The organism is Congregibacter sp. (assembly GCF_965662665.1).
Lineage (GTDB): Bacteria > Pseudomonadota > Gammaproteobacteria > Pseudomonadales > Halieaceae > Congregibacter.
On sequence record NZ_CBFIIF010000001.1, the window covers coordinates 114453 to 172123 of the forward strand.

General features: G+C 55.9%; 54 protein-coding genes (2 of these 54 cut by a window edge). 29 read left to right on the plus strand and 25 right to left on the minus strand.

From position 1 onward, the window contains the following. The 3 genes in view from ACTG39_RS00540 to ACTG39_RS00550 are tightly spaced (at most 29 nt apart) and all read right to left on the minus strand, a layout consistent with a single transcriptional unit that may run on beyond the window. Positions 1-471: the 5' portion of an enoyl-CoA hydratase/isomerase family protein gene (locus ACTG39_RS00540; protein ID WP_439105560.1), read on the minus strand. It extends 366 nt beyond the left edge of the window; the window shows 471 of its 837 coding nt (coding positions 1-471); it begins with the start codon at positions 469-471; its stop codon lies beyond the left edge, outside the window. Positions 472-500: 29 nt separating this feature from the next. Further along, positions 501-2135 (minus strand): acyl-CoA carboxylase subunit beta, encoded by a 1635-nt coding sequence (locus ACTG39_RS00545; RefSeq protein WP_439105561.1) that lies wholly within the window; start codon positions 2133-2135, stop codon positions 501-503. 18 nt (positions 2136-2153) lie between these two features. After that, positions 2154-3974 (minus strand): acyclic terpene utilization AtuA family protein, encoded by a 1821-nt coding sequence (locus tag ACTG39_RS00550; RefSeq protein WP_439105562.1) that lies wholly within the window; start codon positions 3972-3974, stop codon positions 2154-2156. Positions 3975-4111: 137 nt separating this feature from the next. On the opposite strand from ACTG39_RS00550, the gene ACTG39_RS00555 reads away from it, so the two are divergent. Next, complete coding sequence (locus ACTG39_RS00555; protein ID WP_439105563.1) at positions 4112-4834, plus strand: TetR/AcrR family transcriptional regulator; 723 nt, start codon at positions 4112-4114, stop codon at positions 4832-4834. Positions 4835-5007: 173 nt separating this feature from the next. Here ACTG39_RS00555 and ACTG39_RS00560 read toward each other — a convergent pair whose 3' ends face one another. From ACTG39_RS00560 to ACTG39_RS00570, 3 genes are all read right to left on the minus strand, one after another. Next, positions 5008-5388 (minus strand): hypothetical protein, encoded by a 381-nt coding sequence (locus tag ACTG39_RS00560; protein WP_439105564.1) that lies wholly within the window; start codon positions 5386-5388, stop codon positions 5008-5010. 19 nt (positions 5389-5407) lie between these two features. Next, positions 5408-6955: a WS/DGAT/MGAT family O-acyltransferase gene (locus tag ACTG39_RS00565; RefSeq protein ID WP_439105565.1), complete on the minus strand. Its 1548-nt coding sequence runs from the start codon at positions 6953-6955 to the stop codon at positions 5408-5410. Between the two features lie 61 nt (positions 6956-7016). Continuing rightward, complete coding sequence (locus tag ACTG39_RS00570; RefSeq protein WP_439105566.1) at positions 7017-9314, minus strand: glycerol-3-phosphate 1-O-acyltransferase; 2298 nt, start codon at positions 9312-9314, stop codon at positions 7017-7019. A 181-nt stretch (positions 9315-9495) separates the two neighbouring features. Here ACTG39_RS00570 and ACTG39_RS00575 point away from each other — a divergent pair, with 181 nt between their 5' ends. Next, entirely contained in the window at positions 9496-10020 is a 525-nt protein-coding gene (locus ACTG39_RS00575) for a retropepsin-like aspartic protease family protein (RefSeq protein ID WP_439105567.1), read from the plus strand. Positions 10021-10083: 63 nt separating this feature from the next. Here the strand turns inward: ACTG39_RS00575 and ACTG39_RS00580 are convergent, their stop codons facing one another. Continuing rightward, positions 10084-10404 carry a DUF6482 family protein gene (locus ACTG39_RS00580; RefSeq protein WP_439105568.1) on the minus strand — a complete coding sequence of 107 codons (321 nt, stop codon included), beginning with the start codon at positions 10402-10404 and terminating at the stop codon, positions 10084-10086. A gap of 192 nt (positions 10405-10596) precedes the next feature. Here ACTG39_RS00580 and ACTG39_RS00585 point away from each other — a divergent pair, with 192 nt between their 5' ends. Both ACTG39_RS00585 and ACTG39_RS00590 read left to right on the plus strand, forming a co-directional pair. After that, complete coding sequence (locus ACTG39_RS00585) at positions 10597-11610, plus strand: GIY-YIG nuclease family protein (protein ID WP_439105569.1); 1014 nt, start codon at positions 10597-10599, stop codon at positions 11608-11610. Further along, complete coding sequence (locus ACTG39_RS00590; RefSeq protein ID WP_439105570.1) at positions 11607-13073, plus strand: FAD-binding domain-containing protein; 1467 nt, start codon at positions 11607-11609, stop codon at positions 13071-13073. Before ACTG39_RS00585 ends, ACTG39_RS00590 begins: the two co-directional genes overlap by 4 nt. On the opposite strand, the gene ACTG39_RS00595 is transcribed toward ACTG39_RS00590, so the two are convergent. Together ACTG39_RS00595 and ACTG39_RS00600 are read right to left on the minus strand one after the other, a co-directional pair. After that, positions 13066-14079, minus strand: coding sequence for a DUF3667 domain-containing protein (locus ACTG39_RS00595; RefSeq protein ID WP_439105571.1), 1014 nt, complete (start codon positions 14077-14079; stop codon positions 13066-13068). The two genes, ACTG39_RS00590 and ACTG39_RS00595, sit on opposite strands and share 8 nt — an antisense overlap. Before the next feature lie 61 nt (positions 14080-14140). Next, positions 14141-14839 (minus strand): sugar transferase, encoded by a 699-nt coding sequence (locus ACTG39_RS00600; protein ID WP_439105572.1) that lies wholly within the window; start codon positions 14837-14839, stop codon positions 14141-14143. Positions 14840-15169: 330 nt separating this feature from the next. Here ACTG39_RS00600 and ACTG39_RS00605 point away from each other — a divergent pair, with 330 nt between their 5' ends. From ACTG39_RS00605 to ACTG39_RS00640, 8 genes are all read left to right on the plus strand, one after another. Further along, positions 15170-15475, plus strand: a complete 306-nt coding sequence (locus ACTG39_RS00605; RefSeq protein ID WP_439105573.1) for a hypothetical protein — start codon at positions 15170-15172, stop codon at positions 15473-15475. Positions 15476-15509: 34 nt separating this feature from the next. Beyond that, positions 15510-17105, plus strand: a complete 1596-nt coding sequence (locus ACTG39_RS00610) for a WecB/TagA/CpsF family glycosyltransferase (protein ID WP_439105574.1) — start codon at positions 15510-15512, stop codon at positions 17103-17105. A gap of 17 nt (positions 17106-17122) precedes the next feature. Next, positions 17123-17629, plus strand: a complete 507-nt coding sequence (locus ACTG39_RS00615; protein ID WP_439105575.1) for a hypothetical protein — start codon at positions 17123-17125, stop codon at positions 17627-17629. 56 nt (positions 17630-17685) lie between these two features. After that, positions 17686-18957 (plus strand): sigma-54-dependent transcriptional regulator, encoded by a 1272-nt coding sequence (locus tag ACTG39_RS00620; RefSeq protein ID WP_439105576.1) that lies wholly within the window; start codon positions 17686-17688, stop codon positions 18955-18957. Continuing rightward, positions 18958-19125, plus strand: a complete 168-nt coding sequence (locus tag ACTG39_RS00625; protein ID WP_439105577.1) for a helix-turn-helix domain-containing protein — start codon at positions 18958-18960, stop codon at positions 19123-19125. A 3-nt stretch (positions 19126-19128) separates the two neighbouring features. Beyond that, on the plus strand, positions 19129-19683 hold the full coding sequence (locus ACTG39_RS00630) for a heme NO-binding domain-containing protein (RefSeq protein ID WP_439105578.1): 555 nt from the start codon (positions 19129-19131) through the stop codon (positions 19681-19683). Beyond that, on the plus strand, positions 19680-21698 hold the full coding sequence (locus ACTG39_RS00635; RefSeq protein ID WP_439105579.1) for an ATP-binding protein: 2019 nt from the start codon (positions 19680-19682) through the stop codon (positions 21696-21698). Before ACTG39_RS00630 ends, ACTG39_RS00635 begins: the two co-directional genes overlap by 4 nt. A 65-nt stretch (positions 21699-21763) precedes the next feature. Then, the gene (locus tag ACTG39_RS00640; protein ID WP_439105580.1) at positions 21764-23626 is read left to right on the plus strand and encodes an AsmA family protein; all 1863 of its coding nucleotides are present in this window, start codon (positions 21764-21766) and stop codon (positions 23624-23626) included. Here ACTG39_RS00640 and ACTG39_RS00645 read toward each other — a convergent pair. Both ACTG39_RS00645 and ACTG39_RS00650 read right to left on the minus strand, forming a co-directional pair. Then, entirely contained in the window at positions 23623-23928 is a 306-nt protein-coding gene (locus tag ACTG39_RS00645) for a glycine zipper domain-containing protein (protein WP_439105581.1), read from the minus strand. The two genes, ACTG39_RS00640 and ACTG39_RS00645, sit on opposite strands and share 4 nt — an antisense overlap. Positions 23929-24090: 162 nt before the next feature. Beyond that, a complete protein-coding gene (locus ACTG39_RS00650; RefSeq protein WP_439105582.1) occupies positions 24091-25731 on the minus strand; it encodes an amidohydrolase family protein in 1641 nt (546 codons plus the stop codon). A gap of 176 nt (positions 25732-25907) precedes the next feature. Between ACTG39_RS00650 and ACTG39_RS00655 the strand changes: the two genes are divergently transcribed. Then, positions 25908-26897, plus strand: coding sequence for a nucleoside hydrolase (locus ACTG39_RS00655; RefSeq protein WP_439105583.1), 990 nt, complete (start codon positions 25908-25910; stop codon positions 26895-26897). Then, positions 26894-27640 carry a hypothetical protein gene (locus ACTG39_RS00660; RefSeq protein WP_439105584.1) on the plus strand — a complete coding sequence of 249 codons (747 nt, stop codon included), beginning with the start codon at positions 26894-26896 and terminating at the stop codon, positions 27638-27640. Before ACTG39_RS00655 ends, ACTG39_RS00660 begins: the two co-directional genes overlap by 4 nt. Positions 27641-27658: 18 nt before the next feature. Here ACTG39_RS00660 and ACTG39_RS00665 read toward each other — a convergent pair whose 3' ends face one another. Beyond that, positions 27659-29602 carry an N-acyl-D-amino-acid deacylase family protein gene (locus tag ACTG39_RS00665; protein WP_439105585.1) on the minus strand — a complete coding sequence of 648 codons (1944 nt, stop codon included), beginning with the start codon at positions 29600-29602 and terminating at the stop codon, positions 27659-27661. A gap of 111 nt (positions 29603-29713) precedes the next feature. On the opposite strand from ACTG39_RS00665, the gene ACTG39_RS00670 reads away from it, so the two are divergent. Then, complete coding sequence (locus ACTG39_RS00670; protein WP_439105586.1) at positions 29714-31183, plus strand: protein adenylyltransferase SelO; 1470 nt, start codon at positions 29714-29716, stop codon at positions 31181-31183. Positions 31184-31249: 66 nt separating this feature from the next. Then, the gene (locus ACTG39_RS00675; RefSeq protein ID WP_439105587.1) at positions 31250-32875 is read left to right on the plus strand and encodes a tRNA-dihydrouridine synthase; all 1626 of its coding nucleotides are present in this window, start codon (positions 31250-31252) and stop codon (positions 32873-32875) included. A gap of 95 nt (positions 32876-32970) precedes the next feature. Here the strand turns inward: ACTG39_RS00675 and ACTG39_RS00680 are convergent, their stop codons facing one another. Together ACTG39_RS00680 and ACTG39_RS00685 are read right to left on the minus strand one after the other, a co-directional pair. Beyond that, entirely contained in the window at positions 32971-35193 is a 2223-nt protein-coding gene (locus ACTG39_RS00680; RefSeq protein ID WP_439105588.1) for a molybdopterin cofactor-binding domain-containing protein, read from the minus strand. Beyond that, the gene (locus ACTG39_RS00685) at positions 35190-35663 is read right to left on the minus strand and encodes a (2Fe-2S)-binding protein (protein ID WP_439105589.1); all 474 of its coding nucleotides are present in this window, start codon (positions 35661-35663) and stop codon (positions 35190-35192) included. Before ACTG39_RS00685 ends, ACTG39_RS00680 begins: the two co-directional genes overlap by 4 nt. A 140-nt stretch (positions 35664-35803) precedes the next feature. On the opposite strand from ACTG39_RS00685, the gene ACTG39_RS00690 reads away from it, so the two are divergent. Beyond that, positions 35804-36709 (plus strand): MBL fold metallo-hydrolase, encoded by a 906-nt coding sequence (locus ACTG39_RS00690; RefSeq protein ID WP_439105590.1) that lies wholly within the window; start codon positions 35804-35806, stop codon positions 36707-36709. Positions 36710-36749: 40 nt separating this feature from the next. Beyond that, a complete protein-coding gene (locus ACTG39_RS00695; RefSeq protein WP_439105591.1) occupies positions 36750-38105 on the plus strand; it encodes an aminotransferase in 1356 nt (451 codons plus the stop codon). Here the strand turns inward: ACTG39_RS00695 and ACTG39_RS00700 are convergent. The 4 genes from ACTG39_RS00700 to ACTG39_RS00715 form a co-directional block, all read right to left on the minus strand. Further along, on the minus strand, positions 38102-38758 hold the full coding sequence (locus ACTG39_RS00700) for a DsbA family oxidoreductase (RefSeq protein WP_439105673.1): 657 nt from the start codon (positions 38756-38758) through the stop codon (positions 38102-38104). The two genes, ACTG39_RS00695 and ACTG39_RS00700, sit on opposite strands and share 4 nt — an antisense overlap. Before the next feature lie 15 nt (positions 38759-38773). Further along, positions 38774-39685 carry an NAD-dependent epimerase/dehydratase family protein gene (locus tag ACTG39_RS00705; RefSeq protein ID WP_439105592.1) on the minus strand — a complete coding sequence of 304 codons (912 nt, stop codon included), beginning with the start codon at positions 39683-39685 and terminating at the stop codon, positions 38774-38776. Next, positions 39685-40377 (minus strand): phosphoadenylyl-sulfate reductase, encoded by a 693-nt coding sequence (locus tag ACTG39_RS00710; RefSeq protein WP_439105593.1) that lies wholly within the window; start codon positions 40375-40377, stop codon positions 39685-39687. Before ACTG39_RS00710 ends, ACTG39_RS00705 begins: the two co-directional genes overlap by 1 nt. Positions 40378-40487: 110 nt before the next feature. Beyond that, positions 40488-41789, minus strand: a complete 1302-nt coding sequence (locus ACTG39_RS00715; RefSeq protein ID WP_439105594.1) for an NRAMP family divalent metal transporter — start codon at positions 41787-41789, stop codon at positions 40488-40490. Between the two features lie 133 nt (positions 41790-41922). Between ACTG39_RS00715 and ACTG39_RS00720 the strand changes: the two genes are divergently transcribed. Together ACTG39_RS00720 and ACTG39_RS00725 are read left to right on the plus strand one after the other, a co-directional pair. Next, a complete protein-coding gene (locus tag ACTG39_RS00720; RefSeq protein WP_439105595.1) occupies positions 41923-42276 on the plus strand; it encodes a TIGR04076 family protein in 354 nt (117 codons plus the stop codon). After that, on the plus strand, positions 42264-43307 hold the full coding sequence (locus ACTG39_RS00725; protein WP_439105596.1) for an aldo/keto reductase: 1044 nt from the start codon (positions 42264-42266) through the stop codon (positions 43305-43307). The genes ACTG39_RS00720 and ACTG39_RS00725 overlap by 13 nt, the downstream gene beginning before the upstream one ends. A 9-nt stretch (positions 43308-43316) precedes the next feature. On the opposite strand, the gene ACTG39_RS00730 is transcribed toward ACTG39_RS00725, so the two are convergent. Together ACTG39_RS00730 and ACTG39_RS00735 are read right to left on the minus strand one after the other, a co-directional pair. Continuing rightward, complete coding sequence (locus ACTG39_RS00730) at positions 43317-43667, minus strand: DUF4174 domain-containing protein (RefSeq protein WP_439105597.1); 351 nt, start codon at positions 43665-43667, stop codon at positions 43317-43319. A gap of 452 nt (positions 43668-44119) precedes the next feature. Then, positions 44120-45265 (minus strand): patatin-like phospholipase family protein, encoded by a 1146-nt coding sequence (locus ACTG39_RS00735; RefSeq protein ID WP_439105598.1) that lies wholly within the window; start codon positions 45263-45265, stop codon positions 44120-44122. 114 nt (positions 45266-45379) lie between these two features. Between ACTG39_RS00735 and ACTG39_RS00740 the strand changes: the two genes are divergently transcribed. From ACTG39_RS00740 to ACTG39_RS00755, 4 genes are all read left to right on the plus strand, one after another. Next, a complete protein-coding gene (locus tag ACTG39_RS00740) occupies positions 45380-45835 on the plus strand; it encodes a hypothetical protein (RefSeq protein WP_439105599.1) in 456 nt (151 codons plus the stop codon). Positions 45836-46188: 353 nt separating this feature from the next. Continuing rightward, positions 46189-46506 (plus strand): high-potential iron-sulfur protein, encoded by a 318-nt coding sequence (locus ACTG39_RS00745; RefSeq protein ID WP_439105600.1) that lies wholly within the window; start codon positions 46189-46191, stop codon positions 46504-46506. Positions 46507-46629: 123 nt separating this feature from the next. Continuing rightward, complete coding sequence (locus ACTG39_RS00750; protein WP_439105674.1) at positions 46630-47346, plus strand: ChaN family lipoprotein; 717 nt, start codon at positions 46630-46632, stop codon at positions 47344-47346. A gap of 204 nt (positions 47347-47550) precedes the next feature. Beyond that, entirely contained in the window at positions 47551-48141 is a 591-nt protein-coding gene (locus ACTG39_RS00755; protein ID WP_439105601.1) for a DUF4136 domain-containing protein, read from the plus strand. Positions 48142-48207: 66 nt separating this feature from the next. Here ACTG39_RS00755 and ACTG39_RS00760 read toward each other — a convergent pair whose 3' ends face one another. Further along, positions 48208-48666 (minus strand): hypothetical protein, encoded by a 459-nt coding sequence (locus ACTG39_RS00760; protein WP_439105602.1) that lies wholly within the window; start codon positions 48664-48666, stop codon positions 48208-48210. Positions 48667-48977: 311 nt separating this feature from the next. On the opposite strand from ACTG39_RS00760, the gene ACTG39_RS00765 reads away from it, so the two are divergent. Beyond that, positions 48978-49706: a TorF family putative porin gene (locus ACTG39_RS00765; protein WP_439105603.1), complete on the plus strand. Its 729-nt coding sequence runs from the start codon at positions 48978-48980 to the stop codon at positions 49704-49706. A gap of 127 nt (positions 49707-49833) precedes the next feature. Here the strand turns inward: ACTG39_RS00765 and ACTG39_RS00770 are convergent, their stop codons facing one another. From ACTG39_RS00770 to ACTG39_RS00780, 3 genes are all read right to left on the minus strand, one after another. Next, positions 49834-51438, minus strand: coding sequence for a transglycosylase SLT domain-containing protein (locus ACTG39_RS00770; protein WP_439105604.1), 1605 nt, complete (start codon positions 51436-51438; stop codon positions 49834-49836). A 131-nt stretch (positions 51439-51569) separates the two neighbouring features. Beyond that, entirely contained in the window at positions 51570-52238 is a 669-nt protein-coding gene (locus ACTG39_RS00775; RefSeq protein ID WP_439105675.1) for a DUF481 domain-containing protein, read from the minus strand. A gap of 84 nt (positions 52239-52322) precedes the next feature. Beyond that, on the minus strand, positions 52323-52565 hold the full coding sequence (locus ACTG39_RS00780; RefSeq protein WP_439105605.1) for a hypothetical protein: 243 nt from the start codon (positions 52563-52565) through the stop codon (positions 52323-52325). A gap of 245 nt (positions 52566-52810) precedes the next feature. Here ACTG39_RS00780 and ACTG39_RS00785 point away from each other — a divergent pair, with 245 nt between their 5' ends. Then, entirely contained in the window at positions 52811-53995 is a 1185-nt protein-coding gene (locus ACTG39_RS00785) for an MFS transporter (protein ID WP_439105676.1), read from the plus strand. On the opposite strand, the gene ACTG39_RS00790 is transcribed toward ACTG39_RS00785, so the two are convergent. Beyond that, entirely contained in the window at positions 53996-55510 is a 1515-nt protein-coding gene (locus ACTG39_RS00790) for a malonate--CoA ligase (RefSeq protein ID WP_439105606.1), read from the minus strand. A 79-nt stretch (positions 55511-55589) separates the two neighbouring features. On the opposite strand from ACTG39_RS00790, the gene madL reads away from it, so the two are divergent. The 3 genes from madL to ACTG39_RS00805 form a co-directional block, all read left to right on the plus strand. Continuing rightward, a complete protein-coding gene (gene madL, locus ACTG39_RS00795) occupies positions 55590-55955 on the plus strand; it encodes a malonate transporter subunit MadL (protein WP_439105607.1) in 366 nt (121 codons plus the stop codon). Next, entirely contained in the window at positions 55945-56709 is a 765-nt protein-coding gene (gene madM, locus ACTG39_RS00800) for a malonate transporter subunit MadM (RefSeq protein WP_439105608.1), read from the plus strand. The genes madL and madM overlap by 11 nt, the downstream gene beginning before the upstream one ends. 208 nt (positions 56710-56917) lie before the next feature. Beyond that, positions 56918-57671, plus strand: the 5' end (the start) of a protein-coding gene (locus ACTG39_RS00805) for a VPS10 domain-containing protein (RefSeq protein ID WP_439105609.1). 2522 nt of this gene lie beyond the right edge of the window; only the first 754 of its 3276 coding nucleotides appear in the window; its start codon is at positions 56918-56920; the stop codon falls past the right edge of the window.

A 57671-nucleotide genomic window follows, 5' to 3' on the forward strand; every position in this document is an offset into this window, starting at 1 on the left:
AATGCGACTGATCACCACCGGCGTAATCTGTGCTGGCGGTATACCCAGAGTGACCTCGGTGAGCGCAAATTTGGCGTCTGCCGTAGTAACGACCACATCTGCAAGACAGGCGATCCCCAAACCGCCGGCCATAGCCGCACCCTCGATGGCCACAATAAATAGCTGAGGTAGCTGGCGAATGGCCACCATCATGCGACCAAAGTCCGCATTGAAGGCTACGATGTCTTCTCGAGGCATACCGGCCTGAAACACATTGCGAAACATTTTCAGGTCGCCGCCGGAGCAAAACGCTCCGCCTTTACCGCGCAACACAACAAAACGGAACGCTGCGCTCGGGAGAGCCTCAAGCACAGCAGCCAACTCGTCCGCCATAGCACTGGACAAGGCGTTTCGCGTCTCGGGGCGGTTGAACCAAATGGTGAGCGTGTCGCCCTTAGGCTCAAGAAGTAAATTTTCTACGGCGGGTAACATGGGTATTCCTTATTCGACTGAGGTGACCATTACATTCGGGCAACGCCAAAGGCGTTGGGACTCACTTGGCGATGGCGGCCCTCCCAACAGGTCTGTAAAGCCATCGCTATAACCTTGCGGCTGTCCCGGGGGTCGATGAGCCCGTCATCCAACATCCGGCCCGAGGTATAAAAGGCATCGGATTGACGATCATAATGAGCGATCACTTTTTCTTCCTGCGCGCTGAGCATGGACTCGTCAACTTCTCGACCCTTACGTGCGGCCCCTGCACGAAACACTTCGGACATGGTTTTGGCTGCCTGCTCGCCGCCCATAACGCCGATCTGAATATTGGGCCAGGAAAACACGAAGTCCGGATCGTAGCCCTGACCACACATGCCGTAATTACCAGCGCCAAAACTGGCGCCGATCATCAGGGTTAAGCGTGGCACCCGGGCGTTGGTCACCGCCTGAATCATCTTCGCACCGTGCTTAATCATTCCCGCGTGCTCATACTGAGTACCTACCATGTAGCCGGTAATGTTCTGCACAAACAGCAGGGGCGTATCAGACTGATCGCAAAGCTGAATAAACTGCGCCGCCTTGGTGGCACCGTCGGGATCAATGGGACCGTTGTTACCTATGATCCCCACGGGCAGACCATGAATACTGGCCTGCATACACAATAGCGTGAGGCCATAGGCTGGCTTAAATTCCAGAAAGCTCGAACCGTCTACCAAACGGGCAATGACTTCCCGGGCATCGTAGGGTTGTCGGTAATCCACGGGAACCACACCCAGCAGCTCCTCAGGGGGATATAAAGGCTCATCGAAGTCCCGTCCGGGCGGCTGCTCACAGCGTCGATTCCAGTTGATGCGTCCAAGCACTTCGCGACACAACTGCAGTCCATGCGCATCGTCATCTGCAAGGTAATCCACCAGTCCGGTCACCTGAGAGTGCATGGCGGCTCCACCTAGCTCGGCATCATCGGCAACCTCTCCCGTGGCAGCCTTAAGGAGCGCTGGACCGGCAAGATAAGCCTTACCGTTATCCTTCACTCCAACAACGTAGTCACTCAGTCCGGGCATATAAGCGCCGCCTGCAGCGGACGCCCCATGAAGAACCGTAATCACGGGAAGACCCGCAGCGGACAGGCGCGCCAGGCGGGCAAAAATACCCCCTCCGGCCATCCACATTTCTACCTCGTACTCCAACAGGTTGGCACCGGCGCTCTCCACGAGATGCACAAAGGGCAGTTTCTGCTGCAAGGCAATGTCCATGATCCGACAACCCTTGCGGGTCGAGGTGCGTGTCATAGATCCCGCGTTAATCCCGGAATCATCTACCTGAATCATGCACCGCGTGCCCGAGACGTAGCCGATGCCCGCTATTTGCGTTGCACCCGGTACCGAGGTTTCCGCGTTACTGTCATCCAGGAGGTACCCTGCCATATTTCCAATTTCCAGAAACGGCGACCCCGGGTCCAGCAATCTGGCCAGACGCTCCCTTGGCAACAGTTGGCCCCGTCGCTCAAAGCGCGGCCGTGCCGCATCGGACAGAGTCCGTGAGCGTTCAAGGATAGCGTTCATTTTTTCGATAAGCTCAAGGTGATCCTCTGTGTTGCGCACAAAGGAATCCGCGGCATTGCTGATCGTTGAGCGAAAGGGCTTGGCCTGATCTGCCATAAGATGAGTCTCTTAGCGTTATTCGGTAATGGGCAATTGATGTTCCACCGCGAGAGCGCGGGGAATGGCGATACGCTCGGTCAGCAGGAGCTGGGCATACGCCTTACCCTGAGGATCTGCCCGGAGACTGGCCGTGCCGCCCCCGCCCAGAACATCGTGGAGGAGAAAATTCAAAGCGTCGGTACCCGGCAAATAAAATCGCTCCACGGGCACTGGCTGATCCGCTTTCAAAAAGTGCGCAAAGTAACTTGCAACTCTTTCGATAGTCAGCGTCGCCGCAATCCAGGACAAAAAATCCGGGTGCCTGGCCATAATGCCAATGTTGGCTTTGTCGCCCTTGTCACCACTGCGTCCAAAAGCGAGTAGTTCGAGAGGCACATCAACAAACTCTGTTATTGAGTCGTCAGGGGCCGGTACGGCGATCGGGCTCGGCAATTCCTGAACACGGGCAACCTCAGCCCCAAACTCGGGGAGCAGCTGCCCATCGAGTTCTATCTGAATCTGCAACTGCTCCTTCGGAATGAGCATGGAGAACAGGCGAACCACCGGCGTGGGCTTTGCCCTGGCTCCAGCAAAGCTTGCCAGGCCCGGAGGGGCTGTCAGTGCCAGCCCGACCATCTCTTTGAGAAATATACCGACGCCCTTGGGGCTTGCGTGCTTCACCGCAAGCTTGACGTCCACCTCGCGACTTCTGAAGTAACGAACCGCACTGCCGAAGTGAGACTCAACACCGAGCACTTCAACACTCGTTTCCCGCAGGGGTTCAAGGCCAGCTTGTTTGAGCATGGCTTCGGTACGGGCAAAAATGCTTTCTGCCAGATGTTGCGCTTTCTGCGGGGCTCCGCGACCAATCATGGTCCAGATCTGCCCGGCCCTGAAACCGTCGGCCCAGGTTGCACTGACTTTATAGCCTGACGGTGCACCATGCCCGCGAGCACCACTCACACCCACAAGATCAGGACCGAGCTGAAACAACTCGACCCGGGTGAAGTCGCAGACAACGTCGGGCAGTAAGTAAGCACCTGGGTCGCCAATTTCGTACAACATTTGCTCGCCCACGGTGCCCACACTCACCAAACCACCGGTTCCCGAGGGTTTACTCACAGTAAAGCCACCGTCGGGCGATAGCTCAGCGATGGGATAACCCGCCGACCCCAGGGTGTCTACTATGGATTCCCAATCGGTGAAGTTACCGCCGGTAGCCTGCGTACCACACTCCAGAATATGTCCGGCCAGACTGCCCTGGGCGAGCCGATCAAAATCGTCTCTCTGCCAGTTAAAGGCATGAATACAGGCGCCCAGGGTGACCGCGCTGTCGACACAGCGGCCGGTAATAACGATGTCCGCTCCGGCGTCCAGGGCGGCAGCTATCGGGAACGCGCCCAGATAGGCGTTGATGCTGGCGATGCTCGACGGTTCGGGAAAAGACTCCCCGGAGAACATTTCAGTCTCATGGGCAAACTCTTCAGCGCGATCCGCCAGATCGTCGCCCAACACCACAGCAACTTTAAGTTCCAAACCCTGATCGGCGATAACTTTGCACAAAGCCTCCGCGCAAGCGCGGGGATTAACACCACCGGCATTTGCAAGCACCTTCACGCCCTGGGCAGCGATTTGCGAAAGATTGGGCGCCATGGCCGCGTGCACAAAGTCTGTGGCGTATCCCTTGGAAGCATCCGCCGCGCGGGCTCTGGCCATGATGGACATAGTGACCTCGGCCAGATAGTCATAAACCATATAGTCGAGATCGCCCGAGGCGAGAAGCTGTGGCGTCGCCAGCGCTGCATCCCCCCAGAAGCCGGAGGCACCACCGATACGGATACTCTCTTTGCCGGTCATAGTTATCTCTACTAAAGGTAGCCTGAAGTTCAGATAATTATGCAATACTCAATAATTATCAAGTATTGCTCAATAAATCGTTTACGCGCGATTTTTGACACTCTATGCTGCGCTCATGACCATTGGCGAGAAACCTGATGACTGAGAACGCCCGACGACGATCCAGGGAACGCCTCGAAGAGCGCGAGCGCGGCATTCTCGATGCGGCTACCAAGCTGTTTGCCACGGCTGGCTTTCACGCCACATCCACCCGAAAAATCGCTGCGGCCGCAGGCGTGTCTGAGGGCACCGTTTTTCATTACTTTGGCAGCAAGAACGAGCTGATGCTCGGTATTCTGGATCGCTTTTACAACGGCGTCCTCAATCCAAAAGCGGCCGAAGTACTCGACACAGTGATGGACACCCGGGGCCGATTGCACGCCATGGCGGTTCACCACGTCTCGTCACTCGCGGCGGACAACGCACTCATGATGCGCCTGCTGCAGGTCTATGTCGGGGTGGAGCTGGAGCTACTCGGCCAAAGCGCAAATTCGCCATTTCGAGCTCTCAATCGCAACTACGTGGGGCATCTGGATCGCGCGGTGCGTGAGGGTATTGAGAGAGGCGACCTGCGTAACACCCTCGAGGTGCGTCCGCTGCGCGACCTGTTTTTTGGGACCCTTGAGTATGGTCTCCGCACGCATATGTATCACCACGGTACCGAAGGTCTGGACGCCTATGTCGATACCCTGCTGGACCCCATGTGGGAAGGACTCCGCGACAGTCACAAAGGCGACACTGATGCGGAGCTGCTCACGGAAAGGCTTGAAGAAGTCTGTCTGCGACTGGAGCGCAGCGCCGAAAAACTCGATCGCGACTAAGCGTCAGCTAGCCGCGCGTCCCCAAAAGCTCACTGGGTTTCTACCAATAAGAACAGCGACTCCTCGGCCACGGTTTGCGTCCCGTACACTTTCGTACCTCGGGACTGCTGCGGTGCCGGGCCCAACAGTCGCAGCCACTCCCCGGGCTGTGCAACCAGAGTAGAGCTGTAACTTTACTGGCGCCGGTCAAGCTTTTGCGACACATCCACTACCACCTGAATACTGCCGTCCTCCAGCACCGTGGGCGCTAAAGCCACCGAATCTGCATCACGGGGTTGCTCCTGTACCTGGGTCCAGAAAAAACCACCACGGGCCTGCAATTCATAATCCCGGCCACTGGCACGGGCAAAACTAACGCGACCTCCAGAGATCGTGGTTAAGGTCAAAGTGTCGCTATCCTTAGTGCTTATCACTCCGCTGGTAGGCGGCTGGCTTGCGAGGGTTAAATAGAGGTTCTGAGACAACGCCAGACCGGGCAGGCTCAATAAAATCGCAAGCGCGCCAGCACACAGTTTTGATTGCGACGCGGGAAGACTGGCTTGCTTAAGGTTCACTCTCAACACCTTTTATGAGTTAGCTCGGAGTTTGGGTACTACGCGCAGACCGCGCTTTGGCTTTAGGCTTGGGCTTGGCTTTGGCTTTGGCTTTGGCTTTGGCCTTAGGCCTAGCTATAGCGAGACGCGGTTTTTTGGGCTTTACACCCTCTTCTACCAACTGGAGCAACTCAGCCACCGAACTCTCAAGGCAGTCCATAAAGAACTCGATATCCGGCAGTAGCTCCCGGGTAGAAATCACGTTAAAGCTCATTTGGCCGTCATAGCTTGGCGTTCCAATAAACAGGCCCATGCCATCTGCGAGGGGTGCCAAGCCTACGCTGCGAACCATGCGCGCACCGTTCATATACATGGGGATCTGCGGCCCCGGCACGTTGGAGATGAACAGATTACACATCCGAGCAGCCGCGCCGCTACGCAGCAGAAGTCGACTGGCCAGAACCTGTGTGGCTGCGGGCACATGCCGGGTGACATCGGTCATCAAACGGGCTGAGATACCCGACCGCGCCTCCTTACTGGCCTGAGTGGACTTGTGGATGCGCTGGAGACGCTCAAGCGGATCTTTCTCGTCGGTAAAGATCGGTGTTGTCATTGCCGAAATATTGTTGCCCGGCAGGTCCTTACCGTCATCTCCCCGTGGGCGGGCATTGATCGGTACCCAGGCGATGATCGATTCGTCAGGTAATTCGCCGTGATGCGACAGATAGCGGCGCAGCGCCCCGGCACAAATCGCTAACACAACATCGTTAATCGTAACGCCGGGTTTCAACTGACGAATGCGTTTTAGATCGTCCAGGGGCACCACCCGGGCATCAAACATTTTGTGGGGAGAAAGGTCCACATTGAAGCGCGTCGGCGGCACCGGATGCTTGTCGCCAGTATCACGCTTGGCCACGGAGTCCTGAGCCGCTTGCACCAAGCCCGGCGCGGCGCGCATGACGGTCTCGGCTATGCGCAAGGGAGAACGCAGATTGTTTTTGAAGGCCTGAGAGATTAACGCCGGCATAGCGGGAATCTCGCCGGACCCCACTTCCACTTCCTCTAGGGGCACCAGAGGTGTACCCAAATTATCGCCATCAGCCATGCTGGCAAAGAACTTCATGAGGGATGCACCGTCAACCGCGGCATGATGGATTTTTGTGGCAACCGCGTAGCAGCCTTTAGGAAGGCCCTCGACGTGGTCGAGACCCTCAACAACAAAGATCTCCCACGGCGGGCGATTCATATCCAGCGGCCGGCTGTGATAGCGCGCCATGTGAATACAAAACTGTCGCCAATCGCCCGGCTCCGGCAGCCGCCCATGCTGCATGTGGTACTCGAGATCGAAATACTCGTCTTCGACCCAGTAGGGATAGTCTATTTCCAGGGGCAGTCTTAACAGCCGACGAAAAAACACGGGGTTGTAGGCAAGGCGTTCACGCACATGGGCAATGATGTCGGTAAAGCGCACCGTCTCGCCGCCCGGCACTGTAGAAGGGTCGTAGATCGCCACGCTGGTAACGTGGGTGAGGTTATGCTCTGTCTCGGCGTAAAGAAACTGAGCATCCTGAGGGCTAAGCTGGTGCATAAATCCGTGCCTAAGCTAAGTAGTTGAAGGACGCATTATCAAACAAGCGCTCGGATCCACCTTAGGGAAGCGCCGCTGCACGTACACGCTCGATACGTCTCTGTAACTCGCGAAAAGTCTGCGCCAATTGCAGACGACGCTCAGCAAGATCATCACGGTCACCATCCACCAGTTCGAGATTGTCCATGAGTCGATACCCATTGCTGAACAGCAGTTTGCCGATGGACGCCTCAGAGCTAATACGCCGCTGAAGATAAGCCTGTCGCCCATAGGCCAAGGACTTCTGCACGCAGTCCTTCTCGCTCAGAGGGTCTCCCGGTGCGTGCCGGGCCATTACATCCGCGACGACGCGATAGGCCTCTACAAAAGGTAGCAGCACAGCATGTGCCATACGCGGCTGGAGACGGGAAAAAATCGCCAACGGTGCTCCAGCCTCGTCCAAAGCCGCCTCCCAGGCAGGCTGGTAGCGCGATAGTTCGTTGTTCACATCGCGGCGAAACTCTTCTTTGGGGGCGTAGAAAAACTCGAACTTAAAGTAGTCCCGCAAGCGCTCTGCCTCTTCCCAAAAAGCGTCGCTACCGGTTTGCTCGAGCTGAGCCATGTTCACCAGGGCCAGCTCAACAATGGACTTGTTAAGAAAATAATGGATCACCATGTTGCGGTAGTAACTCGCCACGCCGTGTTGCTCTGCGGCGATGGTGTACACCTGCTCCGGACCGTCGTCGTAGCGCGTTAACAATCCGCTACCTATCATTTTGTCAGTAAGATCCGAGACCTCCGTGGGATCCTGTTGATCCAGATCCCGGGTCAGGCCGATATGTCTTTTACGCGCCCAATCCGTGAGAGCAACCACCTCAGAACTCAGTTCATCGGCGGTGAGTGCGCGGGGTGCGGATCCGAGCAACACCATACTGATAAGCGAGGGCAAGGTAATGGGCGATACCTTGTTGACCGCCACACCCACCGCGAAGGCTACCTGCTGCAACTCTCTGGGATCATCTGGCGACGGCGCTTTGGGCAGCACCACAGGCTCTCCAAAGTCGAAATAGATTTTACCCATGGGCTGACGAAGACCGCGCAGATAGCCGATAAACCAGCTGAGGCTCTCGGGTCTTTTGGTCGCTCCGGACTCCATCGCGGCGTAGTCCTTAACGTCGCCAATCATGTCGTAGCTGATAGAAATTGGAATGATGTGTAGATTCTCGGCGCCCGTGGCATGGGCGGAATCCATGACGTACTTGAGCAGGCCATAGCGTGGAGGCATGAGCTTGCCCACGCGCGAACGGGTGCCCTCAAAAGCCCAGGACAAAGGAAAACGCTTTTCCATCAGATAACCGATGTACTGGCGTAAGACCGCTTTGTAGAGAAGGTCGTCCTGAAAGCTTCGGCGTATAAAGATCGCGCCGGCCCGCTTGGCAATAAAGCCCAGACCCGCAAAGGCCATGTTTACGCCGCCAAGGATGTGCGGTGCCGGAAAATCGTTGTCCGCGCACATGGCATTCACGGCGAAACCGTCAACGTGGGTCTTGTGCGTCCACAACAGCGCCGTGGGATATTCTCGAGACCATTGCCTCACCCGCGCCAAACCTTCTTTGTTGATGACTACATCAGCGTCATAGCCAAGACGCATGACCCAGTGATTGAGTTGCGCCATGACGTCGAGCCAAAACGGCTGTGGCCGCGCTATGAGCTCGCGCATAATCTCCTCGGACTCATGGAAGAGATCATCCATACTCCGGCCAGTTTTTGCCGACACTTCGTCGAGTGCCGCACGAAACTTGGCACTGGCCAGGAGGTTGCTGGCAACCCGGCGAGGGACTTTGTAGCGACTGCCCTGCAAGCGACGCTCGGCGACATCCAAAGCCAGCCCGGCCTGTCCCGCGACAAAGGAAGCGAGAGCATCGTTATCGACTTCGACGCCCTGAAGCTTCTGTAAACGGTCGCGCAACTGATCAATGGTTGCCGGCTCACCGGCAATGCAGACAACACGCTCCGGATGCTGGCGCATAATGCGACGGGCCCGAAAGGGACCTGGACGCCTGGGACTGCCAAAGAGTAAATCCCGGGGACGGGGTCGTGTACTTTTTTCCTGAAGGGATGTGCGCCACACCACGCGCAAAGGCAACACCATCGTATCCCCCGGCAGATCCAACAGGGGTCGCAAAGGAGTCGTCACAGGGTTCTCGCGGTCGAGTACCAGCGGCAATACGCACTCATGCACGTCGGCAGTGATAGCGTGCTCGCTAATCGATGTCTGCAAAAACTCTTCGAGCTGGTTTTGCTCGATGCTGTGTGCCGCATCCAGTACCGCGATAACGCGCTCACTGGTCTTAAGATTCTGCCAGGGCTGGCTTGTCATAGAGGGGCCCTTTTTGCCGCGCATCGCGCGGTAGTTTTTTATTATGTAGTTTGGCGAAAGTTCATGACCGATCATACCAGTCACAACGCGTTGAGGGAGTGGCAACTAAGCGCGAATAAACTGGTCTATGTTTCATAGGAAACGTAACAAGTTAAACACAGTTAAGAGGCTTTAGTGATCTGTGGATGATCCACAACAGGAACGCCGGCGCATGGGCCGCACCATGCAGGTCTTTGCGTGGCTCGCAGTGATGGCCCTGCTCATGCTGTATTTCGGTGATGTGCTGGATCGACAGCGCAACCCGAATCGCAGTGTGGATACCGCAGTCACGGCTGAGGGCGTGCGAGAGGTAGAACTGCGACGCAATCGCATGGGGCACTACCTTAGCGCGGGTACCATCAATGGCGCAGAGGTTGTGTTTCTTTTAGACACGGGTGCCACCGGGGTGGCGATACCAGCGGCACTTGCCGAGCGACTGTCACTCCCCAAAGGCAGGGCAATCATGACTAACACCGCCAATGGTAGTACGCGCAGCTATCTCACGCGTTTACAGGAGGTAGGTGTGGGCGACATTCGCCTGAACAATGTTGAGGCCTCTATCACCCCGGGGCTTCAGATGAACGAGGTTTTGCTGGGCATGAGTTTTCTCAAGCACATTGAATTCACCCAGCGCGGCAACACCCTGACGCTTCGTCAGTATCCCTAGCTTCGCCGCTCAAAGGAATGCAGCCTGGGGCCCTCCTGCTACCAGCTCCTTGTTTACCGGTGTTCAGTGCTCCCAGGCGGGGAGCGCCTCAAAACCCGGCCCCAAAGGAATTTCCATACCGTTATCTGTGGGTGCAAAAGACTGCCCTACCATCTCATCGTAGGCACTACGCTGAACAAGCACCATCTCTGCGGCGCGCAATTTGGACAGGGCGGATTTCATATCCAGTAAATTGCGAGTTTTGAGCGGTTTACCATCGTCCGCGGCGATCAACAGACGTCCTTCCGGGACATCTGCATAGGCGATGTAAAGACTTAGATCCACGGACTCAACAACGATGCGATCGATCGTCCGAGTCTTGAGGTCACTGAGCATCACTTTCATGACTTTTAGGAAGCACCTGTCGCCCAAAACGACAGTCTGCCGTGTTTCTGCCTAAAGATCGTCGTAAAAGCGTCAAAATCTGACACCGAATCTGCGACCATGCTGACAAAAGTTGGACGCGAGGAGTTCGCCGTACACACCGGCGAAAGATTTCCTTCAAGATCGTATCCGGAGAGTAAATACGCGAACACTATGTTGCTTAATCGCCAAAACACACGCTACAGCTGCGAGGGAGACTTCCTTGAGTCAGCGCCTCGCTGCCCGGGCGTGTACCGTTTTTTCAGTGCGGACGATGCGTTGCTGTATGTGGGCAAGAGTATCGACATCGGGACACGCCTGAACAGCCACTTTGCCGATGCCCGGGAGCCAGGACGTCAGCAACGCATGATGGCAGCCGTAGATCGCGTTGATTGTCAGCTGACCGCCGGTGAAGTCGGCGCATTACTTATGGAAAATGCCGCGATAAAAGCAGAAGCTCCCCTGTACAACCGGAGGCAGCGGCGCAGCCGCAAGCTTTGGACGCAGCGCCTTCAGGAAGACGTAGAGGGCTTTATGCAGGTGGTTCCCAGTGACTTTTGCCCTGCAGGAGAGCGTATTGAATCCGTGTTCGGCCTGTTTAGATCCCGTAGGCACATCGATGAGTCCCTGCGAAGCCTTGCCCGGGAACACGGTCTTTGTCTGCGGATGCTCGGCGCGGAGCGCGGCAAAGGTCCCTGCTTTCAACAACAAATTGGCCGCTGTGCGGGCGCCTGCGCCGGACAAGAAAGCGCCGCTGATCACAATGCCCGCCTCCTGGCCGCCTTGGAGAAACAGCGTATCGCAGCCTGGCCGTTTCCCGGCCCCGTTCTCATTGTTGAAGAGCGGGATAAAGGCAGCAAATACGATGGGACAAACGCTCCACTACAGCCCAAACGACAGTTCCACCTGCTCAACCACTGGTCCTACCTCGGCACCTACACACGTCGAGATCGCGCTCGCCAGGCCGCCAAACGAGAGAGCGAACTTATCTTTGATCGTGATACCTATCGAATTGCGGTCAGAGCATTGCGCTTGAACCCCGGCCAGCTTCTGGACGGAGCCAGTGGCGAATTTATCGACAACCCATTTGCAGTGGCCTCTCTTCGACCTGCACCTGCCGTCTCTCCCTCCCGTGAAGCAGCATCAAGCGACGCGCCGAATACTCCCCTGGAAACACGGCAGGCGTGAACGCGCTCGTCTGGTTAAAGCGTGATTTGCGCTTACAGGACCACGAACCGCTGGAAGCGGCTCTGGCGACCGGTCTACCCGTAGTACTGCTTTATTGTTTTGAACCAGAGCTTTTGACGGACCCTCATTACGATGATCGGCACTGGCGATTCGTCTGGGAGTCTCTTAGCGATTTGCGCCAGACGCTCGACCCCCGGTCTCGGGCACTACAGATTTGCCAGGGAGAGCCTCGGGATATCTTTCGGGCTCTTGCCGCGGCAAAGCAGATACACAGCGTGTACTCCCACGAAGAAACGGGCCTGGCAAAGACCTTTGCTCGGGATCGCGATGTCGCAAAAACACTCAAAACTCACGCTATTCCCTGGCAGGAGTTTTCGAGTAACGGCGTACAGAGAGGCCGCAAAAATCGCCGGGGCTGGAACCAGAACTGGACCCGGCACATGTCCAAAGCCCGAAGCGTCACCGACCCCCGCAAGATTCAAGGCAGCAGAGAGTGTGAGCAGGTGCTCAGGGCATTTCATCTACAAGACCCACCGAAGCATTGGCAGGCTCCCAGCAGTAGCTTTCAGTCCGGCGGCGAACGCGAGGCCCAAAAAACCCTCAGGGACTTTTTGCAGCGGCGCTCCCCCGGCTACGCCCGAAACATTTCTAAACCGCGGGCAAGTCGCCAGAGTTGTTCTCGACTATCCCCTTACCTGGCCTGGGGAAATCTGAGTATTCGGCAGGTCTTTCAGGCTCTTAAGGAAACGCAGGAAGCACAGGGCCCGAGCCGGGCTCTTCAGGCTTTTGAGTCCCGGCTGCATTGGCACTGTCATTTCATTCAAAAGTTCGAAATGGAATGTCGTATGGAACACGAGGACATCAATCGCGGCTACCTCACGCACCCGCGGTCGCGAAACGATAAGTTCCTGAAGGCCTGGACCGAAGGTCGGACGGGTTATCCACTCGTAGACGCGAGCATGCGCTGTCTCGCCGCCACGGGGTACATCAATTTTCGTTCCCGAGCGATGCTGGTCAGCTTTTTAACCCATCATCTTTGGCAGGACTGGCGTACGGGCGCAGCACATCTCGCCTCGTTATTTTTGGACTTTGAGCCCGGGATTCACTTTGCACAGTTGCAAATGCAGGCGGGCGTCACCGGTATCAATACCATCCGTATCTACAACCCGGTTAAGCAGTCCGAGGAGCACGATCCCGAGGGTGACTTCATTCGCCAGTGGGTACCGGAGCTTGCTGAGGTGCCCGCTCCGATGATTCATCGCCCCTGGGAGCTAAGTCCGATGGAACAACTCATCTACGGACTGGACAGCAGACCTTACTGCCCCCCGGTTGTGGATGTGAGCGAAACCTATCGCAGCGCCCGGGACAGGCTGTGGGCATTAAAGGACGACGCCTTGGTCAAACGGGAGCGAGAACGAATCCTGGCGCGGCACATCGAAAAGCGTTACTCCCCGGCTACATAGCCGCCAGCACGGCAACAGCCGCCACCGCCATTCCGATCAATAGTGCGATACCGTAGCTGAACATCAGAAATAGCGACTTTCCAATCGCGCCTGGCCAGCCACTGGCATAAGTGCCGCGCAGGGCAAGCAGCAGGTAGATGATGAGCACTATAGAAAACAAGCCGTCGATACGCAGACTAACCAGCTCAAGGAGCACCGTTAACAAATATAGAAGGTAAACAAAGGTGTGGTAGTGCAGCGCAAAAACCAGGTGCTGCAAGTAGTGGAATGGAGAGAGTGCGTAAACCAGCTTCAGAAGCAGTGCGAATACCGGCAGCATGACAAACATCACCTGCGGAAGGTACTCGAAGAGCTGGCCAATATAGTCACTGGGGTCGTCGCTGACCTGAGAAGCGTTAGTCTCAATGCGCTTTTCCAGCTCCGTCACCCACTCGGGACCGCCATCTAACAGGTTTACCGTAAACTTCCGGGAAGCCTCCTCAGAATCCAGGGCGGCGTCGATCTCCTCTAAAACCTGCACAACCTCTTCGTTGCCCGCGGCCCGCTCTTCGGCAATTTTCTTTGCTATCGCACTATCGACTCTGTCTGGCGCTGCGTCCGACAGGACCTCTTCAAGCTCTTCGTCATTCGAGTCAACATCCAGGCCAAAGGACACAGTCGGGCCCACAGAGTCCTCTCCTGAACCGCCGGAACCCACGACATAGCTCGCCATCAGGGAAAGGGTGAGGAACAGCAAAAAGGAGACCACGATATACAGCCGGAAAGGTGGCATGTATCGAGCGCGGCGGCCCGCGTTGAACTCTGCCGTCAAAAACCCCGGACGAAACAGTAGCGAAGAGAGCGTTCGCCAGACCCGCGAATCCCAGGTAAACACGTCACCCATAATGTCGGTGACGGCTTCCCCAAAGTGCAGGTCACCCCGACCCTCTCGTTGACCGCAGTTTGTGCAGAATTGCCCGTCGAGGGGGGTATCGCAATTGCGGCAGTTGGCGGCGGGTGCCTCCACGCGGGATGGCTCCTAAGCAGTTTCTCAGGGCGTCAGTCTAGCAGTGGCTGTAGCTCCTGACTCAATAAGCACCACGCGCAAACAAAACGGCAGGCACGGTCGCAAACAACAAACGAATGTCCATCCACAATGAGCGCTCGTGGATGTAACGAATGTCCAGCTGAACCTGCTCGTCAAAAGGAATGTCACTGCGACCACTCACCTGCCAGATGCAAGTGATGCAGGGCTTTACAGAGAGACGCAGGCGGTCCATGGCTGTGTACTGAGCAACCTCTGCAGGGACAGGAGGTCGCGGACCCACCAGGGACATTTCACCGATCCATACATTCCACAGCTGGGGTAACTCATAAATAGACGCCTTGCGGATGAATCGACCGACACGAGTAATGCGGGGATCGCGCTTCATCTTAAAAGTCATCCCACCATCCATCTCATTTTGCGCTGCCAGCTCTGCTTTGCGTGCTTCGGCATCCGTATACATGGAACGAAACTTCCAGCACTTAAAAGGACGGCCGCGACGGCCGATACGCGTCTGAGAGAACAGCACCGGGCCGGAAGACTCAGATTTCACCGCAAACGCGGTAATAAGAAGTAGAGGAAGGAGTGCAAGGAGTGCAACGGAGCTGACAAAGAGGTCAATGCTTCGTTTCACGAACGGATACAAACCATCGTGGGCATCTCGCAACCAACCGGTGTAGCTGGTCGCAAGAAGTTGAGTGCCCGCGGTGATGGCTTCGCCAGGCTCAATAAGCACAGACATTGTTAGTTCTCCAAAACGACTTCACATGATCAATGCCTGTAATGGAGCAACCCGCGCACCATACATGAAATACTTAGTATCTTATTGTTTTATATGGTTGTTATGTACACACTTTTTACGGCGTTATTGAGTCGGTCAGTCACCTTGCAGATAAAGTCGCATTTTGCAATGCGATAGAGGAATGTATTGGCGGTGCTTGCTCGCAGACACACCGGTCAACACCCAATCGAGAGATAAACTATTGTTTTAGTTACACATTTTTAAAAGATGGCGAAACTGGCACGCCAACTTCTCGTTGTACGGCACTGACTGTTAAAGCAACCTCTAAGCATGGAAACACAGCTGCCCAAGCAAGAAGAGCTCAGCATGATTACCTGCTCTTACGCGCCAGACTTTAATCGCTGTGAACGCCTGTGCCTGTCCGTAGACCGCTGGGTTAGCGATGAAATCATCCATTGGCTCGTGGTCCCCAAGCGAGATTTAGCGCTCTTCAAAGCCCTTTCAAATAATCGACGGAATGTCGTCGCCGTCGAAGACGTCGTTCCCGGCCGCTACCCGCCAGTAACAAATGGTGGCTGGACAATTGCAACTCTGGAGCAGCTTCCAAAGTGCCCGCGCGTTACATCTTCAAAGTAACTCCACGAATTCAGATATTTCCTGAGGTATGACCATGGGCTCTCTCACTTACAAACCCGGATGCGACTGCTTCAACTCTCTGGGTATTCCCGTCGACAACCTCACACTCGAAAGCGCGGTGGAGAAAATTATCGCCATGGCATCCGCAAAAGACGGACGCGCTCGCCTGGTATCGACGCTGAACGCAGACTTCCTCGTCAACTGTTTAGGTACGGCGCTCTCCCGTCCGCGACACCCGGAGCTTCTGGAAGTGTTGCGCAGCTCAGACCTGGTTACCGCTGACGGATTCCCTATCGTTTGGTTGAGCCGCCTTCTGGGCAGACCCATCAGCGAGCGCGTGTGCGGCTCGGATCTCGTACCCGCAATTGCTGAGAGAGCCGCTCAGGAGGGTCTTTCGATTTTCCTTCTTGGGGGCGCCGCTGGTGTGGCCGCAGAAGCCGGAAAAGTCCTGGAGGCCTGTTACGGGGGTTTAAAGATTGCTGGCACCGCAGCCCCTTTTGTAAAAACTACGGGTCGTGATTTAGCCTCATCGGCGGAAGACGACCGCGCTCTCCTGGAAGAGATTCATGCCTCCAAAGCAGACATCCTCCTGGTGGGCCTCGGTAACCCCAAACAGGAACTCTGGTTCAACCGTAATCGCAAGCAGCTGAATACTCCGGTATCAATCGGTGTGGGCGGCACTTTCGAGTTCGTGATCGGTTCCGTTCGCCGGGCTCCTGCTGCATGGCAGGCCATGAACCTCGAGTGGGTGTACCGAATTCTTCAGGATCCCGGTCGCCTTTGGAAGCGCTACAGTAAAGGCCTGTTCAAGCTCAGCGCTCTCGCTGCGCCCGTGATTCTTCAGCGCGCGAAGGAAACTTTCCAGTTTGGAAAAGCCACGCTTCCTGGTCCGGGGCCTCTCCCCTGGCAGCGGCTGTGGTCTTCTCGCGATCAGTCTATCGCCCTTCTTCCTCTGCCGCGTCGTGTCGGCGATGAGTACCTTCAACGCGTCGTCGAAGATCTCGCAAAGGAAGCAGACTTTGGAGAGTTACGCATCCTCGACTTCTCTGAGGTAAAACGTATCGAGCTCAGCGCCCAACAAGAATTGTTCAATCTGGCGAGTCTGCTCCACAGTCAACGAGATCAGATTCAGCTTATGGGCATGTCCACGCAGGTGCGCCGACAACTCACCGCCGCCCGACTTATGGATCTTTTAGAGAACGATAACGGCGGCACCATCGATAGCCTCGCTGGCCGATCCGATGGCCCTGCGTCCTTTAGCTGCCAGTCCTACGCGTTAAAAGACGCAACACTATCGATGTTGTCGGGTCGCGTGAATCGTGAGTCGCTCAGCGAAATAGGCTTTGTGGAATGCCTGTTGCACGGTGCTCGAGATCGGCACTGCATCATTGATTTCCGCAATGTAGACCTTCTGGAAAGCTCGGGCATTGCAGAACTTATGCCGCTGTTCACCCACTCAGGGCAAGCTGGCTCGGCGGTGTACCTCAGCGGAGCTGGCCACAACATCAAGCAAATGCTGCGCATGGCGGAGATAGATAGCACCGCAGAGATCATCAGCGATCGACAGCTCCTCGAGCGCATCAGTAAGGAAAGCCTCGAGGGTTCCGGCGAGAACCATCGCGGTGGCTAAACTGAGCGGCGTCTACGTTGTCTTGCTCAACTGGAATGGCTGGCGGGAGTATTCGCGCAAAGGCGTTTCTCAAGGCAATAGAGCACATTGCTATGCACCCTATTTTGGGTGCCGGGGAGGACAGCGCCTACGGCCTTTCCTATCAAGATATTGTTGCCAAGTCCTTCTTCCCCTCTGACCTAGGGCTCATCGGCGTGACCTACAAGTACGGCATCGTCGGCGTGATTTCGTACCTCACCATGCACGGAAAAATCTGGTTAAGGCTTTGGGCTGCGAATATGGATTGCCGGGACGCCGACGGACGCATTAACCCTTTGCTATGGGGTATGTTGATTTTTATGACAGCGCAAACCTTCAATCTGGCGCTCAATCCCGGACTTGCCTACGCTCAGGGGATCACTCTGGGTAGTCTCGCGCTCTCCCTGGCCAGTTTGCACCGGGTGCGTTGCGCCAACGTGATCAAGCACAAATCCCCCGCCAACACCCTTGCACCGACGCCCAATCTGTCCATACTGGGCACCTAAATGATAATGGCGTTCATGATGACTCACAGAGACGCGTGCTTTGTCGGACAAGTGATATGACAGATGCCCTCAAGCTATTGATGGTTGAGGACAGTCCTTCTTTGGCTGCGATTTACAACGCGTATCTGTCTGCAGAAAACTATCAGATCATCACCGTGGATTCTCTGGGGCGTGCGCACGCTACGCTCGATGCATTCGTGCCGGACTTGATACTCCTGGACATCGAGTTACCTGACGGCAATGGCATTGATTTCCTTAATCACGCAATGACTCTGGATAACCCGCCAAAGGTGGTCGTTATGACCGCCCATGGCACTTCGGATATGGCGGTCAACGCAATCCAGATGGGTTCTTCCGACTTCCTGACCAAACCCTTTGACGCGGCGCGACTCAAAGTCACCATGGGCAATGCTGCGGCGCAGCTGGACCTCGGCAAGCAGATAGAGGAGCTCTCGAGTAAGCAGCGCAAAACCTACGCGGGCTTTATCGGCTCATCCAATGCCATGCAGACGGTCTATCAGACAATAGACTCTCTCGCTCCGTCTGACGCCACGGGGTTTATCGTCGGTGAGAGCGGTACGGGTAAAGAACTCGCCGCCGAGGCGATTCATGCCCATAGCAAGCGTGCGGTCAAGGAGTTTGTCGCCATTAACTGCGGCGCAATCCCCGGGGAACTGATGGAAAGCGAGCTATTTGGCCATGTTAAAGGCGCCTTCACCGGCGCCAGCGCTGCCCGTGAAGGCGCAGCTAGCGTTGCCAATGGCGGTACTCTGTTTCTCGACGAGATCTGTGAAATGGATCTTGATCTGCAAAAGAAACTTTTGCGATTCATTCAGACCGGCACCTTCAGAAAGGTTGGCAGCAACACTCTGGAGACCGTAGACGTGCGGTTTGTCTGTGCAACCAACCGGGATCCTTTGGTTGAAGTCCGCGAAGGACGTTTCCGTGAGGATCTTTTCTATCGACTGCACGTGGTACCTCTCCGACTACCCCCACTGCGAGAGCGGGACCGTGACATACTTATGATTGCCCGCCACTTTCTCGACTTGTATGCGACGCAGGCCGGAAAAGACTTTACGGGTTTTTCTTCGGCGGCAGAGGAACAACTGCTGCGCTATGTGTGGCCCGGTAACGTACGACAACTACAAAACGTGGCACAGCAAGCCGTGGTGCTTAACCAGGGAGAGCAGATTGAGATCGATATGCTCGCGCTGAATGTCCACCACGGTTTGATAGAGCGTGTCGAAAAAGAAAACAACACCGCTCCGGCAGCGGCAAGCTCCGAGCAGGATGGGCTGGCAATACGCCGTGCCATTGAGCCTCTCTGAATGGTTGAAAAACGGGCCATCGAGGCTGCGGTAAGCGCCTGTGAAGGCAACATTAATCGCGCTGCGGGACTTCTCGAGGTGGCGCCGTCAACCCTGTATCGCAAGCGTCAGGCCTGGATTGACGATAGCGGTGACCAGCAAATTGGCAATAACGAAAAAGAGGGATAAAACGTGTACGGTTTAATTAATAGCACTCTTCAGGACATGGTGATTAAACACTTTGGTGAAGAGCAGTGGAAGGAAGTGCACAAGTGCTCCGGCGTGGCTGAAGATTCATTTCTCACTATGCGCCGCTACGACGACGAGAGCACTTACAAGCTTGCCGGGGCAGCTTCAGAGGTTCTGGAAGCGCCCATAGACACCTGTATGGAGATGTTCGGCAAACATTGGGTGGACGAGATAGCGACCAAGAATTTCGCACCGCTCATGGATGCAACGGGAAACGACACTGTGGGCTTCCTGCACAATCTGAACAACCTCCATGATCGCATCGCGAGTACCTTTTTGGACTATGTCCCTCCGCAGTTTCGCGTTGAGGATATCGATAAGGATGCGGGGAAGTACTTTGTCCACTACTACTCCGAGCGCAAGGGTCTTACGTCTTTCGTCACCGGGCTTCTAGGCGGGCTGGCAGACCACTTTGGGGACACCCTGGAAATTTTTGCCGTATCCATCGATGACGATGGCGAGGGTACGCATAGCGTATTTGAACTCAGCATCCAGTGACTACTGAACCAAGACTCGCGTGGACACAGCTTGAAAAACTGTTCACGGTCATTCTCTGCATCAATGATGATGGAGAGATCGTTTACAGCAGTGAAACTCCCAGACGCCACTTACCCGCTCTGACGAACGGGCGGTCTTTTTTCGACATTTTTAAACTTTTACGTCCTACCGCCGCGCGGAGTGTTCCCGAGGTGCGCGAGCATGTGACGTCGCTGTTCCTGGTAAAGAGCCTTGATGAGCGTTTTGCCATGCGCGGACAAATGGTCGAAACCACCTGGAATGGCAAGCCCGTGCTGTGTTTTTGTGGCGCCCCCTGGGTCTTTTGGATGAACTCCCATTGTCCGGACATAAAGCTCGGCATGGATGACTTCTCACCGCAGGACTCTCAGCTTGACCAGCTCTTTTTGATGACCACGGAGCAGCGCATGGTCAGCGACCTCGAGAAATTGAACGGCGAACTTCAGGAAGCCAAGCTTGATGCCGAGGTGGCACAAGCAACCAAGAGCGCGATGTTCGCGCGCATGAGTCATGAAATGCGCACACCCCTCAACGGCGTTGTGAGCGCCTTGTCTCTTATGGGAGACGAGGAAGTAGGGCCAAAGGCCCAGGAGTTGCTCGCCCTGGCTGAAAGTTCATCGCGCAACCTGCTCCACGTCATCAACTACGTGTTGGATATTTCCAAGATAGAGGATGGTGACGAAGTTTTCGAAAGCACTATCTTTGAACTGCCACTGCTGCTGCGCGGGGTGACGGACATTGTTCGCGCGCGGGCAGTAGAAAAAAATCTGGATCTCTCCTGGTATATCAGCCCTCTCCTAAGCAGCTACTACCTGGGCGACAAGGCCAAACTGCGCCAGTGTCTCCTCAACCTGATTACCAACGCTATCAAGTTTACTCACTCCGGGAGCGTTACCGTCCGCGCGCTGCCCTCTACAAGTTCCGGGGAGGAATTTGTCCGCTTTGAAGTGGAAGATACGGGCAGAGGTATCAGTAAAGAGAACCAACAACTGATCTTTGAACCCTTTTGGACAGGCAGTTCTGCTACGCCGGATCACGAAGCTGGTACGGGTCTCGGCCTGGATCTAGTACGGCGTTATGTCGAGGTCATGGACGGGAGTCTGGGAGTCACCTCTCAGCCAGGCAGAGGCTCGCTTTTCTGGCTGGATGTACCTCTTGAGGTCGGGCTGGAGGAGAGTCTTGGGCAAAGCGCCGGCGCTCCACTGGCTGCGGACGTTCCAACGCGCTTTCAGGGCACCGTGTTACTGGTAGATGACAACTCAACAAATATGTTGCTTGGGCGACTCATTCTTGAATCTCTGGGAGTGACTGTCGAGGAAGCCAAAGATGGTTCAGTGGCCGTAAAAAGAGCACTCAGCGAAACCTTCGATCTGGTTCTCATGGATCTGAACATGCCTGTGATGGACGGTGTCGCGGCCACCACAAATATTCGCAGAGAACGGGACGGGACAGAGCTGCCCATCGTGGCCCTCACCGCTTACGCCAGCAGTGAAGAAAGAGATCGCTGCCTGAGGTTAGGCATGAACGACTATTTGACAAAGCCTATCGTCAGGGATCGTCTGGCGGAACAGCTGAATCGCTGGTTACCGGCCGATGTAACTAGTGAGCCTCAAGCAAAGCGTGACATCACCCAGGAGAAAGCCCCTGAGCCCGACCTACCACCCGAGCTGGCAACAGACGTATTGGATGATCTCCGTGCCCAGATAGGTGACGCCAGCCTCGCCACGGTATTGGACCAGTTTGAAAGCGAAGTACAGAGTCGCTGGACAAGTTACGCTCAAGCCACCGCCGAGGGAGAGCTGGAAGCCATGATCCGGGAGGTTCATACCCTGGCCAGCACCTGCCGCAGCCTCGGATTAAGCCGTGCGGGCGAGCATTTTGCGGCGCTTGAAGAGCAGATGCGCGAATCTCAATCAGCTCCAGCGGGCGATTTGTCGGCATCAGAGCAATTGCTCCAAAGCGGTCTTGGGGCCCTCGCCGAATTTCGCAAAGTCTAATTCACGCTAAACGACTGACTCTGCTACGCTCAAATCAAACGTTGCTCTAATTGAAGGTCTTAAGCATGCGCATAGTTCTGTGGATTCTGGCTGTCCCGGTCTTACTCATTGTTCTGGCGGCAATTCTGATACCGCTCTTTCTTGACGAGAAGGCCCTGGTGGACATCGTGGCAAAGCAGCTACAAGAAGAAAGCGGCGCGGTTCTTCGCGTTGATGGCGATGCCTCGCTCTCGCTGTTTCCCAAGGTCGCTCTGGCAGCCACTGATGTAAGCCTCGATGTGCCCGAAAGAAACACCCGCATAGTGGCGAAATCCCTGTCCGCAGGCGTAGCTCTTATGCCTTTGTTCAAAAGCAGCGTCGAGATCGACAGTATTCAGGTGCAGGGGCTTACCGTAACGTCTGAAGCTGTGGACGAGGAAGCCGCTAAAGCAGAAGCCATGGACACCTCAACACTGAGCAATGCAGAGCTTGAAAAATTCTATACACTCAGGGCCCAAGTACGCGCTAAAGCACAGGCAGAGGCTGCCGCGACCATGATAGTCGCACCGCTGGCCTTAGAGGTCGGCGAGCTTTCCTTGAGCAATATCAAAGTGATTACCGTAGACAGCGCTGGTGTCCCCATCAGCGAACTTCAATTGCGACAACTCACCGCCAAGGATTTCAATCTTGATGGCCGTGTGGTGCCGTTAACCGCTGACGTCATCATTCCGTCGGGCGACGATGCCCCGCCCCTGGAAATCACCCTTGCCGGCGAATTCAGGACCGATCTCAATGCAGAAAAGCTCAGTCTGGATAGCCTGAATGTTCGAGTCACGGGCGCCACGCCTGATGCCATTACACTGGGCTTGAGTGGCGAGTTTGCACTGGATACCCAGGTCGCGGACCTGAGCCTGGAGCTGCAAACCGGCGATCTGAAAGGCGGCGGTACCCTGCGCTATGCCAGTTTTGAGAGCCCCCAGATTGATGCAGATCTCGCCCTTACGGAGCTTAATCCCGCGCTTCTTGTTCTCGCCGGACCCGATGCTGCTGCGGAAGTCGCGCAGGATAACGTGCCTTCGGTCGGGTCCACGCCGCTGCCCCTAAACGCTCTCCGCATGATCGATACCCGCGCGAAGCTTCGCATCGATAGGGTTATCCTCGATGCCCACGAGCTCACCGATGTCAGCGCCGCTTTGCGGGTGGTAGACGGTGTGGCAACACTCGACCCCGTCTCTGCCCGGGTGCACGGCGGTGACATCAACTTCTCGGCGGTGTTCAACGGGCGCTTCAACGTCGCAACCCTCGCCACCGAGGGTGGTGTAAAAGCACTGGATGTAGCGCAGGCAGTATCTGCGATGGAGCTGGGTATGGAAGCACGGGGGACGGCCAATCTCGATTGGTCCCTCAGCGGCTCTGGCTCCAGCAGTGATGCTCTGACCCAGTCCCTGACAGGGCCTATTAGCTTCACCACTAAAGACATCACACTGGCCGGCATCGGTATAGAGCAAATGTTCTGCACGGGCGTGGCGCTGGTTAATCAGGAGTCCTTAAACGCAGAGTTTCCGGGGGATACCCACTTTGACGCCTTGGAAGCAGAAGTGATGTTAACGAACGGCGTGGCAAACTTAAGTCCCCTCACGGCGCAGCTCGCTGCGGTAGGGCTGCAGGGCAATGGCACGCTGGATTTGGAGTCTCAGGATCTGCGCGCCAGCTTTCGCGCGCAACTGTCCCCGGCTTTGGGAGAGTTAGATCCCGCGTGCAGAATCAACGAGCGCTATACCGATCTTCGCTGGCCCGTGGAGTGTAAGGGCAACCTCGCCGATGATCCTGCAGGATGGTGCGGTGTCAACACCAGCGAAATCATCAAGGACCTCGCGGAAGGTGAACTCAAACGCAAGGCCAGCGATGAGGCCGGAAAGCTATTCAACAAGCTCTTTGATCGCGGTTAATTCAGTACTCGGTAGCCGCGGCCGCTGAGGCAGCGCTTCACAACCCTGACCTTGTCGCGCTCCCCCTCAGAGACGCCTTTCGCGCCTCCCGTAACGGCGCCTACCCCGGCACCTCGAACCGCACCCTCGGTGCTATCGCGAACGATAGCGCCCACGGCACCACCGACAACCGCACCGGAGGCCGCGCCTCGGGCAGCTTTTTCCCCCGTGCGCACCTCGTCTGCGTAGACTTCGCACTCCGCTTTGTCCGCGGCGTACTTAGCCAAATCGACACCCTTGCGGTCGATAATGATTTCGTCCATTGTGGTGCAGCCACCTAGACCGCTCCCCACACAAACAGCCATCAATGACAGGCTAAGGAGCTGTTGCCGAGCCGATAGATACATAGAGTGCGACCTCTGAACTGGGAGAGATAGGAGCTTCTACGCAGCAAAAGCCCTTTTCTGTCGGACGACATATGCCTGTCAGGGTTCCATTTTTTCTGCCGCGACCAGCTCCCGCACATCTTCAAGGAGCATCTTGGCATCAAAGACGATCCCATCGCGCACGGTGTAGCGAACACCGCCTACACGCTCTACGGACCCAGTCTCACGATTTAAACGGCGGTGACCCGTGCCATAAAGCAGTTTGAAATTGGCTAAGGGATTCTCATCCAAAATAACCAAATCCGCTTTTTTACCCACTTCAACCGTACCGATCTCCCGGTCAAGGCCCAACAACTCAGCGCCATCAAGTGTTGCTGCCTTGATCACCTCCAGGGGATGGAAGCCCGCTTCCTGGAGTAACTCAAACTCGCGGATGTACGCGAAACCATAGACTTTGTAGATAAAGCCTGCGTCCGAACCCGCAACCACACGACCACCGGCGTTCTTGTAGTCGTTTACAAACTTCATCCAACGCTGGAAGTTTTGCTTCCAGTCGATTTCCTTTTGCGTGGTCCAGTCAAAAAAGTAGGACCCGTGGATATCAGGATCTGCTTCGAAAGCCCGCGCCATGTAAGACGGTACGTAGTCCTCCATCCAGTCCGCATTGCGAGCCCGCATGAGGTCACGGTTAGCTTCATAAATAGTGAATGTGGGCGACAGCGTGAAATCCAGGTCAACGAGCTCAGCAATGGTACGTTGCCAGGTTTCAGACCCCGGAGCCGCGGCCTGTAACCACAAGCGCCCTGCTTCGCCAAAACGATCCTGCTCGTTGCTGTAGTTATAGTCGTGGGGGTAGTCCTGAATGACACGATCATCAAACATGGCTTCCGGAAGACCGTACCAATGCTCCATGCTATCGAGTCCCAGCCGGGCGCTGTCCAGGACATTGGTCTGCACCACAGACAACTGAGCGTGGTGATAGGAGGTTTTCATGCCCAGACGCTTGGCTTCTTCCATAGCCGCGGCAAAGGGCTCAGCCCGGGCGCCGCGAAATTTCACCCCGTCGGCGCCACGTTTGCGCACGGCCTTTACCCAGTCCCGGGCCTCGTCCGCGGTCGCCGTGGACGGCGGAAACATTGCATGAACCCGCATGCGAGGAGCACTTATCTCCCCTGCAGCAGCCATCTCCCGATGCTTGATCGTCCAGCCCAATCCCATAACCGCGCCCACATCGCGCACCGTGGTTACGCCATGCGCAAGCCACAGCTTAAGGACATATTCTGAGTCGGTGAGTGCGCCCGCCTGAGCATGTCCGGGCGTTCCCAGATGCGTGTGCGCATCGACAAAACCCGGAAGCACGTAGCCCCCGTCGACATCGATAACTTCAGCACCCGCAAGCTCCGCATCGTTAGCGTGACCACCATGAATCGAATGAATACGATCTCCACGCACTTCAATAGTCACTGGCCCTCTTGGAGGCGCACCGTTCCCCACCACCAACATCGCGTTCTGGATTAACAGACGATCAAAGGGGCCTTGCGCTTCATCACCGCGGATTGGTGCAAGCTTTGGCGGCGCGAAGCCCGCCGCGAGGGCCCCCGCAATGTTTTCCTCTCCCGGCTCAGGCCGGTTTTCTGCAGCCGTCGCCATCATCATAGGCAGGGCAACAAGCAAACTGACCAGGGAAAAAGCCGTGCCAGCCGAAAGTCGGGCATCGTTGCGAGTGCGCGTTCCAAGCATAAGGGTATCCTCACAAATCATCTCTTGCCACTTTAGCAAGAAAACCGCGTTCAATTTTTTAAGCCTGAGGAGTGTCGCCGTTATACTGCAAAGCCAAATTCATTACTCTTGTCAGCCCTCTGTGGAGTTCAAAGTGACAGGCGTCTGGCCGATACGATGAAAGTTACCATCCACTTATGATTCGACGACGGCAGTTTACAAGCGCAGGCCTGCTTTTACCTTTTGCCACCGCAGGCTCAGCACGGACGCAAGTGGCTGCAAAGGCGCAAGCGCATCCACAATCGCAAGCTGCCCGAAAGGTACTTCTGGATACCGATATTGGCAGTGACATCGATGATGCCGTCGCATTAGCTTACCTGCTCCGCCAGCCGCGTTGTGAGTTATTGGGTATCACCACGGTAACCGGTAACGCGCAGGGCCGCGCCCAATTAGCCGCTGCGCTTTGCAAGGTCGCCGGCGCACGCGTTCCTATCTACCCGGGCGCGGAAAAGCCGCTGATTGTCGAGTCGATGCAGACCCAAGCGCCACAGACCCAACGACTCACAGACAGGCAGCCGGAATTTGTCGATAACGAAGCAATCAACTTCCTCCGCGATACGATTCGCGCCCATCCCCATGAAGTCACGCTGTTAGCGGTGGGGCCCCTGAGCAATATAGCAACGCTGTTTTCCCAGGATCCCGAAATACCAAATCTATTGGCCGAGCTTGTGATTATGGGGGGCAAATATTCTGACTATCCGACGCCCTGGGGCCCCACCGAATGGAATATTATCGTCGACCCCCATGCCGCCCAGCAGGTACTCGCCTCTTCCGTACCGCAGATCACTGCCACGGGGCTGGATATCACCTGGCAGGTCAGCATGGGGCCGGAGGAAGTCGCTAAGCGATTCAGGCAGGACCCGCTTCTGGAAGTCGTGCTGGATTGGTCAAGCGTCTGGTTCGCCGAGCGCGATCTTCTGCATTTTCATGACCCTCTTACAGCGGCCACGCTGTTCAATCCGGGCCTCTGTCGGTTTCAGTCTGGCGATGTACACGTAGACCTAAAGAGCGAACCCACCCCCGGGGTCACCTCCTTTGTCAGAAACCCGGCAAGCACTACGCGAGTGGCTACCGCCGTCGATGGTGAGGCGTTCTTCAAGGAATACTTTGGCGTGTTCGAGGGATGAAAACTCTGGTCTTACAATCACAGCGACCGGGGGTTCTTCCGGCCTGGCAACGGCGCTGCTGCGACTCGGTACGCGCCTGGTCCAAGGCGAGAGGCTTTGACTACAATTTTTGCGGCGACGAACTTTTTCGGCCGCTTCCACCGGCGCTTCGGGAGAAACTGAGGGTACAACCAGTGGTCGCTACCGATCTAGCGAGGCTGCTGCTGATGGGGGAGTCCCTTCGCGCAGGATACGAGCGCGCCATCTGGTGCGACGCGGACCTGCTTATCTTCCGAGACTTTGAACCTTTGTCCGCGGATCACAGCTTTGGACGCGAGGTATGGGTTAAGGGCAGGGACGACGGGATTCATAGCTATCGTAGGATCCACAATGCCTGGCTGCAGTTTACCGTCGACAGCCCCATACTCCCCTTCTATATCGACCGCGCAAGCGCAATGCTCGAGAGAGTAAAAATGCCCGTGGTGCCCCAATTCATTGGCCCCAAATTACTGAGCGCATTACATAACATCGTGGGATTCCACGTCGAGGAACGCGTGGGCATGCTGTCGCCGCTATCCATGCGGGACCTTTTGCGAGGAACCGGACCGGCCCTCACAGAGCTCACCAGTACACACACAGAGCCCCTGTGTGCGGTCAACCTCTGCGCGAGTTACGTGGATAAAAGCAGTGACGGCGTTTGCCACAGTGACGAGGACTACAGTGCGGCCATTCGCGCACTGATCGCTCCCAACTGCCCGCTATAACGCCGCTTATCGACAACCTCAGGCAGCGCGAAGCGCCCTGCCCAGGGTCTGCTCACCCAGTGCCTGCGTAAACTCGCCCTCTTCCCAGACCAGTTGCCCGCGGATCATGACTTCTTTCACGATTGCAGGAGGACGATTGACCATTTGGTGATGTCCAAAGAGATCCCTGAACACATACTCGCGGGTGTCGTTGCAGTCCCAGCCTCGCAGAACTTCCGGATCAATGAGCACGATGTCCGCCTGGGCGCCAAGATCCAGCGTACCCACATCAATATTGAAAAACTCCGCAGGCTCCCGGGTCAGGCGCTTCACCATTTTGGAAACCATCGCATCGCCCTGCTGCTGAGCGAGTTTTAAGGACATGAGGTTGCCGTCAAAGAAGGCCATATTGGTCAGATGGGCGCCAGAGTCGTTGAAGCCGGGCAATGCCTGGGGATGCATGAGGTAATCCATGGTCGCGCGGTTATCAATATTGGATACATCCGCCCAATAGCGAAAACTCTTGTCATAGCGGCGCATCAGGAAAAGCATAAAGTCCGCGTCCGTCTCAGGCCGCTTGGTAAGGGACGCAAAGGCTTCTCGCTCTGCATCGGATCGAGCCTGAGCGCTGTCCCCATCCATAAAGCGTAAGAGCCGCTCATGGACTTTATCGAAGGACTCTCCGTCCCAATCGGATACCGGCGCACCGTCGAACACTAGGCGATGTAGATCGCGAATCACCAAATGATCCGGCATACCCATACGTGCTTTAAAGCTCGCCCAGTCGCCGCCGGTGCGGCCGTGCATCCAGTCGCGCCTGAACTGTTCTACCCATTGGGGATCATGCATCAGCGCATGCCGTCCCTCGACATCGTCGTACTCCAGAGCAATGAGCTGCGCGGTAGAAGGAAGCTCTTCGTAGAGCGGGCTGACAATGCCGTCAGACCACACACGAAAGTTAGTGCCCAGGGCCTGAAAATGCAGACTGCCCTTGAATAGCCAGCTGTTCATGAGCTTGGCAAAGCCCAAAAATGCCTTGGTAGCGCGGGGTGCCAGCACCAGCTCCATAGCCGATAAAGCCGACACTTTGAGCGTCTTTTTGAACAAGCGGCCGCTGGTGAGGGTGAAGTACAGCAGCGCAGTGGCGCGGTTCTCAATAATCGGCGTGGTCTGCCACACGCGATTGTGTTTTCGCAGCACTTTCATGAGTCGGCGGAGCTCTTTAAAGCCGGCAAACTGTGTAGGAATGCGCTTGTCAGTATGCGGTTCATTGGAGAGATAGTGGAAGGGAAGACCATCCGTCGATAAGCCCAGGTAGCCCTGCTCCATGGCGCGGCCGAGGATCGCCTCCATCTCCTGGTATTCCTGCTCTGTGGGGTCGCGACTAATCGCGGCCTCCATGCCCATGACTTCGACACGGAGCATGGAGTGCGGGACGAACGCTCCCACGTTAGGCCCCAGGGGCATGTCAGCAAAGTGATCCATGTAACCGCCGGTATCCGACCAGCTAATGGCATCCACACACTTACGCAGCACCGGCTTGGGAATATTCTCGACCCGGGTAAAGCAGTCCACAATCGGGTCCTGCCCACTGTCATCCCTCTGATGGCCAAAACAGGTGCCGAGGCTACAGTTGCCAAAGAGCACAGTGGTGGTGCCGTGACGCACAACCTCGGGAAGGCGCGGATCAAGATCAACCTCAAGATCAAGATGGGTGTGAATGTCCAGCAAACCCGGCATGAGCCACTGGCCACTGGCATCGACGGTGCGTCTTGCAGGACCCTCTGGTAGCGCCGTACCTTTAGCTGCGATGCGCCCTCGGCGCACAGCGATATCCATGCGTCTTGGCAGCTCGCCGCTGCCATCAAACACCGTAGCGTTACGAAACAGAACGTCCCAGCTGAAGTCGTCGACCTTCTCCTGCCAGTCTCGCTCATTCTCTTCGTTTTGTTCGTTTTGCCCGTCGCTATCGACCAACTGCACCTTCAGTCTCCTGTCAGAATCTCCGGCGATAGTTGCCGAGAGGGCCAAGAAGGGTAACCATGCTGCTCACACAAACCAAGCCTAATTACTCGGGAATCTACCGGAGCATCCATGCCCATCCCCTTCGATAACAGTTTCGCCGCCCTGGGGTCGCCCTTTAGCACCAAGCAGCCGCCGGATCCGGTCAAAGATCCGTCGCTGATACGCGTCAACGACCGTCTGGCGACGGAGTTAGGGATTGATCCGCAGTGGCTTGGCTCTCAAGAGGGTATTGAGGTTCTGGCCGGCAATCGCGTCGCCGACGGCTCAGAGCCCGTCGCTGCTGCCTATGCGGGTCATCAGTTTGGTCATTTCAACCCTCAGCTGGGTGATGGTCGAGCGGTTTTACTTGGTGAAGTGGTAGATCAGCATCAGCATCGCTATGACCTCCAGTTAAAAGGCAGTGGACGGACGGACTGGTCTCGCGGCGGTGACGGGCGCTCCCCCCTGGGGCCCGTGCTTCGTGAATACATTGTCAGCGAGGCGATGGCTGCTTTGGGCGTGCCGACTACCCGGGCACTGGCCGCAGTCGCCACGGGCGAACCTGTGATGCGCGATGGCATAGAGCCTGGCGCGGTGCTGACCCGGGTCGCCTCCAGTCATCTACGCGTGGGAACCATGCAGTACTTTGCCGCCAGGGAGGACCGCCAGTCTTTGGCCACCCTCGTGTCCTATGTTTTAGAGCGTCACTATCTAGATAAAACAGGCGCTGAAAAACCTGCCGTTGCGCTACTGGAAGCGGTCATTGCCGCACAGGCCGCGCTGATTGCTCGCTGGCAACTATTGGGTTTTGTCCACGGAGTCATGAACACCGACAACATGCTGCTCTGCGGGGAGACTGTCGATTATGGCCCCTGCGCGTTTATGGAAGAATTCCATCCAGAGACCTTGTTCAGCTCCATCGATCAGCAGGGCCGCTACGCCTACTGCAACCAACCGGGCATAGCGCAATGGAATCTTGCGCGCCTGGCCGAGGCAGTTTTGCCGCTCATTAATGACGATGCGGACGCGGCGGTAGGAGAAGCAAAAACCGCCCTGTCACAGTTCACACCGTTGTTTGAGGAGGCCTATCAGAAAGGCTTGGCGAAAAAACTGGGACTTGGGGAATTGACGGGAACAGACATCACTCTCGCCGACGATCTATTTGCGGCGCTTCAGGAAGACCAAGCCGACTTTACTCTGGCGTTTCGGTTCCTCGCGGACGAAATCAACCCCGGCGGCGCCAACACAGGCGCCGGAGCCCTCTTCAAGCCCGGACAAAAACTCCTGGAGTGGCTGCCCCTGTGGGCGCAGCGACAGCAAGCTGAACCTGGCAAGGCTGAAGAAAAACAAAGCCGTATGTTTAGCGCAAACCCCGCCTTTATTCCCCGCAATCACCTGATTCAGCACGCCATCGAAGAAGGCGAGACGGGCAACTATGAGCTGTTTCATCGCCTCGTGAACCGACTGGCCAATCCATCCCAGTACAGTGCTGCCGATAGTGATTTGGCTCTGCCCGCGAAACCCCAGGAACGCGTTACGCGCACCTTCTGCGGGACCTGAGGCGACGTGGCCCGTATAATTGGCAAAACCCCATCAGTCACCCTCGCAATTTGAAAGGCACAGGCGTTGAGCATCGAATTTTTTGGTAAAACCCTCTCGGGCCCCTTCACAATACCCTCGGGCATCGTGACCACCGCGCCGTCGATCATTCAGTACTTCTTTGACCAGGTACCGCAGATTGGCGTCATAACGACCAAGAGTATTGGTCTGGCTCCCAAGACTGGAAATCGCGAGCCGGTGTATTCCCAGTACGCGCCAGGCTGCTTTGTAAACGCCGTCGGCCTGACAAACCCCGGTGCCGAAGCCGCACTGGCCGGTATCAAGGATCTAAACATTCCTGATGATCGCTTTTTGCTGACCTCAATTTTTGGCGGCAGTGTCGAGGAGTTCGTAGAGGTCGCCAAGTTATTGGCCCCCCACTCCGATGGATTGGAGCTGAACCTGTCCTGCCCCCACGCCAGCGGCTATGGCATGGCTATGGGTCAAGACCCCGTCGTGGTGGCCGAGATTGTCGCAGCGGTCAAAGCAGCCGTGGATGTTCCCGTTATTCCCAAGCTCACGCCCAACACGCCCGATATCGGCGCCATCGCTAAAGCAGCCGCCGATGCCGGAGCGGATGGATTTTGCGCCATCAATACCGTGGGTCCCGGCTACACCAGCTCCCATGGAGAGCCCGTACTGTCCAACGGCGTCGGCGGCATGTCCGGTAAAGGGGTTTTGCCTATCGCTCTGAAATGCATTCGTGAGATTCGCGAAGTGAGTGATCTGCCTATTGTGGGCTGCGGAGGCTTTTCCAGCGCCTCGGATGTCAACGCTGCCATGAAAGCCGGGGCCGATGTTATTGGCGTGGGCTCTGCACTGACAGGCATGAATAGCGAAGAAATCGGCAGCTATTTCAGGCAGTTAGAGAAGGATCTGTCCAATAACGGCGGGTTCGCCGAGGCAATGATCCGCTACGACATCGATATGAATTTTGAACCCGTGACGCTGGTGAAGAATCAACGGGTTTGCGAGGACATCGCGCTCCTCACCTTCGACCGTCCCATCAATATTCAAGCGGGAGAGTTCATTTATTTGTGGATTCCCGGCTTAGGCGAAAAGCCCTTCTCGGCACTGGTCGACGATCCCTTCACCCTTGTGGTCATTGATGTGGGCCATTTCACTCACGCGCTTATGGATCTTCCGACCGGAACCGAGGCCTATGTCCGTGGCCCCCACGGTGTGCCTGTTTCACCACCGGACGGCGCCCACATTATGGCCGTTGCCGGAGGTACTGGTTTAGCAGCGGTGTATCAAATCGCTCGGGACTTTGGGAACGCCGAGTTCTTTGTAGGGGCTCGCAGCGAAGAGCGCCTGTACTTTCTAGATGAGTGCGCCGAGGTTGCCGAAGTACATGTAGCCACGGACGATGGCAGCCGTGGTTATCACGGTCGCGTCACCGAGATGCTTCGCGAAAGACTGGCGGACATGAGTGCCGACGAACGGGCGAAACTTGTGTTTTACAACTGCGGGCCCGAGCCCATGGTGCGCGCCGCGATTGCCGTTCAACGGGAGTTTGTCGCCGAAGCACAAATCCTGAGCGCGGTGGATTACCTGACCAAATGTGGCGTGGGGATTTGCGGCGCCTGTGCAACGCCCGATGGACGTCGCATCTGTGTCGACGGGCCGTTCCTTAGCGATCTAAACCCGTAAACAAACTGAGAACGAGCGATTTATAGCCGCCGGCACATGGGATGCCGGCAGCCCGGCTTTTCACTGGGCTACCGCGCTAAGTCAGACGTCTGCGCCTAGGCGAGGGCCTGATCTTTCACTGGCAAATGCCGGATTCGAACACCCGTAGCGGCATAAACCGCGTTGAGTACTGCCGGTGCACCGACCGCGATAGTGGGCTCACCCACGCCGCCCCAGAATCCTCCCGATGGCATAACGCTAACCTCCACCTCGGGCATTTCTGCCAACTTAAGTGAGGGGTAGCTATCGAAGTTTTCCTCCACGACCCGCCCCTCTTCTACCGTGCACTCGCCGTAGAGTGCGGCACTCAGCCCGTACACAAAGGAGCCTCCGACCTGCGCTTCAATCTGCTGCGGATTGACCGCAAAACCCGGGTCCGTAGCCGCCCAGATCTTCTTCATCTGAAGCTTGCCATCGACAACTGCGACTTCGGCACAGCCGGCAACGTAACTACCAAAGGCCTTGCAAACCGCAAGACCCAAGCCGTGCCCTTCGGGCATCTCTCTGCCCCAGCCTGCTTTCCTGGCGACCTCCTCGAGTACTTTGAGGGCAAGGGGGCTTTCACTCAGTAAGTCACGGCGATAGTCGAGGGGGTCCGCACCGGCTTTGCGCGCCAGCTCATCAACAAAACTCTCCATGTAGAACACGTTTTGATTGATGTTCACGCCTCGCCAGAAACCCGGTCGGAGATGAGTATTCCGCATGGCGTGATCGGCCAGGAGGTTAGGCACCGAGTAGATCATGGCGTGATCGCCCTCGGGAGCCATGGACTGGAAGACCACGGGATCTTTCTCGGGCTCACCAAGAGCAGGTCTGAAGAACGCGAGAATCGATTGACCCGAAATACGCACGTGAAGCGCGTCGAGCTTTCCGTCATCGTCCATAGACGCTGTCATACGACTACGGGTTACCGGGTGGTAGTAACCCCGGCGCTGGTCTTCTTCTCGGCTCCACAGCAACTTCACCGGTGTACCGGGCATCTGCTTGGCAATCTCTACGGCCTGCTCTACGAAGTCGTGGGCGCCGCGACGGCCAAAGCCGCCACCGAGGATCATTCGATGCACTTCGCACTGCTCCGGGAAAAGTCCCGCTGCCGTAGCCACAGCTTCCAAGGCCGATTCGCCATTCTGGGTTGGCACCCATGCTTCACAGCGCTCTTCAGTCCACAAAGCAGTGGTATTCATAGGCTCCATGGGCGCGTGATTCTGGAAGGGGTAACTGTAATCGGCGGTCAAAGTGTTGCTGGATTTTGCCAGCGCTGTTTTTGCATCGCCGTGCTCATTACCTACAAAGGCATCATCAGCACTGAGTCCCTCTTCAAGCATTTGCTTGATACTTTCGCTGTTAACCTTACCGTCTTCGCCGGTCTCCCATTCGATAGTCACTGCATCTAAAGCCGTTTTAGCCTGCCACCAGCTGTCTGCAACAACCGCGACGGCATTGTCGCTCACAGCCACAACTGCCCGCACGCCAGGCATCGACTTGGCTTTACTGTCATCAAAACTGCTGCGCTTGCCTGTGTGCACCGGGCAGGCATGGATAGCGGCGTGCAACATGCCAGGCAGCATGACATCGGCGCCGTACTGCAGTTTTCCGTTGACCTTATCTTGAGTATCGAGCCTCGCAGCAGGAGTGCCGATAAGCGTCCAATCTTTGGGATCTTTGAGAGTGACAGAGTCCGGTGCACTCATAGTCGCCGCAGTTGCAGCCAACTCACCGTAGGTCATAGTCGCGCCGCTAGGACCGTGAGTCACAACACTGCTCTTGGCTGAACATTCCGCTGCAGGCACGCCCCACTCTTTACATGCCGCTGCGATCAACAGCTCTCGAGCAAGAGCTCCACCCTCTCTTACATACTGATGACTACCACGAATACCGCGACTGCCTCCCGTCGCAAAGCTGCGCCAGACCCGTTTGCGTGCGAGGCTTTCGGCCGGAGATGCGAACTCCCAGCTCACTTTGTCCCAGTCACACTCCAGCTCTTCGGCCACCATCTGTGCAAGGCCCGTGAGCGTGCCCTGGCCCATTTCCGCGCGGGCAATACGAATAGTCACCGTGTCATCGGGATCAATCACGACCCAGGCGTTAACCTCGGTTGCACCATCTTGAGCAACCGCGCTGGCACTGCCAAGGGGTAGCTGCATGGCCACCATTAGGCCCGCACCGGCCGCTGCCGATCCCACAACAAAGCGACGACGACTAATATCGACTACACCGGACTCGCCAGGCTGATCAAAGTCTTGCGGTCCCGTCTCTCCCAAGAGTTTTTTGAGGTTCATGACTGCGCTCCTTTGTCACTGCCAGCGATGGCAGCAGCTCGGTGAATGCCCTCGCGCACCCGAGGAAGGGTGCCGCAACGACAAATATTAGTCATACGCTGATTGATGTCTTCGTCACTGGGGTTGGGCACTTCAGCCAACAAGGCAGAGGCGGCCATGATCATGCCCGGCTGGCAGTATCCGCACTGGGGAGTGTCGATCTCTACCCAGGCCTGCTGTACCGGATGACTCGCATCCTCAGAAAGGCCCTCAATGGTCGTGATCTCTTTGCCCTCGGCTGCGCTAGCCGGATACACACAGGCCCGCATGGCTTTGCCGTCGACATGCACGGTACAGGCACCGCACTGAGCTATTCCGCAGCCATATTTTGTACCCGTGAGACCCAGATGATCTCGCAACACCCACAAGAGCGGCGTGCTGGGATCAACGTCCGCCTCCATAGATTTACCGTTAACCATTAATTTGAGCATGCTGCGTTCCTCTGTGGACGACTTACCAAGACTCACCAGACTATAGCGCACAGCGAAAAAAATACAGTAGCTGCTTGTCCACGCTACGGCGCCGCATGGCGTGTTAGCCTGCGGCTTTCCTCTTGGCGTGGAGTGCGTCTATGCGCTCGTTTTTACGGTTAAGTATCGGTCTTCTTACGCTTGTCTTGGTGGCGCTGGCAGCCTATCTCGGCCCAGCCCATCTGCAGATTCGCGGTATTGAGCCAAGGCTACCTACAGAGCAGGATCTTCGCACGTTGGCGACGATTCCTAATGGCCCAGTATCAATAGGTATCGCGCGATCCTCGTCTCAATCAGGACCCGATCGCGACCTCAATCACTCCATCGTTGTGATTGAGTGGCCTGACGGCCGACAGTTCATGATTGACGCGGCAATGGACAAGCCAACCAGCGAAGCCTTTGGAGAACTCATCGCCAAACTCTCGCCAGGCATGGGGCCGGTCAAATTTTCGGGCACCGCCCCCGAGTTCCTCAAGGACCGCACGACTAAAGTAGCTGGAGTTGGGGTTACACACCTCCATGAAGATCACGTACAAGGAATTGATGCCTTTTGTGCAAAACGGGGCAAGGGCGCTCGCAGCTATCAGACACTGTGGCAGGCTAACGAGCACAACCTCCATACTAAAGAGAGTGCGCGTCAACTCGAGTCATCCTGTCTTGAGTCGGTGGTTATTCAGGGCGAGGGTTTATTGACTCACAGTGACTTTCCCGGTCTGGGTATTGTCGGACTTGGCGGCCACACGCCGGGCTCTACGCTTTTCGCGGCGTATGTCGATGAAACGCTGTGGCTCATGAGCGGCGATATCACCAACGTAAAAAGCAAATTGCTGAGCAACACCGGTAAAGGTTGGCTCTATAGCACTATTTTTGTTCCCGAGAATACAGCGCGTACCGAGTCGCTCCGACTGTGGTTATCCGCAATGGATCAAAGATCCGATATTGAGGTCATCGTGGCGCACGATTTTGCCGCTGCGCTGGACAGCGGTATGCTTCCCCTAGAGCGTTAATAGCAAGTCGGCGGCCCTGCCGATACAAGAGGTAATCTCAATGACCAACGTTATTTATCCCACCACAAACTTTAAGGCCACCGAACAGATCGTTGTAGAGCGGGGCGAAGGTGTTTACGTCTACGACAACAAGGGTAAGCAGTACCTGGAAGGCCTGGCGGGCCTTTGGTGCACATCTTTGGGCTATGGGAATAAAGAGCTCATCGCCGCAGCCACCGAGCAGATGGGTCAGCTGTCCTATTACCACGCCTTTGGCGGCAAGACGCATCCCATGATGATGGCCCTGGCGGACAAGATTCGTGAGATGGTGCCCGTGGACAATGCGAAGATATTCTTTGGCAATTCCGGCAGCGATGCCAACGACACCTTCATCAAGATCTTGCGCTATTACGCCAACGCCACCGGCAGACCCGAGAAGCGCAAGATTATTACCCGGGAGCGCGGCTATCACGGCGTGACCGTCGCCTCAGGAGCGCTTACCAGCTTACCGGCCAACCTCACGCACTTTGACGCGCCGGTAGACGCCTTGGGCATTCTTCGCACAGACCACCCGCACTACTACAAGGGTCGTAATCCCGGCGAGAGCGAAGAGGCTTTTGTTGATCGTATTGTCGGCAATCTGGAAAACCTGATTCAAGCCGAGGGCGCTGACACCATCGCCGCCTTCCTTGCAGAGCCCATCACCGGTGCCAGCGGCGTGATCGTGCCACCGGCGGGGTACTACGAAAAAGTACAGGCGGTTCTGAACAAGCACGACATTATGTTCTGGGCCGACGAAGTCATCTGCGGCTTTGGACGGACGGGGAACGATTTTGGTTGCACAACCATGAACATCGAAAACCCCGCCCTCATGACGCTCGCCAAGCAGCTGTCATCTGCCTACGTGCCCATTAGCGCCTCTGTCGTCCGCGGCGATATCTACGAAGCCCTGATAGAACCGGTATCCGAAGTCGGTGTGTTCGGACATGGCTACACCTACTCAGGCCATCCTCTTGGCTGTGCGGTGGCTTTGAAGACCCTTGAAATCTACGAGCGCGACAACATTTTTGAGAAGGCCGCAAAGACCGGTGCCTATCTTCAAGAAAAACTGGCGCCCTTTGCGGAGCATCCGCTGGTGGGAGAAGTTCGTGGCAGAGGACTCATCGCAGCTCTTGAACTTGTGAGCGACAAATCCACGGGAGAAGGGTTTCCGCCCTCGGTAGCCGGCTTTTTAACCAACGCCTGTGCCGAAGCGGGTCTTATCGGTCGTCCCGTAGCAGGAACAGCGTTTGCGCTATGTCCGCCACTGATTATCACCGAGGCGCAGATCGATGAGCTGACAGACAAGCTGGCCATTGGCCTGGATGCCACGCTGGAGCATGTGCACAGCGAGGGACTCTTAAAAGCGGCCAGCTAGGCCGCTGCTTTAGCCTCGAGCTTGGTGAGGACGCGCACAAAGGTATCAGCCTCCTGCGCGCCCAACACCGAGTACTTATCGTTGAAGATAAAGGCAGGCACCGCGTGAATCTCCCGGTCTAACCACCAGCGCTGATCCTCTCGAACGGCATCCGCATAAAGGCCGCCGCTCAAAACCTCCCGGGCAGCGCTCTCTGAGAGCCCCACGCCACCCGCGACACTCACCAACACCTCGTTATCACTTACATCCTGTCGCTGACTGAAGAACGCGTTGAACAGGGCCATCTTAAGCTCTGTTTGCTTGCCCTGTTCTTCCGCCCAATGAAGCAGCTGGTGCGCATGAAAGGTATTTACTACGCGCATACCGTCGTAATAGTCAAAATGAAAACCCAGGGACTCGCCAATACTCGACAAACGAGATCTGGCCTGCTGACTTTGCTCGGCGGAGGAGCCGTATTTCTGTGCGATGTGCTCGCGCAGATCCTGCCCTTCGGCGGGCATGTTCGGATTTAGCTCAAAGGGTCGCCAATGCACGCTCACATCAAAACGTCCCGGCAGGGCAGTGAGCGCCTTTTCGAACTGCTTATAGCCAATCACGCACCAGGGGCAGACGACGTCTGAGACGATATCAACTTTCAGGGCTAGAGCTGTGATGGAGAACTCCTTGGTTTAGAACGTGAACAACTCACGGAACTTTACCAAATCCTCGGCCATCGTTGAGCCTCCGGGGAGCATCTCCTGAAGCCGGGGATCACAGCTCATGGTCAGGTCGTAGAGAGGAATATGCTGATCAACGAAGATAGTTTCCAGATCCGGGTAAAGCTCCTTGAGCGAATCCACCAGATCCATCGATGAGAAGTCACGATGGGAGAGGTTATACAGATCAGAATCCATGTCCTTCTTCATCATTCGCGCGAGAACCTCTACTAGGCGATAGACGCTGATATGACTTACGCTATGCCCTGGATCGCCATGCACCGCCACCCGGTTGGTAAAGTGGGCGTCAAAGACAAACTGATTCACCATGGTCTCAAAGCGCAAGTTTTTGGAATAGCCATAAACGTTGGCACAGCGCAGCAACTGCACCGGGATCTTCTCCATGAGCCGCATCACGTGTTCTTCACCGCGCATTTTGGAAATGCTGTAATAGCTGCTAGGCACCCTTGGATGTGATGTGTCAGTGATTTCGCCGTGGCCGTACACAGACTGACTGCTGAGATAGATCAAGCGACCTATACCCACTTCTTCGGCGGTATAAACCACCTCTGCGGTACCCCAGTGATTGGTCTGTTCAAAATCATGGGCATTCTGATCGGCGAAGGGTGTCTCTACCTTGGCTGCAAGGTGGATAACCACATCCATGCCTTCCATGCAGCTACGCAAGCTGCGGGAGTCGAGGATATCGGCCTGAATAAATCGAACGTTATTCCCGGGCACTTTGCGCAAACCCGTGAAAAGGTTGTAGTTGGCTTTGCACAGATTGTCATAGACGAGAATGTCTTTAATGCTCGGCTCAGCTGACAGCCGATAGACCAACTCATTGCCAATGTAGCCGGCTCCGCCGGTCACCATGACTCTCATCAGTTACCTCCCGAAACCAGTGTCGTGTTAAGTCCGCACTCGGTTTTGTTCATACCAAACCAGCGCGCGTTCCGAGAGTTACCGTCATCAAAGGCTTTCATCGTGCAAGGCTCGCAACCGATGCTCAAATAGCCATGAGCCTCCATGGGATGCTCGGGCAAGTCATGATTCTTGCGATAGAAATACACCATGCGCGAATCCCACTCCAACATCGGATGGAAGCGTGTACAGCCGTGCTGTGCCGGCTCTTCTACCTGCATGGCCGCACGCACTGAACTTTGATCCGAGCGTACGCCATTAACCCAAATGTCGTTCTCTCGCAGCACGGGCTCAAGAGGTTGGACCTTATTCAGATAGCAGCAGTGATCAGGGTCCGAGGCGTACAAAAAACGCTTCTCGCGATCCAGCTGCTTGATCTTCGGGACCTCCGGACGCAGCGCAATAACATTCAGGCCCAGCTGATCCGCCAGCTGGTCGGCAAAGCGGATGGTTTGCGCAAAGAGAAAACCCGTGTTGGTGTAGTACACGGGTATATCTCGATCCACGCGGCTGATCATGTGCAGCAACGGCAAGCTCTGAGACTGAAAGGAACTTGTGGTAAATACCTTTTTGCCCGCATCCAGATAGGCGTGAAGCTGCTCCACTACCTCGTCGGCGCGTCTTTCCAGATATTTTTTGTCGAGAATATCCACTGCATGTCCGCTGCTCTTGATGAGGCGGGCAGTCTACTGGCATTCACAGCCGAAGCATTAGACAGCTTTGTTTCTTGCTAATGCTCGGGGGGAATATCAGATCAGCGCAATCACCCCATCAACAACTGATAATAATGCGGCGCTTTGTCGACAGCCAAAACAAGCGACGTGAGCAAGCCGACGATCAGCAGCAGATTTCGCCACCACTCGGCCTTAAACTCACGCATAACATCCTCGCTGTTCACCAGTACGAGCACAATGACAAAGGCCAGGGGAATCACCACGACATTGATACCCATGAGCAGGATCACTTTGAGTAAGGCTGGAAAATCCCAAAAGGGTGCCAGGGCCGCGGCCGCCAATACAAAGCCTAAAAGCACGCGGTGATACAGCCTATTGTCTGAAGAGAATCGCCACTCCTTCCCCGCCATGTCCAACATGAAATAGATAGTAACCTGAGCAGCAACTACCAGCGTTGTCATGGCCGCCGTAAACAGGCCAAGAGAGAAGATCACCGGGCCAAGGGTAGAGAACACACCGGGCAAGGCATCCCGAAACACCGCAGACGCCTGTCCGACATCGGCGAAGCTTGCGTGCTCGGGGAGCGAGTGAAGAGCATAACCACCGGCCACCACAACAAGTATCGCGTAGGCGCCAAACACAAATCCCATGTTGATAACGGCCTGTTTGAAGGCCAACGCCAACTCCTCTCGGCTTCCCCCGTCATCCGCACACATATAGGGCATGCCCAGGAGCGCAGCGGGCGCTACGGCCGCGCCCACCATGGCAATGATTGAGCTGGTAGCAATGCGCGGGGAGTCACTGCCCGGTACAGGCAGATCTGATGGCAGCGACGGAACAAAGCCCGCCAGTATTGCCGGGAGTTCCACCAGACCCCGAAGGGCAACCACCAGAAAGCACAGGAGCATCAATATCATGAGCAGCGTCATCACCCGCTGCATCCGCTCGTAGCCTCGGGAGAACACCAGCCACAACACCGCCGCTGACAGCGACACACACAGCAACACCTCCAGCCCAAGGGACAGGGAAGAACTCGCGGGGAGCCCTGTCAAAGTCAGAAACGCAGAGGACATTACGGAGATCTGACCCATGGTCACCAAAAAGTGCACGGGAACAACCAGAAGCAAAATGATCCAGGCAAGAATGCTACTAATGCGGCTGCGGACCAGAGCGAACATGCCCTGACCTGGGTTAAGCGCGCCGATACGGGATGCGGTATCTACCGAGACAACAAACACCGGCAGCATCGCCAGGATTACCCACAGCAGGTCGTAGCGAAACCATGCTCCAGCGAGAAGAAAAGACGCCACAGCGCCGGCGCCCATGGTTCCGGCGGCCATTACCGCAGCAGGGCCCACAAGATTCGAAAAGAACGCAACGGGGGTTCGCAAAGAAAGCTGCTCTACTTAGGGTTGGGTGGGTTATCGGAATCATATCGCTGGAGTCCGCCTTAGTACCAGCCAGCTTGTTGTATTCTTCCTCAATTAAAATGCGCGCACTCTAAGGGCGATTAAGCGAGGGATCATGGAAGACGTCGAGTTCACACTTTACGACCTGCGGGTCGAAACTATCGAAGGAGACAAACCCTTTGTTTGTAGTCACGAGCTCGGCAGTTCTTTTGAGCTTCGCGGCGAGAACCTGTTTTTTGAAACAGGAAAGCCCTTCTCACTCTATGCTCTGTCCGCATTACTGCCGCTGCTCCCCGCTAAACAACGCCCGTTAAACGAGTACGACTGGATGGCGACGGATCATGTGATTGCTTGCCCGGATCCTCATTGCGGAGCCCGATTCCGCATTAGTCGGATTGGCAAGAACAGGTTTACGCGAGCCGATACCACCGCAGAACCACTGCCTGAGAACAATTCATGGAAGGAATGATTGAGCGCTGCGCCCTGCGCAGGGACTACGCGATATCAAGAGTCATCAAGGGCGGCTGGCAGCTTTCTGACGGGCACAGCAAAACCCTATCCTCGGATCCCGTGGCTGATATGTTCGCCTTCGTGGAACGCGGAATTGATACCTTCGACTGCGCTGACATTTACACGGGCGTCGAAGCGATGATCGGCGAGTTTGTGGCCGCGAACAATAAGCGAAGCAGCCCCTACCCCATTCGGATCCACACGAAGTATGTGCCGGACTATGATCAGCTGGGCAATCTGCGTAAGCAAGATGTCGAGGCGATCATCGATCGGTCGCTACTGCGCCTAAAGAAAGAGCGACTCGATATGGTGCAGTTCCACTGGTGGAATTACGCCGCCCCCGGCGTGCTCGAAGCAGCAGTATGGCTCAAGGAGTTGCAACAGTCCGGGAAGATTGAGCTTTTATCCACAACCAACTTCAATACGGAAAAAACCCGCGAGATCCTCGATGCCGGCGTGGAGCTCGCGACGTCGCAAGTCCAATATTCCCTTCTCGATCCCAGACCTGAGAAAGCCCTGCTAAAGCTCTGCGCCGATCGCAACATGCATTTGCTCTGTTACGGCACTCTTGCGGGCGGCTTTCTCAGCGAGCAGTGGCTGGGAAAGCCGGAGCCGAGCTCTTTCGATAACCGCTCGCTCATCAAATACAAACTCATGATTGATGAGATAGGTGGCTGGGAGCTTTTCCAATCGTTGCTCCAGACACTCAATCTAATTGCCACAAAACACGCTGTGACCATCGCCAGCGTGGCCTCCAACTGGGTGCTTGAACAAAGCCAGGTCGCTGCGGTTATCATCGGATCGCGTAATGCGGCGCACGTCGATCGCTACAAAGAGGTCTTCGATCTGCAGATGGATGCGCATGATCGCGACGCAATCACGACCATAAAGGCACAGATGAGCATACCTCCCGAGGACGTGTTTGACCTCGAAAGAGACAAGAGTGGACCCCACGGCAGCATCATGAAATACAACCTTAATGCTGAGTAAGGGAATCCCTTAGGACTGGTTCTCGGACCTTCGCATAGGCATCGCGTCGATCAGTCCGTACAGAGCCTCTAGGTCGACCCCTTCCCCACGCGCTTTCACACCACCGTCGAGACCGATCAGTATTGATTCCTTAGGCTCGATGCCCAAGCGCCTGTTGATGTTGCCGAGTAGCTCAGTACCCAGACCCTCGTCGTAGTTGCTATTCACAGCGCCCTCGACAATCACAAACCAGGCAAGTTTTCGTTCATCGAGAGCGTCCGCGTTCTCATGCAACAGCTCAAGCAACTCCGCTGGATGATCAGGCTCACTGATCACAAGAATTCTGTGCTGCCACCGAAGTTCTCCTAGATCAGTCAGCACAGGCAAGGCCTCCCCAAAGGACGCCGCGCACACCCAGATGCACAAAACACTAAGGGCATATCTCATTCAACTACAAACACTCATGGGGACCAGTCGGGAATCGGTGGAAGTTCATAGTACTCAATCTACCAGGGGACATAGACGTTAAACGTATAAAGCATCTTCCTTTTACTTCTCCAAAACTCTTCACAAGTGACGATCACGCAAACGACGCTCAGTGCGAGAGTCTTTAAATCGATAATCGCTAGATACTTATTCATAACAGTGTCCGGGGGACCGACGGCAATGCTCACAGACACTGCAAAACCTTGTCGGGACGTTGGCTGTGACGCGTGATGGTGTCTTGGATGCTAACCGTGGCAATGAACAAAGTAAACGCCGTTTCTGCTTGCCTCATTCGCGCATCAATCAACGCCGTTTACGATCGCGATACTGCTTCGAATAGCCAGTGCTCAGTTCGTAAGCACCACACCCAGAAAAGCCGCGATATCGTTTTTCTGCCACATCGCGTCGCGATAACCCAAGGCAATAAGGGACTCAACGAAGGGTTTCGCAAACAGTAGGTAAGAGGCCGCCGTCGAACCCGCGCCACTTTCGGAGCCACCCGTCACACGGAGCAAAAACCGAATACTGGAGTGCAGGGAGTCGGTGTTATCCGCCGCCAACACATCCAGTTCCTCGGACGGCGATATGAGCTGCCGCTCGATGTATCTGAGCTTTGGCAGACTCGCCTGAGCATCCGGAGGCAGAGACACAAGTAGATTGTTGATTCGGTCAAGTCGCTCTATATCGCTCTCGAGACTATCGATGAATGCGCTGTTAAGAAGATGCCCGATGATCTGGGCCACCGAGGGCGAGTGAGCGGCCTTGGGTGTGGCATCAGTCTGAGGTCGCTCACGGTTGGCACTTACGCCCACAATGAACAAACGATCTGCACCCAGATGAAGAGCAGGGCTTAAGGGCGCAAGTTGGCGGACCGCGCCATCGCCAAAGTATTCATACTCGATACGCGTGGCAGGAAACATCGTGGGAATCGCCGATGAAGCCATCAGATGATCCGTGTTGAGCAAAGTGCGACGGCCGCTGCGTCGGTACCGGGACCAATCTGTGATCGCAGCATTCGCCTGGTAGAAGCACATGGACCTGCCTGACTGATAACCCGTTGCGGTCACGCAGACAGCGTCCAGGTCTCCCCGGGCGATGGCGCGATCAATTTGCTCAAAGTTAATCGTGCGCTCTATCAGTCCTCGCAGCGGTGAGTTATCCAAAAGTGCCACGGGGTTACCTACGCCCACACCACGATTTACAAGCGATAACATCAGGCGCCCACCGCTGCCGGCCATGGCGCCCCATCCAACGCGATACACCTGCTCCGGCGTGAGGTCCATCCACACAGACTCAAGCGCCTCGATAGCGTCGGCAAAGCTGCCGTCATAGGCTGCAAGCGTTACGGCATTGATTGCACCGGCAGAGGTTCCGCAGATAACAGAGAAGGGGTTCTTGGCGCCGCTTGGCAACAGCTGTGCAACCGCCTTTAAAACTCCCACCTGATAAGCAGCACGAGCACCGCCGCCCGAAAGGATCAATGCGTTCTTCATAAAGTCTCATCAGTGCCAAGCTCGGCTACAAGATACCGATTGCAGCCAAGGTAAGCCATGACACAGAGCGAAAGGCTACGCTTTGGGATATTCCGCTAAGCGATCAATGAGCAATTGCGAGCCAGCACCGCGGTGCTTCCGTGGCATGGGCCCTGCACGGCCATTCAGCTCGACGCAGATCCGGCATGTGGTACTCAAGGGGCCGCAACCAGCAACGACCTCTCGGGTGAGCAAACTTTGTACTCCTCTGAGTACAGCAGCTCACTCTTTATTAATTATCGTCGCCCACTGCTTGGCATGGACTTCTTCGGTGGCGCGGATATCAACTACCGGGATGACTTCAACTCCACCGGTGACAACGACCCTGTGGATCTCATGGAAGGCTACACAAAGGTTAACGTACGACTGGGCTTTGTTGGCGACCGTTGGGAAATCATGGCCTTCGGCCGCAACATCTTTGATGAGGCAGCTCTGCAGCAGGGCTTTGACACACCCATACTTGCGGGAAGCCACACCTACTTCATGGACGAGGGTCGTGTGATGGGTGCTCGTTTGACGGTGAAGTTTTAAGTCAACAACAAGTAATTTTAAGCACATGGATTGCCCGGCTTCGGCCGGGGCTTTTTCCCAAGTGGCGCAAGTTGCCTGATCTGGTATCGGCTGTAACGTCCCTTCCCCCTCATCGAGGGATCTTTACTCTGCCCTCACGCTGCAACCGCCTGAACTTCTAAGGATTCGATTACACCAATTCCACGGTCAGTAGCAGACTGTGATTGCGCAATACGCGGAACCACCACAAACGCGAATAATTCTCATGCGCACCAAACTGGTGCGAGCCTGCTGGACAAAAAGTGGACAGCAGTGACCCAAGTCTACCATCCATACCGTATGTAGTACCGATACACACTTACGGAGAATCCACTGTGAACAATCTCAATCGCCGCAACTTTTTGAAGACTTCAATCGCTGCCGGTTCCGGCCTCTTGATCGCTCGCTTTAGTCACGCTCAGGAAATCGTAACCGAAGACGATGGCATCGCTGTCGCCATGGGCTACGCGGCAGATCATACGACCGTTGATACCGCGAAGTGGACAAAAAAGGCGGGGGCTGATGGCGCCCAGCAGCAGTGCACCACTTGCTCCCTGTATCAAGCAGCTGATGACGAATACGGAGCCTGCCCAATATTCGCGGGCAAGCGTGTACATGCGGCGGGCTGGTGTAATGGGTGGGTCCCCAAATAAAACGTTGATGGGGAGCACTCCATCAAAGCTGTACTAATCGCGCTGCTGCCAGCGCTTGTTGCCTGTAGTGGGCTTGGCGAAACGCCAGCCCCACTTTCAAGCATTCCGCCCAACGCTCAAATCATCATTCTGGGCGAGGTACACGACAATCCGCAGCACCATCTAACGCAGGCCGCTTACCTTCGCGAACTGCGCCCTACAGCCGTTGTCTTTGAAATGCTGACACCCGAGCAGGCAGCGGTTGCTAACAGCATGTCAGATCGTGGCGACGCCCTGCGCGATGCCCTCAATTGGCAGCAGAGCGGCTGGCCTGATTGGGAGCTCTATCACCCGGTTTTCGAAGCCACGGGTGGCGCACGCGTCTATGGCATGGCGTTAGCCAAGGAGCGTGTCCGAGAAGCTGTAAGCGAGAACGCTGCGACAGTTTTCGACGGAGACCCCGCGGCGTTTGGTCTAGTCAGTCCTCTGCCCAACAATCAGCAAACGGCCCGGGAAAGGCATCAGCAGGAAGTGCATTGCAATATGCTGCCGACTTCATTGCTCGCGGGCATGGTCGAAGCGCAGCGCCTGCGCGATGCCTCATTTGCCCAAACCTCTCTTGAAGCACTGGAGCACACAAAAGGACCGGTAGTGGTGATCACCGGTACAGGGCATGCTCGGAAGGATTGGGGTATTCCTGCGGCCCTTGCAAGAGCAGCACCCAACACGACAGTGATCAGCGTAGGCCAGCTGGAAAAGCACGCGCAGGACTCAGAGACCAGCGAGATACAGCTCTATGACATCAGGCTGATAGCGGACGCTGTGGACCGGGAAGATCCCTGTAAGAGCATGATGCAGTAGCTGGCAGTTCTGACCAGCGCACAAAGACTTTGCAGCTCCTTTTTTGTGCCGCACTGCGATGAGTATTTTCTGCCGGTGTACGCATCAATCCTGAGCACGCTTGTGCGGCTGAAGTTGGCCACGGCACATTTTCGCAAGTACCCGAGCATGCTATCGTGTAGCGGTCACTTAGCTTTCGCCCAACCAACTTCAGAGTTTGCACTAATGAAAAATGTTTTCCGGGCACTCATCCTCAGCGTTACCGCCGCCGTTGTAGGCTGCAGTTCTAATCCACCGGTCATCGACTACGACAGCAGCGTCGATTTCAGTGGCTATAGAACATTTGCCTTTATAAGTGATCACCCGCTGATGCGTGCAGAGGGCTCTCCTCCAGGCTCGCCTCTTTTCGAAGGCCGGCTAATGCGCATTACCGAAGACACTATGAATGCGAAGGGTTTCACTCTGACAGCTGACGCCGAGGCAGCCGATTTCGCCATTGGATTCACCTCGGGTGCGCGAGACAAGATCAAGGTTAATAGCTACCCAGAGCCCTACCGTCCCTATTACGGTGGCTGGGGTTGGGGCGCCCCTTACTACGGAGGCGGTTATGGCGGGGGATCTAATGTCGATGTACAGCAGTACACCGAAGGCACTCTGGCTATTGATATATACGATGTAGCCGAGCACAAACCGGCATGGCACGGCGTAGCAACAAAGCGCATTACGGACAGCATGCTCCGCAACCCTGACGAAACCATCACCGAAATCGTCAACGAAATACTTGAAGGGTTTCCGCCAGGGTCAATGGCGCAATAGGCAAACCACGACAGGCAATAAGCTGAAACCGGGCCGCGCCCGGTTTCAGCGCGCTAAGAGCTGGACTCAGGAGCCCTCATCTTCTTTTGTCTGACGTCGACGCTCATAGGGCTTTTGCCCCGGAGACCCTGACATACCGCTAAAGGTCAGACCACCCAAGCTCCAGCTTCCTTCCTCCTTCGCATCGCTACCGGTAGCACTTTCTTCTGTAGATTTACCCGAGTCTTTGGAGCCACCGTCGTCTACGGTGCTCACGACCTGCTCCGACACAGCGGTTTCACTCAAAGTCTGGCTTTCTGTATTTGGGGTCTGGGCCGCGCTGCCATAACGTCCCGATTGCGCTTTTATGCAGGCAGACCCTGCCGCTGCTCGAATGAGATTTTCCGCATCCTGGCTCCACCAGCCATCGGCTCCTGCTCGCATTTCGGCCACGGTATCCCTGACCACATCGGGGCAAGGGTCCGCCGCCACAGTCAATGGAGCAAATAGAAGAGCACTCAGTGTAAGGGCGGAGAAAGATCGCATAAAAAGTGTCCGTTGCTAACTAAACAAAGACTTTCAGTATAGCCGAGACACTGGAAAGTTTTTCACCCCGTCTGGGCAACTGCAACGCACCAGAAAGGTGCGCCGCGCTCCACAAGACGACTTCCACTGGATTTTTATCTGTTAACGCACCGCTGTGTAGCAGCGCTTTTAGTGGACAAAGTGACTTAATTAGAGAGTTTTTCACTGTTGGTCTGGTTCTTGCTGAATACCGCTCGGCGAATGCGATACGGCCCGACGAAAAGGCCATTGCATCGCTCCGAAAACAACTTTTTAGGGTAGAGAGGAATTTCATGCAGAACATGCAAAATCTTAAGCGTTTTGCCGCGCTGATCGCACTGACCGGCTGTGCACTCGCCGCACCGACATATGCTGGAGAACTGAGCGCTAATGCCTCTGTCACCAACAACTACATTTGGCGGGGACTAACCCAGACAGAAAACAATTCTGCCGTTCAGGGTGGTATCGATTACGCCACCGATAGCGGCTTTTACGTTGGCACCTGGGTATCTAACGTCAACTACGGTCCATCGGACGTGTACTCCTACGAGCACGATATCTACGCGGGCTACTCCTTCGACACTGGCGCTGTCAGCTGGGACGTAGGTTACCTCTATTACAACTACGATGAAGAAGCCAACTTCGACTTTGGTGAGGTTTATGCCACGGTTGGTATCGGTGGATTCAGTGCTTCTGCATACGTGCTTACAAACACCGAAGCCGATGAAGGCGTGGGCCAGGACTTTGGTGCCGGCGGCACTTACTACGTTTCAGCCGACTACGGCTTTGAGGTCGGTGATGGCATTGGCATTGGCCTGCACGTCGGTTATCACGACGGCGACTTCGCAGAAGCCTTCAATGGTTCTGACAGCGGGTATTACGACTACAACATTAGCCTGTCAAAGGGTGGCTTTGGCTTCATGTTCACCGATACAAACGTGACAGGGCCGGCTGCTGATGGCGGTTATGACAACGACGAGTACAAAGTCGTCGTCTCCTACTCTGTAGACATCGAGCTGTAAAACAAACTCGGACCGGCCAGGGCTACCTTTAGTCCTGGCTCGCAAGCCGCTGTGATCATCGAATAAATTTCGATGTTAGCAGCGGCTTTTTTATCGGGGTCTGCTTTGACCTCGCACCCTAATCTAACTATGGATCCAGAGCTTCGCTGATTCCCGCAGCTCGGCGCGCTTCCGCACGTGCAAGTTCCTGTTTTGCCACCATGCGATAGGTCAGGTAGTAGCGATAAATATTTGAGACGTACTGGACCGTTTCCCGGCCAATTTCCTCAGCGGCGACCAGTTCTACGTTGTCAAACCAGACATTTGGGTCATAGCCTTTCTCGCGGGCTTTCGCGCGCATACGGATCATCCGTGCGGGGCCCGCGTTGTACGCACCCAGTGCCAACAGCGATTGATTGATAGTCGTTATCTCAGGGTCGGAAAAATAGCGATCCCGAAGATAGTCCATGTACTTGATGCCGGCATGAATATTGGATTCCACGTTGTCGATGTCCGGAATTCCCACGCTCTTGTCTTCGGCAGTTGCCGGGAGTAGCTGCATGACACCTACGGCGCCGGCATGGCTGCGCACGCTTTGATCCAGTCGGGACTCCTGATAGCCCTGCGCTGCAGCAAAAAGATATTCAATCTCGTAGCGCTCTCCGTACTTCTGAAACAAGTGCTGAAGATCATTGAACCGTTTGTAGTCTTCATCGCTCAGTGCATTGCCCGCCCAATCAAAATCCCGAATGTAGCGGTTTATTAAGATATTGCCGTGCAAAGTCCCCGCGCGGTTATCTTTGAGGAACTCATCCAGCGTGGCTTTGAGCAGAGGACTGTCTTTGCGCATAGCCCATCCCGTGCGTCCGCCTTCTCGAAAAACCAGGTCATTGCGCACCACCAAATCTGTAAACACGTCGTCCCAGAGCTGGGGTTTGTAGTCATCCACTACCGCCCAGGGAAGCAAGCCTGCGTTCACCATTTCGATGAGATCATCGTCCTCCAGGGAGCCGGGCATGATTTCGATGGTGATCGCTGCTTGCCCCTGAGCTTCCAAACGACGACTCAGATCTTCAACACTTTCTCGGTAGCTACTGCTTTCTCGCAGGTACACGGTTTTACCCGCCAGATCATCCAGGGAATTGATCTTTGGGGCACTGGGTCCCGTGACCAGTATTTCATTGAGGGGCTTGCTGGTGGGGATAGTAAAATCTACCAGCTCTTGTCGCTCAGGGGTAATGGTCAGACCCGCAGAAATCACATCGCCACGCCCGTCAAGCAGGGCTGGGATCAACTGATCACGCGCTACGGGGATGACAATGGTAAAAACCTTGATGTGCTTGCGTTCCGGATCCTTGTTCAAATGCTCTTCGAGCCGCGCGACTGTCTCTGCGACGATACCTCGACCTCGACCATTTTCTAAATGGAAGCGCCCGGGGCCGTAAACGGTGAGTACACGAACCACGCGATTTTCGATCATGGTGTCCAGATCGCCCACCCAACGACGCTGACGCGTCGACTCTGGGATCTCAGGCGTAGCTACTACCTCTTCTGCCGCTGCGACTGCACTGCCGGTTTCGGCGTCTGTCGCCGAGTCATCTGGCGCTGTAACTACCGTGGCATTGAGCTCTTGCGAATCGGCTTCTTGCGCGCGGGAGGCCTCCTCCAGGCCAGAAATATCTTCTGAGCATGAGCAAAGTAAGGCGGAGCTGAGCAGCAGTACTGCAAGTCTCTTGAATGCTTGAACGGTCATGGTGGTGTAGTTTCTCGTCGCGAAATTTCGTACCCGCCCATTGTGCCACTACTTGCAAGCAAACATGGCACCATCGGTGCTGTCAGTTGCTTCTATTCAGGCGACATGTATGTCGTATATCCAGCTAGGTATTAGTACTCCCAGCTAAGCCCCACAGTCAGCCCGGTATCGCTGCTTTTGTTGTCCTGGGGAGGCTGGCTATCGTAGCGATCATAAAAAGTTACTTTGAAGTCGAGGTCCGAAAAGACGTCCATGCTGACGCTCCCGTTGAGCTCGGTACGAATTCGATCGCTCTCTTCCAGACTCGGGTAGACCCTAAAGCCCAAATCCGCGTCTACCCGCCAGCGCAGCTGATAGCTGGCACCAAAAAAAGCTTCTGCCGATTCGTTGCGCGGCGTGGAATCAAATTCTTCGACGTTGAGGGCCAGACCAGCCAGCGCCTCAAATCGATGGCGACGCATATTGATCAGCCGTTTCCCAATACCAGCACCTATGAGCGAACGCCCATCCAGCCCCTGCTGTTCATCCGATTCGAACTGGTAATAGCCCAGGGCCTGCCAGCCGTTGCGGAGGTTGTAGCCATAATCCGCATTGAGCGTAAAACGCCGCGTATCTACTGCATCGGTCTGCTCGTTAATAATAGATGACGCGCGTAGCGCGGCCTCATATTGCGTGGTTTCGTAGCCTACGCCTGCACCCAAACTGAACTGCGTTACCTCGCTGTTGCCACGAACAAAGTTTGATCCAAGATCGGTATAGGCACTGAGGCGCTCCTGGAACGTCTCGTTAACCTCTGAGATAGCAAATACCGAATTGCGATCTGTTGTGAGGCTCTCGCCGTCATCGACGAGTAAAACGTTTTCGTCAACAGAAACTTTTCCAAATTACCGCTGCCCGTCGAATAGCTCAATCTCCACGACCTGCGTGTCCTTAATGCTCACAACAGCATCCCATTCGATAGTCACGGCATCCATAAAGCTCGTATCGATGACCAGGTCATCACCGTCTTGCATGCTCAGAATGGTCCCATAGACAACCGTGCCATCCTTGAGACGAACCTCTGCAGCCTGGCAAATCGTCGTCATAAGCAGCAGTAACAGCAGCGCCATTGTTTGCAACAGGTTCATCTCTTTCCCTCGCGAGATATTCAATTTCGTTTGATCCTAACAGCTCGAGTAACGTCGACCACCGGTAATCGCCGGTCTATAAACTTGAACGATCACCAAATAGGCCCATCTTCCGGCAGCGCAAATTCTGAAGCTCTTGAGCGTAGATCGCAATGCAGTCAACAGCTGTGGGTTAGCAAGAAGGGCTTACCATCGCGGTAGCGTCGCCCTATGATGGCGGGCCATCTCCCAACGGATACTCCCCTCTGAACGACAGTAATCCCCGACAGCTCGGTACCCGCGAGGTAGTTCTCCTTGCGGCAGCCGGTGCCATCGTCACCGCTAATGCCTACTATATCCATCCCATTATCGGGCCCGTGGCGGACAGCTTTGAGGTGAGCTACGCACTGGTGGGGCTGGTGCCTGCTCTTAATCAGATTGCCCTGGCTCTTGGCGTGCTGTTTCTCCTGCCCCTGGGGGACCGCATGAGCAATCGACGCCTCGCGGTCTTGTGTATCGCGGCACAAGTCGCGGCGTTGACTCTCATGGCTTCGGTAAAGGACTTTGGGTTGTTCCTTGCCGCCTCAAGCCTCTTGGGGTTCTTTACCATTACACCCTATCTCCTACCCGCCTATACCTCCAAACGGGTGCCCGGGAAGCGCCTTGGCTTTGTGACCGCAGTCCTGACCACCGGCGTCATTGCCGGTGTACAGCTTTCTCGAGTGACATCCGGCGCCATGGCCGAGTTCCTCGGCTGGCGCAGTGTTTACTGGATGGCGGCGGTGCTTATGGGGCTCTCTATGATTGTGCTGCCGATGCTAATGGATACGGATGAACCACCGGGAAAAGCAAACAGGGAAAGCTATAGCCAGCTCTTGGGCTCTCTTGTTTTGCTGGCTAAGACGCACCCGCGAGTTATGGTCTCGGGCGTCATTCAGGGTTTGGGGTTCGCGGCTTTCCTTAGCTGCTGGCTGGGCATCGGCCTGCATCTGACGGGCGCAGAGCTCAACCTCGGCACCGATACCGTCGGCTATTTGGCAGCATTCTCTGCGCTGGGTCTACTGGTCACACCCCGCCTGGGTCGTTGGGCGGATCGTCTTGGTGCCGAGCGAGCGCGCTTACGCGTGGCCAGCATCAATTTTCTCGGGATTCTCACTCTGGGGCTAGCGTCGATTAACTGGTTGTTCCTGCTATTGCCCATCGCGGTAATGAGCACCGTGGGACCCATGGTTGACGTCACGGGCCGCATGACAAGCCTCAATACGCCGCGGGCAGTGCGTACAAGGCTAATGACCTTATATATAACGCTCATGTTTCTAGGCGGCGGTCTTGGCAGCTGGACGGGCGCGATCGCTTACGACCGTAGCGGCTGGTGGGGCACGGTTGCCCTCTCCAGCTTCTTCGCGGCGTTGGTTTGTAGCCTTTCCTGGCATCAGGCGCGCGGTCGCTGATCAGCTAAGTAACTGTGCATAAGTCTCGCGCAAAACATTCTTCTGCACTTTCGCCATGCTATTGCGCGGCAACTCATCCACGAACACGACGCGCTTCGGCGTCTTAAAAGCAGCGAGCTCTTCCCGACAAGCGGCAATGATATCGGCCTCGTTGTTTGCATCGTCAGTCGCAAGAACCACAACCGCTACTACTGCCTCACCAAAGTCTGCATGAGGTACGCCGATCACGGCTGACTCCTTCACACCGGGGAGATCGTCGACAAACAGCTCGACCTCCTTTGGATAGACGTTAAGCCCTCCGGTGATCACCAGGTCTTTGTTGCGTCCAACGATAGCGACATAACCGTCCGCGTCGATCTTTCCGAGGTCGCCCGTATTGAAAAAGCCGTCACTCGTAAAATCCTCGGCGGCCTTCTCCGGCATTCTCCAGTAACCGGCAAATACATTGGGGCCCCGCACCTGAAGATGACCGGTTTCATCACTAGGCACGATCTGCCCCTCACCATCGACGATACGAATCTCAACCCCCGGCAGTGGCAATCCCACAGTGCCGGGTCGGCGCTCACCGGCAAGCGGATTTGAAGAATTCATATTGGTTTCGGTCATACCGTAACGCTCGAGAATGCGGTGGCCCGTGCGCTCGTCAAACGCGTGAAAGGTCTCCTCAAGGAGCGGCGCCGAGCCCGAAACAAACAGCCGCATTGCGGCACAGGTATCAGAAGAAAAGTCCGACTCGGCAAGCAGGCGCGTGTAGTAGGTCGGCACGCCCATAAACACCGTACATTCTGGCAGGTGTTGCATAACATCTTTCGCATCGTAACTGGGAAGCCAGCGCATGCTCGCGCCGCTCAGCATGACGCAACTCACTGCCACAAACAGGCCGTGTACATGAAAGATAGGCAATGCGTGGAGCAGGCGGTCCTTGGCACTAAACCCCCAGGCTTCGATCAGGGTTTGTCCGTTCGCCAGCAGGTTGCCGTGAGTCAGCATGATTCCTTTGGGCACGCCCGTGGTACCCGACGAATACAACAACGCGGCCAGGTCATCCGCCTCGCACGGCAGGATGTCGAAGTCACCTGCCATTGCGTCGGCAGCCTCTGCCAGAGAACCGCTGCCATCACCATTCAGCGTGAGTACATGCCCAGTACCGGCTTTTTGGGCAATTGCCCGCATCTCAGCTTCACTAACGCTGTCGCAAACGATCAGTGTCGGCTCTGCATTGCCTATGAAGTACTCGATCTCCGCGCGTCGATAACCGAGATTAAGTGGCTGATAGACCGCTCCCGTTCGCAGACAAGCGAAATACAGACACAGGGCTGCGGGCGATTTTTCTACCTGGACCGATACCCGGTCACCCGCGCGGACACCCAGGCCTGCAAGGACGTCAGCGATCTGCGCGGTGCGGTGATCAATCTCAGAAAAGCTATAGCTCCGCCCATCATTGGTCACCAGCAATGGGCTGTCCTCAGCCCCCTGAAATCGGCTCGCAAAGTGCGCGTACAGATTGTGATTCATAGTAGCTGGATCCGAGCTTGAGTCTTCTTGCATGCTAACCTAAGTCCACTGGGGTACAACCCGCAAACGAGCAAAGCGTATGGTGATTTATGGAGTCGGCTTACTCTCCTTCTGCATGCTTGTCGGGGTCTTTGCGGGCGACCTTCTGGGAAAACTCATTGGGGTTCAGGCCAATGTAGGCGGTGTGGGCATCGCCATGCTGCTACTGATTTTGCTATCGAATCTGCATGACCGCGGTCTGAAGATGAGCCTGCCCACAGAGAGCGGCATCAACTTCTGGAACGCCATGTATATCCCTATTGTTGTGGCCATGGCCGCTAAACAGAATGTCATCGCAGCTCTATCCAGTGGCTGGCTCGCAATCGCCGCGGGCACCGCGGCGGTGATAGCGAGCTTTTTGTTGATCCCCGTCATGACTCGTTTGGGGAGCCCCCGTGATCGCTGAAACCCTCGCTGCGGTGATGACAAAAAACGCACTGATCACCGCGTTCCTGGTCGTGGCCATCCTCGTCTGGGCCTCCTACTTTCTTTCGGACAAACTCACCCGCGGTCATATCCATGGGTCTGCCATTGCTATTGCCGTCGGCCTGATCCTTGCCTACATCGGAGGTCGCTACACGGGCGGAACACGGGGAATAGCAGACGTCCCGCTATTTGCGGGGTTTGCAATAATGGGCGGCGCAATGTTCCGGGATTTCGCGATCATCGCTACGGCGTTTGGCGCGCACCTCGATGAGCTTAAGAAGGCCGGCCTCATAGGCGGTATCTCCGTCGTAATCGGCGTCGTGCTGTCCTTTTCCGTTGGCGCCGTGACTGCGGTGGCGTTTGGGTATTCGGACGCCGTGTCGATCACCACGATTGGCGCGGGCGCCGCAACTTACATAGTCGGCCCCGTCACGGGCACCGCGCTCGGTGCCGGTTCAGACGTCATCGCACTCAGTGTGGCGGCCGGGCTGATCAAATCTATTCTCGTGATGATTGGTACACCGCTGGTGGCAGGACGCATCGGCCTTAACAACCCTTACTCAGCCATGATCTACGGCGGCCTCATGGGTACTACCAGTGGCGTCGCAGCGGGACTCGCGGCTACAGACCCTAAACTCGTACCCTACGGCGCGATGACAGCGACGTTTTATACAGGCGTCGGCTGTCTTATTGCGCCGTCGGTGCTTTTTTTAGTGGTTCGAATGTTCACCTAAAAAGTAAAGGCGCCTGACTCTTCGGGAGTTGCCGGGGGAAAGTCTTCTTCATCTTCAGTGTCACTTTGGCCTCGATACGACTTCCTCGGCGCGATTGGGCACGCTGTTTGTTGTGCCGGATACGCGAATGAACAAAGTGCTCCATAGCTCGACCATCCGTATTATGCGAATATCCACCCTATCCAAACTTTCGAAAAGGCGACTCATCATGAGAACCGTTCGGACCATCACGTCCACAATCGCACTGACCCTAGGCCTTGTTTGTACCGGCACTACCATTGCCGCCGACAACGACGAAGCACTTCTTTCCGAGGCCACCTTTGAAGGACTGACCTTACGCAACATTGGACCCGCGGTTAGATCCGGACGCATCGCGGATCTCGCCATACACCCGGAAGATGAGAACACCTGGTACGTGGCAGTGGGTTCGGGCGGCGTGTGGAAAACCGTTAACGCCGGCACCACCTTCGAGCCGGTTTTTGACGACGAAGGCTCCTACTCCATCGGCGCCGTGGCACTGGACTCCAATAACAGCAGCACAGTCTGGGTAGGAACGGGGGAGCACGGCGGTGGCCGGCACTTCGCATTTGGAGACGGCATCTACAAGTCCACCGATGGCGGCAAGAACTGGACGAACATGGGCCTCGAAGATTCTCAGCACATTGGTGAGATCATCGTCCACCCAGAGAACTCGGATGTCGTTTATGTGGCGGCGCAGGGGCCTTTATGGAGCCCCGGTGGCGATCGCGGATTCTACAAGTCGACTGACGGTGGGCAGACCTGGACCAAAACCCTCGGCGATGAGGAGTTCACGGGCGTAACCGACATTGCTATCGACCCCCGAAACCCCGAGCGGGTCTACGCGGCGACCTGGCAACATCATCGCACCGTGGCAACTTTGATGGACGGCGGTGCGAAATCCGCTATCTATCGCAGTGAAGACGGCGGCGATACCTGGAAGA

Excerpts from the sequence above, each read along its gene's own strand:
- ACTG39_RS00760 (WP_439105602.1), bottom strand. The coding sequence starts at position 48,666 with ATGCGATCTTTCTCCGCCCTTACACTGAGTGCTCTTCTATTTGCTCCA.
- madL (WP_439105607.1), top strand. The coding sequence starts at position 55,590 with ATGGTGATTTATGGAGTCGGCTTACTCTCCTTCTGCATGCTTGTCGGG.
- ACTG39_RS00780 (WP_439105605.1), bottom strand. The coding sequence starts at position 52,565 with ATGAACCTGTTGCAAACAATGGCGCTGCTGTTACTGCTGCTTATGACG.
- ACTG39_RS00565 (WP_439105565.1), bottom strand. The coding sequence starts at position 6,955 with ATGCACCAGCTTAGCCCTCAGGATGCTCAGTTTCTTTACGCCGAGACA.
- ACTG39_RS00655 (WP_439105583.1), top strand. The coding sequence starts at position 25,908 with ATGATTCGACGACGGCAGTTTACAAGCGCAGGCCTGCTTTTACCTTTT.
- ACTG39_RS00670 (WP_439105586.1), top strand. The coding sequence starts at position 29,714 with ATGCCCATCCCCTTCGATAACAGTTTCGCCGCCCTGGGGTCGCCCTTT.
- ACTG39_RS00650 (WP_439105582.1), bottom strand. The coding sequence starts at position 25,731 with ATGCTTGGAACGCGCACTCGCAACGATGCCCGACTTTCGGCTGGCACG.
- ACTG39_RS00720 (WP_439105595.1), top strand. The coding sequence starts at position 41,923 with ATGGAAGACGTCGAGTTCACACTTTACGACCTGCGGGTCGAAACTATC.
- ACTG39_RS00790 (WP_439105606.1), bottom strand. The coding sequence starts at position 55,510 with ATGAATCACAATCTGTACGCGCACTTTGCGAGCCGATTTCAGGGGGCT.
- ACTG39_RS00580 (WP_439105568.1), bottom strand. The coding sequence starts at position 10,404 with ATGAAAGTGATGCTCAGTGACCTCAAGACTCGGACGATCGATCGCATC.
- ACTG39_RS00705 (WP_439105592.1), bottom strand. The coding sequence starts at position 39,685 with ATGAGAGTCATGGTGACCGGCGGAGCCGGCTACATTGGCAATGAGTTG.
- ACTG39_RS00585 (WP_439105569.1), top strand. The coding sequence starts at position 10,597 with ATGTTGCTTAATCGCCAAAACACACGCTACAGCTGCGAGGGAGACTTC.
- ACTG39_RS00690 (WP_439105590.1), top strand. The coding sequence starts at position 35,804 with ATGCGCTCGTTTTTACGGTTAAGTATCGGTCTTCTTACGCTTGTCTTG.
- ACTG39_RS00660 (WP_439105584.1), top strand. The coding sequence starts at position 26,894 with ATGAAAACTCTGGTCTTACAATCACAGCGACCGGGGGTTCTTCCGGCC.
- ACTG39_RS00570 (WP_439105566.1), bottom strand. The coding sequence starts at position 9,314 with ATGACAAGCCAGCCCTGGCAGAATCTTAAGACCAGTGAGCGCGTTATC.
- ACTG39_RS00765 (WP_439105603.1), top strand. The coding sequence starts at position 48,978 with ATGCAGAACATGCAAAATCTTAAGCGTTTTGCCGCGCTGATCGCACTG.
- ACTG39_RS00545 (WP_439105561.1), bottom strand. The coding sequence starts at position 2,135 with ATGGCAGATCAGGCCAAGCCCTTTCGCTCAACGATCAGCAATGCCGCG.
- ACTG39_RS00600 (WP_439105572.1), bottom strand. The coding sequence starts at position 14,839 with ATGTCTGTGCTTATTGAGCCTGGCGAAGCCATCACCGCGGGCACTCAA.
- ACTG39_RS00735 (WP_439105598.1), bottom strand. The coding sequence starts at position 45,265 with ATGAAGAACGCATTGATCCTTTCGGGCGGCGGTGCTCGTGCTGCTTAT.
- ACTG39_RS00605 (WP_439105573.1), top strand. The coding sequence starts at position 15,170 with ATGGAAACACAGCTGCCCAAGCAAGAAGAGCTCAGCATGATTACCTGC.
- ACTG39_RS00555 (WP_439105563.1), top strand. The coding sequence starts at position 4,112 with ATGACTGAGAACGCCCGACGACGATCCAGGGAACGCCTCGAAGAGCGC.
- ACTG39_RS00770 (WP_439105604.1), bottom strand. The coding sequence starts at position 51,438 with ATGACCGTTCAAGCATTCAAGAGACTTGCAGTACTGCTGCTCAGCTCC.
- ACTG39_RS00610 (WP_439105574.1), top strand. The coding sequence starts at position 15,510 with ATGGGCTCTCTCACTTACAAACCCGGATGCGACTGCTTCAACTCTCTG.
- ACTG39_RS00755 (WP_439105601.1), top strand. The coding sequence starts at position 47,551 with ATGAAAAATGTTTTCCGGGCACTCATCCTCAGCGTTACCGCCGCCGTT.
- ACTG39_RS00640 (WP_439105580.1), top strand. The coding sequence starts at position 21,764 with ATGCGCATAGTTCTGTGGATTCTGGCTGTCCCGGTCTTACTCATTGTT.
- ACTG39_RS00620 (WP_439105576.1), top strand. The coding sequence starts at position 17,686 with ATGACAGATGCCCTCAAGCTATTGATGGTTGAGGACAGTCCTTCTTTG.
- ACTG39_RS00725 (WP_439105596.1), top strand. The coding sequence starts at position 42,264 with ATGGAAGGAATGATTGAGCGCTGCGCCCTGCGCAGGGACTACGCGATA.
- ACTG39_RS00645 (WP_439105581.1), bottom strand. The coding sequence starts at position 23,928 with ATGGACGAAATCATTATCGACCGCAAGGGTGTCGATTTGGCTAAGTAC.
- ACTG39_RS00685 (WP_439105589.1), bottom strand. The coding sequence starts at position 35,663 with ATGCTCAAATTAATGGTTAACGGTAAATCTATGGAGGCGGACGTTGAT.
- ACTG39_RS00550 (WP_439105562.1), bottom strand. The coding sequence starts at position 3,974 with ATGACCGGCAAAGAGAGTATCCGTATCGGTGGTGCCTCCGGCTTCTGG.
- ACTG39_RS00680 (WP_439105588.1), bottom strand. The coding sequence starts at position 35,193 with ATGAACCTCAAAAAACTCTTGGGAGAGACGGGACCGCAAGACTTTGAT.
- ACTG39_RS00625 (WP_439105577.1), top strand. The coding sequence starts at position 18,958 with ATGGTTGAAAAACGGGCCATCGAGGCTGCGGTAAGCGCCTGTGAAGGC.
- ACTG39_RS00695 (WP_439105591.1), top strand. The coding sequence starts at position 36,750 with ATGACCAACGTTATTTATCCCACCACAAACTTTAAGGCCACCGAACAG.